General features: G+C 40.5%; 38 protein-coding genes and 1 pseudogene (1 of these 39 only partly in view). 21 read left to right on the top strand and 18 right to left on the bottom strand.

Going from position 1 to position 42,620, the window contains the following annotated elements:
* Window positions 1-156: 156 nt before the first annotated feature.
* The 10 genes from Q0E19_RS07430 to Q0E19_RS07385 all read left to right on the top strand — a co-directional run bounded on the left by Q0E19_RS07430 (window position 157) and on the right by Q0E19_RS07385 (window position 7,894).
* The gene (locus Q0E19_RS07430; protein ID WP_294408538.1) at window positions 157-1,089 is read left to right on the top strand and encodes a site-specific integrase; all 933 of its coding nucleotides are present in this window, start codon (window positions 157-159) and stop codon (window positions 1,087-1,089) included.
* A 650-nt stretch (window positions 1,090-1,739) separates the two neighbouring features.
* Window positions 1,740-2,465 carry a DUF6076 domain-containing protein gene (locus tag Q0E19_RS07425; protein WP_158455044.1) on the top strand — a complete coding sequence of 242 codons (726 nt, stop codon included), beginning with the start codon at window positions 1,740-1,742 and terminating at the stop codon, window positions 2,463-2,465.
* A 25-nt stretch (window positions 2,466-2,490) separates the two neighbouring features.
* Window positions 2,491-3,024: a sigma-70 family RNA polymerase sigma factor gene (locus Q0E19_RS07420; RefSeq protein ID WP_022127444.1), complete on the top strand. Its 534-nt coding sequence runs from the start codon at window positions 2,491-2,493 to the stop codon at window positions 3,022-3,024.
* The gene (locus tag Q0E19_RS07415; RefSeq protein WP_294408537.1) at window positions 3,017-3,694 is read left to right on the top strand and encodes a DUF4367 domain-containing protein; all 678 of its coding nucleotides are present in this window, start codon (window positions 3,017-3,019) and stop codon (window positions 3,692-3,694) included. The genes Q0E19_RS07420 and Q0E19_RS07415 overlap by 8 nt, the downstream gene beginning before the upstream one ends.
* A 95-nt stretch (window positions 3,695-3,789) precedes the next feature.
* On the top strand, window positions 3,790-4,215 hold the full coding sequence (locus tag Q0E19_RS07410; protein ID WP_022127446.1) for a hypothetical protein: 426 nt from the start codon (window positions 3,790-3,792) through the stop codon (window positions 4,213-4,215).
* A gap of 168 nt (window positions 4,216-4,383) precedes the next feature.
* Window positions 4,384-4,788, top strand: a complete 405-nt coding sequence (locus tag Q0E19_RS07405; RefSeq protein ID WP_022127447.1) for a hypothetical protein — start codon at window positions 4,384-4,386, stop codon at window positions 4,786-4,788.
* A gap of 69 nt (window positions 4,789-4,857) precedes the next feature.
* Complete coding sequence (locus tag Q0E19_RS07400) at window positions 4,858-5,748, top strand: hypothetical protein (RefSeq protein WP_022127448.1); 891 nt, start codon at window positions 4,858-4,860, stop codon at window positions 5,746-5,748.
* 11 nt (window positions 5,749-5,759) lie between these two features.
* Window positions 5,760-6,515 (top strand): DUF2705 family protein, encoded by a 756-nt coding sequence (locus Q0E19_RS07395; RefSeq protein ID WP_294408536.1) that lies wholly within the window; start codon window positions 5,760-5,762, stop codon window positions 6,513-6,515.
* A gap of 10 nt (window positions 6,516-6,525) precedes the next feature.
* The gene (locus tag Q0E19_RS07390) at window positions 6,526-7,161 is read left to right on the top strand and encodes an ABC transporter ATP-binding protein (protein ID WP_022127450.1); all 636 of its coding nucleotides are present in this window, start codon (window positions 6,526-6,528) and stop codon (window positions 7,159-7,161) included.
* A 1-nt stretch (window position 7,162) separates the two neighbouring features.
* Entirely contained in the window at window positions 7,163-7,894 is a 732-nt protein-coding gene (locus Q0E19_RS07385; RefSeq protein WP_117924203.1) for a hypothetical protein, read from the top strand.
* 525 nt (window positions 7,895-8,419) lie between these two features.
* Here the strand turns inward: Q0E19_RS07385 and Q0E19_RS07380 are convergent.
* The 4 genes from Q0E19_RS07380 to Q0E19_RS07365 form a co-directional block, all read right to left on the bottom strand.
* Complete coding sequence (locus Q0E19_RS07380; RefSeq protein WP_294408533.1) at window positions 8,420-9,619, bottom strand: tyrosine-type recombinase/integrase; 1,200 nt, start codon at window positions 9,617-9,619, stop codon at window positions 8,420-8,422.
* A gap of 201 nt (window positions 9,620-9,820) precedes the next feature.
* Complete coding sequence (locus tag Q0E19_RS07375; RefSeq protein WP_294408532.1) at window positions 9,821-10,114, bottom strand: helix-turn-helix domain-containing protein; 294 nt, start codon at window positions 10,112-10,114, stop codon at window positions 9,821-9,823.
* Between the two features lie 56 nt (window positions 10,115-10,170).
* Complete coding sequence (locus tag Q0E19_RS07370) at window positions 10,171-11,370, bottom strand: plasmid recombination protein (protein WP_294408530.1); 1,200 nt, start codon at window positions 11,368-11,370, stop codon at window positions 10,171-10,173.
* Window positions 11,371-11,900: 530 nt separating this feature from the next.
* The gene (locus tag Q0E19_RS07365; protein WP_294408529.1) at window positions 11,901-13,346 is read right to left on the bottom strand and encodes a YfjI family protein; all 1,446 of its coding nucleotides are present in this window, start codon (window positions 13,344-13,346) and stop codon (window positions 11,901-11,903) included.
* A 197-nt stretch (window positions 13,347-13,543) separates the two neighbouring features.
* Between Q0E19_RS07365 and Q0E19_RS07360 the strand changes: the two genes are divergently transcribed.
* The 6 genes from Q0E19_RS07360 (at window position 13,544) to Q0E19_RS07335 (ending at window position 22,678) form a co-directional block, all read left to right on the top strand.
* Window positions 13,544-14,251, top strand: coding sequence for a helix-turn-helix transcriptional regulator (locus Q0E19_RS07360; RefSeq protein WP_294408528.1), 708 nt, complete (start codon window positions 13,544-13,546; stop codon window positions 14,249-14,251).
* Between the two features lie 213 nt (window positions 14,252-14,464).
* A complete protein-coding gene (gene hsdR / locus Q0E19_RS07355; RefSeq protein WP_294408527.1) occupies window positions 14,465-17,701 on the top strand; it encodes a type I restriction-modification system endonuclease in 3,237 nt (1,078 codons plus the stop codon).
* On the top strand, window positions 17,701-19,221 hold the full coding sequence (locus Q0E19_RS07350) for an N-6 DNA methylase (protein ID WP_294408526.1): 1,521 nt from the start codon (window positions 17,701-17,703) through the stop codon (window positions 19,219-19,221). The genes hsdR and Q0E19_RS07350 overlap by 1 nt, the downstream gene beginning before the upstream one ends.
* A 2-nt stretch (window positions 19,222-19,223) precedes the next feature.
* Window positions 19,224-20,582 carry a restriction endonuclease subunit S gene (locus tag Q0E19_RS07345; RefSeq protein ID WP_294408525.1) on the top strand — a complete coding sequence of 453 codons (1,359 nt, stop codon included), beginning with the start codon at window positions 19,224-19,226 and terminating at the stop codon, window positions 20,580-20,582.
* A gap of 1 nt (window position 20,583) precedes the next feature.
* A complete protein-coding gene (locus Q0E19_RS07340) occupies window positions 20,584-22,002 on the top strand; it encodes an AAA family ATPase (RefSeq protein ID WP_294408524.1) in 1,419 nt (472 codons plus the stop codon).
* A 1-nt stretch (window position 22,003) separates the two neighbouring features.
* Window positions 22,004-22,678 carry a retron system putative HNH endonuclease gene (locus Q0E19_RS07335; protein ID WP_294408523.1) on the top strand — a complete coding sequence of 225 codons (675 nt, stop codon included), beginning with the start codon at window positions 22,004-22,006 and terminating at the stop codon, window positions 22,676-22,678.
* A gap of 129 nt (window positions 22,679-22,807) precedes the next feature.
* Here the strand turns inward: Q0E19_RS07335 and Q0E19_RS07330 are convergent, their stop codons facing one another.
* The 3 genes from Q0E19_RS07330 to Q0E19_RS07320 all read right to left on the bottom strand — a co-directional run bounded on the left by Q0E19_RS07330 (window position 22,808) and on the right by Q0E19_RS07320 (window position 24,797).
* A complete protein-coding gene (locus Q0E19_RS07330) occupies window positions 22,808-23,224 on the bottom strand; it encodes a hypothetical protein (protein ID WP_294408522.1) in 417 nt (138 codons plus the stop codon).
* A 10-nt stretch (window positions 23,225-23,234) separates the two neighbouring features.
* Entirely contained in the window at window positions 23,235-23,504 is a 270-nt protein-coding gene (locus tag Q0E19_RS07325; RefSeq protein ID WP_024856132.1) for a DUF6809 family protein, read from the bottom strand.
* Window positions 23,505-23,867: 363 nt separating this feature from the next.
* Entirely contained in the window at window positions 23,868-24,797 is a 930-nt protein-coding gene (locus tag Q0E19_RS07320) for an acyl-CoA thioester hydrolase/BAAT C-terminal domain-containing protein (protein WP_294408520.1), read from the bottom strand.
* 358 nt (window positions 24,798-25,155) lie between these two features.
* On the opposite strand from Q0E19_RS07320, the pseudogene Q0E19_RS11930 reads away from it, so the two are divergent.
* Both Q0E19_RS11930 and Q0E19_RS11925 read left to right on the top strand, forming a co-directional pair.
* Window positions 25,156-25,257: pseudogene (locus tag Q0E19_RS11930) on the top strand (AbrB/MazE/SpoVT family DNA-binding domain-containing protein); the annotation flags it as partial.
* A 540-nt stretch (window positions 25,258-25,797) separates the two neighbouring features.
* Window positions 25,798-25,890, top strand: coding sequence for an SEC-C metal-binding domain-containing protein (locus Q0E19_RS11925; RefSeq protein WP_365904800.1), 93 nt, complete (start codon window positions 25,798-25,800; stop codon window positions 25,888-25,890).
* A 110-nt stretch (window positions 25,891-26,000) separates the two neighbouring features.
* Here the strand turns inward: Q0E19_RS11925 and Q0E19_RS07310 are convergent, their stop codons facing one another.
* The 6 genes from Q0E19_RS07310 to Q0E19_RS07285 form a co-directional block, all read right to left on the bottom strand.
* Entirely contained in the window at window positions 26,001-26,798 is a 798-nt protein-coding gene (locus Q0E19_RS07310) for an alpha/beta fold hydrolase (RefSeq protein WP_294408518.1), read from the bottom strand.
* Window positions 26,771-27,538 (bottom strand): glycoside hydrolase family 16 protein, encoded by a 768-nt coding sequence (locus Q0E19_RS07305; RefSeq protein WP_294408517.1) that lies wholly within the window; start codon window positions 27,536-27,538, stop codon window positions 26,771-26,773. The genes Q0E19_RS07310 and Q0E19_RS07305 overlap by 28 nt, the downstream gene beginning before the upstream one ends.
* 113 nt (window positions 27,539-27,651) lie before the next feature.
* Window positions 27,652-28,413: a helix-turn-helix domain-containing protein gene (locus tag Q0E19_RS07300; RefSeq protein ID WP_294408516.1), complete on the bottom strand. Its 762-nt coding sequence runs from the start codon at window positions 28,411-28,413 to the stop codon at window positions 27,652-27,654.
* Window positions 28,414-28,530: 117 nt separating this feature from the next.
* A complete protein-coding gene (locus tag Q0E19_RS07295; protein WP_294408515.1) occupies window positions 28,531-29,955 on the bottom strand; it encodes an extracellular solute-binding protein in 1,425 nt (474 codons plus the stop codon).
* Window positions 29,956-29,976: 21 nt separating this feature from the next.
* On the bottom strand, window positions 29,977-30,840 hold the full coding sequence (locus tag Q0E19_RS07290) for an NPXTG-anchored protein (protein WP_294408514.1): 864 nt from the start codon (window positions 30,838-30,840) through the stop codon (window positions 29,977-29,979).
* A gap of 421 nt (window positions 30,841-31,261) precedes the next feature.
* Window positions 31,262-32,284 carry a cellulase family glycosylhydrolase gene (locus Q0E19_RS07285; protein WP_294408513.1) on the bottom strand — a complete coding sequence of 341 codons (1,023 nt, stop codon included), beginning with the start codon at window positions 32,282-32,284 and terminating at the stop codon, window positions 31,262-31,264.
* Window positions 32,285-32,597: 313 nt separating this feature from the next.
* Between Q0E19_RS07285 and Q0E19_RS07280 the strand changes: the two genes are divergently transcribed.
* Window positions 32,598-32,807 carry a hypothetical protein gene (locus Q0E19_RS07280; protein ID WP_294408512.1) on the top strand — a complete coding sequence of 70 codons (210 nt, stop codon included), beginning with the start codon at window positions 32,598-32,600 and terminating at the stop codon, window positions 32,805-32,807.
* Window positions 32,808-33,083: 276 nt separating this feature from the next.
* On the opposite strand, the gene Q0E19_RS07275 is transcribed toward Q0E19_RS07280, so the two are convergent.
* Window positions 33,084-33,932, bottom strand: a complete 849-nt coding sequence (locus Q0E19_RS07275) for an AraC family transcriptional regulator (RefSeq protein WP_294408511.1) — start codon at window positions 33,930-33,932, stop codon at window positions 33,084-33,086.
* A gap of 218 nt (window positions 33,933-34,150) precedes the next feature.
* Here Q0E19_RS07275 and Q0E19_RS07270 point away from each other — a divergent pair, with 218 nt between their 5' ends.
* Both Q0E19_RS07270 and Q0E19_RS07265 read left to right on the top strand, forming a co-directional pair.
* A complete protein-coding gene (locus Q0E19_RS07270; RefSeq protein WP_294408510.1) occupies window positions 34,151-34,387 on the top strand; it encodes a FeoA family protein in 237 nt (78 codons plus the stop codon).
* Window positions 34,384-36,285, top strand: a complete 1,902-nt coding sequence (locus Q0E19_RS07265) for a ferrous iron transporter B (RefSeq protein WP_294408509.1) — start codon at window positions 34,384-34,386, stop codon at window positions 36,283-36,285. Before Q0E19_RS07270 ends, Q0E19_RS07265 begins: the two co-directional genes overlap by 4 nt.
* Window positions 36,286-36,557: 272 nt before the next feature.
* On the opposite strand, the gene Q0E19_RS07260 is transcribed toward Q0E19_RS07265, so the two are convergent.
* The 4 genes in view from Q0E19_RS07260 to Q0E19_RS07245 are tightly spaced (at most 38 nt apart) and all read right to left on the bottom strand, a layout consistent with a single transcriptional unit that may run on beyond the window.
* A complete protein-coding gene (locus tag Q0E19_RS07260) occupies window positions 36,558-39,605 on the bottom strand; it encodes a type I restriction endonuclease subunit R (RefSeq protein WP_294408508.1) in 3,048 nt (1,015 codons plus the stop codon).
* Window positions 39,606-39,618: 13 nt separating this feature from the next.
* Entirely contained in the window at window positions 39,619-40,143 is a 525-nt protein-coding gene (locus Q0E19_RS07255) for a hypothetical protein (protein ID WP_294408507.1), read from the bottom strand.
* 38 nt (window positions 40,144-40,181) lie between these two features.
* Window positions 40,182-41,369 carry a restriction endonuclease subunit S gene (locus Q0E19_RS07250; RefSeq protein ID WP_294408506.1) on the bottom strand — a complete coding sequence of 396 codons (1,188 nt, stop codon included), beginning with the start codon at window positions 41,367-41,369 and terminating at the stop codon, window positions 40,182-40,184.
* Window positions 41,359-42,620, bottom strand: the 3' portion of a protein-coding gene (locus tag Q0E19_RS07245; RefSeq protein ID WP_294408505.1) for a class I SAM-dependent DNA methyltransferase. Its footprint extends 244 nt past the window's final position; only the last 1,262 of its 1,506 coding nucleotides appear in the window; its start codon lies off the right edge, out of view; it ends in the stop codon at window positions 41,359-41,361. The genes Q0E19_RS07250 and Q0E19_RS07245 overlap by 11 nt, the downstream gene beginning before the upstream one ends.

Below are 42,620 nucleotides of genomic sequence, written 5' to 3'. Positions count from 1 at the left end.
TAAATCTGCCCTTGATAGTGTATTATTTTGTAATATATCAAATATGTAATTGAACTCACGCTGTTCCCAAGCGTCAGTAAATTTGTTTGCAATTATTCATTCAATTAATAAAACCAGTTAAAAACGGCTATAAGCCGAAATAATAGGAGGTATAAAATGTTAAAGTCAATCACCAAGGACGCCTTATTCCATGAATATTATGCACAGTGGATAAGAGTTTACAAGGAGGGAGCAATACGCAAGGTCACGATGGACAAGTATCTTATGACGCAGTCCTGGCTTAAGCGTTTAGCACCCGATTTAAAGGTGCATGAACTCTCGAGAATCACATATCAGCAGTTGATAAATGATTATGCGGTTTACCACGAGAAACAGACTACGATGGATTTTCATCATCAGCTGAAATGTGCAATACTTGACGCGGTGGATGAGGGTTTAATCGAGCGTGATCCGACGCGCAAAGTAATTATTAAAGGCAGACCGCCCAAAGCAAAGAAGGTAAAGTACCTTAATCAGTTTGAATTGCATACACTGCTTAACACTCTTAATCTTGAGCCTGAAATTAATTGGGACTGGTTTATTCTTCTTGTTGCCAAGACAGGAATGCGTTTTTCGGAAGCGCTTGCACTTACTCCCAAAGATTTTGATTTTCCGCGTCAGACACTATCTGTCAGCAAGACATGGAATTATAAAGGTGACGGCGGTTTTCTGCCTACCAAAAATCAGTCATCCGTACGTAAGATACAGATGGACTGGATGACGGTAATTCAGTTCTCTAGATTGGTTAAGAAGTTGCCCGGAGACGAACCGATATTTGTCAAACGCGGCTCGAAAATATACAATTCAACAGTCAATGACATTTTGGAAAGACACTGTAAAAAAGCTAATGTACCTGTTATTTCGGTACACGGACTTCGTCATACCCACGCCTCGCTTTTACTTTTTGCGGGCGTTTCAATCGCAAGTGTAGCAAGACGACTTGGTCACGCAAGCATGACAACAACACAGAAAACGTATTTACATATCATACAAGAGCTCGAAAGCAAGGATATTGACCTTGTGATGAGATTACTTTCTGAACTGTCATAACAAACAAAAAGGCGGATGTTTAGTCCGCCTTTTGCTATGGATATGCCTATGAAGTACTACATCCTTCTCGCCACATAACAATGCCGAGACGGCTCGCTCTTGTCAATCTCGCACACAAGCTTGCCCTCGTCGCATAGCTTTTAATTAAAAATTAACCGCCTGCTGTCATTACGCATACGGTACTCTTCCTGGTAGAAATGCACCACTTTCAACCACTTGTTTGCCACTTATTTGTGCTAAAAATCACCGAAATCGGCTTAAAATCACTACAATTGCATTGCTCAAAAACGCCGCAAAATCGAAGTATTTTCTGCAAAATAAGTATGTAAATCCGAAGCTCCGACTTCAGATTTTTTGCTGTTATGAGCCGCTATTGAACTTCAAAGCGTTTGCAACAGCATCGCAAGCTTTGACCTGATACTCCTGAAACATATGACTGTAGACAGAAAGCGTTGTCGTCTTGCCAAATAGTAACACACTTTCATATGCTGGGTAAATAACGTAAATACGCCTTTAAATAGGCTTCTTTTATCTTTCAGAGGTTCGTCGAGCAGCTTGTAGTAGATGTAGATTTCACGAGGCTGCCCCTCCACATAGGCATCAAGGGTGATATACTCGATCAGCTCCAGGCACATCTCACGGGTAAGCTCATGCAAACGAAATCTGCCCTCTGTGAACTTCTTGGTGTCAACGGAATACTACTCCTCGTGGTGCTTCGCCTTTCGTACAAGAAAATAGCCAATCCAATCAATGACCCATGGATGAGCTATGATCTTACCGACAATCTCGATATGAACCTTGTTCCGAGAGAGAAGGCAGAGGGCAGCGGAGAGTATCTTATTGCCGAATATTACCACGCCAAGCGACTGCAATCGCTTCTGAAAGTTGATTTTTTCAAAGGTCTTATGGTCGGGCATCAGATACGCAGGTGTCTGAACTGCAACAGATTTTTTATTGTGAACGGCGGCTATAAGACAAAATACTGCGATATGCCTTCGCCTGAAAATCCAAACAGAACGTGCAATCAGATGGATTTTGCCAAGAAAAAGCCCAAAGAGAAAAATGCCGAGAAGCGAACACTTTTGGCTAAATCAGAGAAACTTTACCATTCCGCTATGACCTCACCGGAATTTACAAACGATGAATTTGAACAACAGTTAAGCTCTGCGAGTTTGTACAGGTTATGTGGCATGGAACCTCCAAGGAAAGGACGATCGGGTCAGGCTGACGATAGGCGCACCTGCAAGCAGGGCAAGGATATTACCCGTTATGAGTATTCCGATTGGCTGAAGAATTTACATGTGGCTAAGTCTGAGTTTTCTGTATCTTTACGCTTGAAATATTTAACTTTTAGTGATATACTTGTTATATACTAACAAATGAAGTTAAAGGGGTGATATTATGTTAGCCATTTGTCTGGCATTGATAAACGATGATGAAGATAAAAAAAGTTTTGAACAACTAGTAAAAAAGTTTGAAAAAAAGCTATATACCGAGTCGTTTAAGATTTTAAGATCACATGAATTAGCGGAAGAAGCTGTATGGGAAACATTTTATAGAATAGCCGATAATTTTCATAAAATTCACAATTTACCCGTGTACAAAATGGAAGCTTACTTGATTATAACTATTAGAAACGCTTCTTATAGACTTTATAACAAAGAAAAAAAGCATTTCTACAATGACATTCATGAAGAAATGAGAGATATTCCTTCCGCCGATGAATTTAACGATTATAATGTTGCCGATTTATCTAAGGCAATCAGCGAACTGGAAGAAAAATACAAAGTCGCAATTACATATTTTTATTATTACGGACACAATGCCGATGAAACCGCCAAACTTATGGGAGTTTCACGGAACGCTGTATATAAATATCTGAGAAAGGCTGAACAGATTTTGTTTGAAAAATTACGAGGTGATATTAGTGAATGAAAATACAGCATTGTATAGAGCTATCGAACAAGCGGTAATACTGCCGTGTGCAGGAGAAATGGAATCTATCGCAGATGTCGAATGTGATTTTTCAGAGACTTACAAAAAGAAAGTAAACAGGCTGATAAAGGACAGAAGCAGACCATATTATCCTTTGATAAAAACAACTCTGAGGAAGACTATTTTTATTATAGCGGCAGTTTTAATGATGAGTACAATTACAGTTGCCGCTGTTCCACAGTTAAGAGAATGGTTCGTAGGTTTGTTTGTCTCGCAAAATGAAAATAACGCTGATGTGCATGCTGTTCAAGGAGCTATTCCCGCAGATGATATGAACGATGAATTTATCTATTATGAGCCGACGTTTATTCCAAAAGGATTTGTAGAAGAAAGCAGAATTGAGGATATCGCACATTTAGGCATTGATTATCGTTTCAAAAATAAAATCATTTTTTATTCTCAAGGTTCATTAACGGCAACCCATAATATTGATACTGAAAATAGGAAAACAGAATATGTCACCGTATCAGGCTGTGAAGCGTTTTTATCCTATGATGACAACTCATCTATCATTGTTTGGAATGATGGAAATTATGTATATTCCATAAACGGAGATTTGTGCAAAAATGACATAATTGAAATGGCAAATTCGGTTAATCCTACAAAATAAAATATTTTTTACGAAAAGTGTGTACAAATTTACTCAAACTTGTATCTCAGTATATAAAGGGAACAAAATTTTGAGGAAAGGAGTGCACATTTTTTATGAAGAAAATGATTTCTGCGATAATGGCTATATGCATTATGATGTGTTCGCTTAGTATGAGTGTTTCGGCGAATAGCGTAATCGATTATGTAGAACCGGGTATAGAATTAATGTATCTGTACACAGACAATGTTAGTACAAGTGTATATCGTTCAGGCTCAAATATAGCTTATAAATGTGATGCTAAGGGCAAATCCACAGCAACAAAGATAAGCATTTATCTGTATCTACAGGAATATTCAAACGGTGCTTGGAGTAATGTTGATGTTGTTACAAAAGCAGTGAACGGACGCAGCGCATACGTCAGCGATACATATTCATCGGCGGTATCAGGAAGAAAATATCGTACTGAAGCTCATGTATATGTTTACAGCGGAAGTAAATACGAGTATCTGGAAGTCAACAGCGGAACATTGATTTTCTGATACATAACTGGTGTAATAAAAATAGAAAGGTTTGGTGAATCCAATGAAGATGTGAATATTTATTTTGCACAATTATTCATTGCAATAATTGTGTGATATGATGAAATTAAAATACTCTGCAACAAAACTTAAAGAAAATTACACTTATATTGAGAAAGGACGTTTAATATGAAAAAGATCGTTAAGAGAATTGCAGCTATGGGTGCTGCTGTTATGATGATGGCATCGATGTCGGCTATAGGTGTAAACGCTTATGGTACAGCTTCGTTCAGCAATGAACTTGCACATTCTGACGACTATAACCCTATTACAACTACATCAGGCTATTCAATTGACTATGCGTATGGTGTATGGGCAACATCAATTTCAAGCGTAAGCGGCTATAGCAAAGGAACACCCCGATTTAAGGTTAAGACGGGGGGCTATTCCGATTATGTTGATGTATATAACACTAACCAGTTATATTCGTTTGATTCATCCATGTGCAGAGGTAATAAAACCTATTATGGATATGTTAAGAACAAGACTTCAGGCTGCAAATGCAAGGTGTCTGGTGAATTCAGGTTTATGTAAGGATAATACATCGGAGGAGAAGTGAATCTTCTCCTCTATGTATTAATATAAACCTACGGAGGCAAATATATGATCAAAAGTATACTTACCCAAACAAAAATAATGCTTAACAAAAAGGGCTTTATGTTCGGCTTTTCAGCAATGATGATGATATGTCTCTTAGAGGTTGTTTTCAGTTCATACGGTGTTACCGCCCTACGAATGGAAGGAGACGGCTTCCCTGGGAACGACCCATCGTCGGTCATAACCTCCTTTGAAGCATTTATCCTCTGTGTACCCTCAGGACTGCTCAGCTATCTTGAGCTGCTGTTCCCATTCCTGTGTGCTTTGCCCTTTTCTTTTTCGATACTTACCGACAAGGCAGCCAACACGGATACTCTGTTGTGTGCCTACTGCGGTAAACGAAGGTACATCATATCAAAGATCACAGCTGCATTTATCGGCTCATTTCTGATATTTTTCGTTCCGCTGATGATAAACGGCTGTCTTAATTATCTCATCTTCGATAATTCCATGGGAGCAAATCTATTCAACCCGAACTGGCGTTTTAACGGCTTCGGCGTTATGCGTGCCACAGACTACCCCAATGCTCCCTTTGGAGAACTGCTGGCGGCTGCACCCTTTCTGTACAGTATGCTTCATGCTTTTATGTTTTCTCTGATGTCGGGAGTGTTCGGGGTGCTTGCTCTTGCCTGTTCGGTGTTTTGCAGAAGGAACAAAGTGCTGACCTTCGGGGTCGGATTTCTTATCATAAACATAATGCAGTTCCTTGAAAACTACAGCATGAATGATGATATAGATAAAAAATATACCGCACTCGATCCATTCAAATATGTTACTTACTATTACTGTGACGGCAGGAGTGGAGTGAACTATTTAGCGTTTTTCATTGCTATGGGTGCGGTGATAGTCGTGAGTTCGGCTCTGCTGCTTTTCTGTGGCAGAAAAGACTATATCTAGGGAGTGAGAGAATGAAGAAAATGCTTCTAATGATCGCATCTATTGTCCCATTGTCACTGATATTCAACGGTCGTAATTTTTTCAACATTCTCGCAGAGCGCAGTCTGGGAGAATACGATGAGAGTTTTGATCTTTTGTTTATCGGAAACGCTTTCGGTTTTACATCACTTCGTGATGCAAGCCTGCCCTTTATGCTGTACACATTGACTGTGGCTGTTGTCTATCTTTTTATGTTCGGACATACCATGTCTGATAACCTGAACGTCAGCGATATTTATGTTTTTATCCGAGAGAACAAGAGAACAAAATGGTTCGTCAAAAACTCGGCTCGTATATATTTGCAGAGCGCTGTTATAGTCCTTGTCAACGTGGTTGTGATATGGTTAATGACTGCCAAAATGGGCGTTGCAAATCAGCCCGGGGATATAGGAAAAATAGTTGGGATAACCATGATGATGATACTGTACATTTGGATACTTATTACCACCACAAATCTTTTCTCGGCATTGTTCGGCAGTACTATCGGATTATCTGTCGGAGCGGCAGCACATTATGCCTTTGTTATATCTGCAAGGTACGGCTTTGAGAATACCCTCATAAAAAACATAAACCCTTTGGCTGTCATTTTTAATATGTCAGAAAACAGGCGGAGCATTGTAACGTCAGTAATAGTAATGGGAGTGATCTTATTTGCGGTGTGTGTCATATTCTGCACCTATGTGAACAGATCTGATGTTAGCCTTAACAACAAAGAGATATTAGTGTGAGGGGATAGAAATGTCAACGATAACAGTTAAAAATGCAGTTAAAAAATTCAAAAACAGCACAGTGATCGACAATGTGTCTCTTACACTGGAGGGCGGAAATATCTACGGATTTGTAGGGCGAAACGGCAGCGGTAAGACCATGCTTTTCCGTGCGATATCGGGGCTTATACATCTTACAAGCGGCAGCATTGAGATAGACGGCAAGGTGCTGCACAAGGACATTGACGCTCTGCCCAGTGTGGGTATTGCTATTGAAAATGCAGGACTATTTCCGGACTTGTCGGGATATAAAAATCTGAAGCTGCTGGCAGGGATAAAAAAGAAGATAAGCAAAGACAAAATTCGTGAGACTATCTCGGAGGTAGGGCTTGATCCCGACGATAAGCGCCCGATCAGAAAATATTCCCTCGGTATGCGGCAGAGGATACTTATTGCACAGGCTATTATGGAGGAACCCGATGTGCTGCTCCTCGATGAACCTACAAATGGTCTTGATGACAGCGGTGTTGACGAAATCAGAAAGCTGATCTCTGCACAGGCAAAGCGAGGGGCAATAGTCTGTGTTGCAAGTCACAACAAGGAGGATATCGCCCTTCTGAGCGATAAGATATTCAGAGTTGACAATGGCGCTGTCCGGGAGGAATGATATGAAAGTATTTTTGACCTTACAGGCGGCTTTGATTGCAGTCACCCTTCTGCTTTGCTTACATGCAAGGGGCTTGTCAGAGGATGTAGGAATAACCCGCATGGACACTATCGAGAAGATACATAACAGCAATTGTGACTATATTGCTGTGATCCATGATACAGAGGAACTGTATGATCGCTTTTCTCAGTTTGACAGTGAGAATGCAGACTACGGCATTGGGCTTTACGGAACAGCCATATTTGTAGGAACTCCACAGGACAGCTTTTCCTTTTCAAAGGGCAGTACCTTCTGCACCCTTGATGTGGATAAGGTCATAAAGGGTAATATCAAAACAGACAGCATTGATGTTGAAATCAAAGGCGGCTTTCACTACGAAACAGAGGCTGAGTTCAAAGAGCGGTTAATGAATGCTGAGGACATGGAGATAGAGACACCTTCTGAAAAACTATTCTCGCTGGATTTTGGCGGCATGAATTTTATGGTACCAGGGAAGAAATATCTCATAATTGCGCAGACTCTTGATTTTAAAGAAAAAACTGTTTACAGGATAAACGGTTATCAGATAAGCTGGCTGTGTCTTGATGAAACGGAGAGCAAGATTATGAAAGAAGAATATGTTTATTCAGAATGTTGCAATAATGAGATATTTTCGCCGGATCATAGTATTATCGAAGCATTTTATGCTAAAAAGGACGATATACTTAAAACTTATAATATAGTGCTTCCTTAGTACAATCTGCCGAATAAATCTGCACCGCATCCAAACGACATATGAAGTTTATGCATTCACATGGGATGATGTGATTAAAAGTTTTGAATTATGACATAGTTTTATACTTGATAAATTAAAGTGTGATCGTGAAGCTATTGCTATGGAATTATTTGAAGAAGAGAAAGAAGATGGAAAACAATTGGTTTCTGATCTCACAAAAAAGCAGTATTAATTAAAAAATGACCGCCTGCTGTCATTACGCATACGGTACTCTTCCTGGTAGAAATGCGCCACTTTCAACCACTTGTTTGCCACTTATTTGTGCTAAAAATCACCGAAATCGGCTTAAAATCACTACAATTGCATTGCTCAAAAACGCCGCAAAATCGGGCTTTTTCGCATTTTACTAAAGACCACATCAGGTGTGCGGTTTAATTCAATTCCCGTACGGGTCACCAATGCATAAGGCTCAGAAATGACGTTAAATCGCCATTTCTGAGTTCTTTTTTTACCCTGATGCGGCTTCTGTCCTTTACTTGTCCTTTATACAGCTTTCGGCTGTCCTTTAGTGTCATCGGGCTTGCTGAAATCGAGTACCGAAGCGATTGCTTCACTTGCCCTCGCCTGAGCCTGATTGAAGACGTGGCAATAGATAGAAGTCGTGGTAGTTATCGTCGAGTGACCTAACGCTCCCGACACAGCAGCTGCGTCCACGCCCTTATTGATAAGAGCCGAAGCATAGAAGTGTCGCAGGGAGTGTATGTCACAGAAACGGAAATTGTTTGCTTCACAGAATTCTTTGAGCCAGAAATACGGTGTATTGTTGTTCATCGGTCTGCCGTCCCACTTCACGAACAGGCGATCATAGTCCTGCCATTTCGTACCGAGCTTCTCACGTTCCTCGTCCTGCTCTGCCTTGTATTCACGGAGCATATCCATGACGCACTGAGGGAATTTAAGGGAGCGCTGAGACTTCTTCGTCTTTGTGGTATCGGTATATATGCCCTTTGAAACGGTATAGTTGGACGTTCTGCGGACACTGATAACGCAGTTGTCCCAGTCAATGTCCTTCCATTCCAAGCCGAGCATTTCTCCTCTGCGGAATCCGCTGTATATCGCCAAAGTAAAAAATGTGCGGTATTTAAGCGGTGCAGTTTCAAGGAGCTGAAAGAGCTGTGCGACTTCTTCAAGCGTGTAGATGTCCTTCTCCTTCTTCTCGCCCTTCGGAACGGTAACACGCCTGCAAGGGTTGTCGGTGAGCATTTCCATCTTCACAGCGTAGCTGAACACATCGCTGATGAAGCTGAGGTGATGAACGGCTGTCTTTCTCGACAGCGGTCTGCCGTTTTTGAGGCTTTTGCCGTTAAGTGCCAGATCGTTGATAAACTGCTGGATATGACGGCTGGTGATCTTGTCGAGCCTGAGATGCCCGATAGCAGGATACACCCTCACGGTGAGCTGTTTCATACGCTCATAGGACGTGTTTCTGAGATTGAGCTTTGCGTATTCCTCAAACCATTGCTCAGCGAAGTCCTGAAATTTCACATTTGCTGTGACCTGACCCTTCATGCACTTGTCCTCAAAGAGGATTGCCTGTTTTTGCAGTTCCTTCTCGATCTGCTTCTTGTTCATTCCGTCCGCAGGCTTCCATGACATGGTCTGAACCACCTGATTACCCGATGTATCATATCCGCAGGAAACTCTGATCTGATAGGAGTTTCCTCTTTTTCTTATAGTAGCCATAAATGATTCCTTTCTATCACATAGATTTTATGGCATACTCCTGTTACTCTAATAATAGCGCGCATTTGCCCGTATGTCAAGAGGATTCTATATCTTTTTTCGGAGTATACCGAAATCTATGCTCTTTGTTCTATGGTGTTTGTGGTTTTTGTGTCTATTGACGCTCTAACGCCGAAATATAGGCGTTCTCAGCGTACAGAATTATCTGTCTGTTCCCTGTCCGTTGAAGTAGGCAAGCAAGTCTGCCTTGTTGATAAGCATTTTTCCGTTCACTCCATCGCCCGTTCTCAAATACTGGAGCTTACCCTGCTTTATCAGCTTGCGGACGGTGTGTTCAGACAGCCCTCTAACCGCTTCGGTACATTCCTTGACGGTCAGCATCTCCACGGCATCAGACTTGATCTCAGACACCTGTTCGGAATCATTGGCTTCGATAAGTTCGCTCAGAATGCTTACGAGCTGAGCGATAAGCTCGTTCTTTCTGTTTGTTGTCATAGTTGTAAAAACCTCCATAGCAGGTACTTCCCCTGCTTTCTATCTTGTTTGTATGTTTATTCCAGCACATTCTTTCTTGTGGTGCTGTTGTACTTGTACTGCTGATAATCGGCATTCAGTCCGCAGGCAGAAATAAACGCCTTAGCCTTTCTCAGCTCACGGGACAGCTCGTCCTCGCGGCTGATACGCTTTGTTTCCTTTTTCAGCTTCTCACGGGTGAAAAGTCCCTTTTGCTCCTCGGCTTTCTTGTAGGTAGCAAGCTCCGAAGAAACAGCAGACAGCTTTGCTTTCAGTTCATCACGCTCCCTAACAGCTTCATCACGTTCCTTACGGAGCTTTTTTGTCTGCTTCTGCGATGCAACTTCTTTCCTTGCAAGGTCGGTGATGTTCTGCCAGTCCTCCTGCGACACTGTAACCTTGCCGCTGAACACGGTCTTTCCCGTTTCAATGCTGTCGATCTCCGCAAGTTTAGCGGTTTTCTCCTTGACAGCTTTAAGTATTTCACGCTTTTCGCCAAGCTCCGCTTTGACCTGAGCATTCTGCTCTGCCAGTTCATCAGCCTGACGGCGCTGTTCCTTGTACTCCTCAACTTCCAGCGTCCCTCTCGCCTTTTCGGGAGCAAGTGGCTTGATACCATGTTCAAGGCAGATAACGTTCAGCACCTCGATTTCAGCAGCTCGCCAACGGGCAATAGCCTGCTTGCCCTCACCGTACCCCATTTCTTTCAGAGCCTGAGCGATACCGTTCTGAACGTCCTGCCCTCGCTTATAGTGACCGACAGGAATGTAGTCGATGTGCAGGTGAGGAGTTGCTTCGTCCATGTGCAGGACAGCGTTAAAAACATAGAAGTTCGGATTGCGATTCTGGAAACTTTCCATGTACTCTTTCAGGCAGTCAGCCACAAGCTGAAAGTCCTCTGTGCCATAGCCGGAATCCTCACGCTTTCCAATCTGCACAACGTCCTCATAAAAGCTCTTACGTTTGTCGGCGGCAGTGCGGACAGTGTTGCAGGGTTTTACTCCAAAGAGATGCTCGTAATAGCTGTCGTGAACCTTGCGGTCGTTACGCTTTTGTTTTGCATTGTAACGCTGGGTGGATTCAGCAAAAAGCTGCTCGTATGCTTCACCGATCGGCTGACGCACAAAGGTGATGTTCTGCGGAGTGCGGAGCGGATCAACATTGTCCGCCATGAACTCCCTGTTATTGTGAGTCAGAGAACCCTTTCCCTGACCGAATGAAATTCTTTTCTGTTTCATAGTTTTGCCTTTCTTGTTCATTGGATTTACTTCTCTCTTTCTACGAAATCCAATCAAAAAATCATAGGCATCAACTCCTTTCATGACCGCTGAGGCGGAAGGGCGCGGAGCGCCGATTACAAGGGGACGTGAGCGCCGCTTGTAACTCCGTAGTACTTGTGGCAGCATCAGACCGCCACAAGTACTACTCCGCCCTGCGGGGCTATCCCTTACGGGAGAAGAACGGCTGACGGAGCAGCCGAATTATGTGGACACAGTAAAGCAAAAATCCGCATTACATTTTTTCAAAATCAGCATTTCAAAAATGATGATTCTGCTCATGAACTTTCGCTCAAAAGTGAGCTAAAGTCTATGCGATTATCTTCAACTTTAATTCGGACAAAAATGTCTATGTTCAACATTTTGTTAAGCTAAAAATACTCAACCAACATCGACCTCCGGCAACCAACATTCAGGTCTGTCTCTTGCAAAAGTAGCTATTCCGCTATTTCAAAGTCAGCAACCACAAAAACCACAAAATCCAACGTGATTCAGATATGGGGATTCACATGAACCATCTGAGCCTTTTTGTTGTTGGCGGCGGTCACATCTTCGTAGGCTACATAGCCGTACTCAGCGAGCGTATCAAGAGCCGAGTAGAAGTCCTTTGCAGTAGGAAAAAGATTGCAGCGGCAGGCGTGGTAGAGGTCGGATTTCAAGCCCTGTTTGATATTCTTCGTCTTGATGATCTGAATGATCTTTTCAGCCTTGACGATGTTCCCATCGGGAGCATTTACGCTGAAACCGTATATTGCCTGATAGCGGTAGTAGTGAGCAATATTGAAAGCCCTCAACAGTGTATCATGATTCACACTTTCATCGGAAGGCTCAACACCACGGGAACAGCAGTCGGCACAGTGAAGAATACAAGCTATCCGAAGTATCAGCCCGTGAAACTTACCGCCCCAGTCCTGACAACAGCACATGGATTCCTTGATCTCTTTTTCGATATACTTATTGCAGTATTCGATATACTCCTCGGAAGCATGACGGGACAGATGCAGTATCGTTTCTTCTCCGCTCCAATCCTTCTTTCCTTTCAGGAGCTGATGAATGAAATCGTGATACTGCTCCCTGACCTCTTTTGATATAGGTGCGGTATCATATCGCCGTTTTCCCACATCACTCTTGGCGAAGCAGGGAACGAAACGTGCGATCAGACCGCTTGACCTGAAAGCGGTATCGTTCATCATGTTATCCCAGATATATGGCTGACCTGCGAGTGCAACTGAAAGATAAGGACGGGGAATTTCCGTTCGTCCTCGGATAACTCTGTTGCAGATGTACTTCTCACCATTCCACGCTTTCAAAAGCAGGTCAAGGTTCGGGATACCGCCGCTGTACTTGCCGTTGAAGTTGGAAAGCATTCCTGCTTCGTCAGAGATCATCAGCAGAGAATCATTCTCGCTCAGCTCTATCACAAGGGATTCGGGCGTAATATCGTCAACGGCTATTCTTATTGGTGTAGTGTTTCTGATATTGTCAGCTTGCACTCGTAGCTTGGCGATAGCGGCGGTGTCTGGCTCGTCCTCTTTCTCCATAGCCTTGACACGAGCTTCCAGAGCCTTAACGTCCTGCTGTGCCTTGTACATTTCCTCACGGTGATCCTTGTTGTACTTGCTCTCAAAGCTGTCGAACGGAGCTTTGATGAAGTGCATCACAGGGCTTTTTCTTTCAGACGGCTGTGCTATGATGATAGAATACAGCACAGGCGGTTCGGTGTGGTCTGCCTTGCCTGCAAGTCGATACAGACCAGTAAAACAGTAGCCCACGGCTGAAAGCATCGCTGTTCCTGCCATTCCCACGTCGGTGGAAGTCGTGACCGAGATCGCCTGCGCCATATTTCGCAGGACAGTCGGCAACGCATCGAGCGGAAAAGGGATAGCGTCCGCACTCTGCCGAAGCGGTCGGGGTTCTCCCCATTTGATTTCATTCATAAGTTTTGTTTTCCTCTACTTTTGTAATTTTTCTTGTATTTCTATTGACAGATTGCATTTGATGTGCTATAATATGAAACGAAATAACACGTTTCAATCTCTAAATCATATTTTATACTACCTAAGTAGCATTTGTCAAGCAAAAATAATCAGAACGAGTTAAGTTCTGCCTTTTGCACAAATTGGAGGGACACAAAATGACCATCTTTTGGAGAAAATACAATGAATTATGTGATGAACGAGGAATCAAGCCGAGAACATTAGCCACCGAGCTGGGCATATCGGCTGCGACCGTCACCAAATGGGTGAATGACGGTATGCCTAATCTCGACATGATAACGAGAATAGCGGAATACTTCGATGTTCCGATAGATTACCTGATAAACGAGGACGATACACCGATCATTCCGCAGGCAAACAAGAAAAGAAGCGTGTTCAAGTCGGTCAGCTCTCTGTCTCAGCGTTGGGTTAGCCTGCGCCGTGGAAGCGAGATCAGCCTGGAAATGCAGTTAAAGATCATTCCTTATGTGAATTGCTCGGTGCAGTTCCTGAATAATGACCGCTATATCGAGTACGTTCCCGAAGCCGAGTATGATACTGAGCATTTGAAGGACACCGAAACAATATTCGATATACTGGGGATTCTCGACCACTGTGCCGACACGGACAGCTACCGTATCGTACAAACGCAGCTCTCACGCATCGTTCTTTATCACCTGAAAGAAAAAGGTTTTGACCGTGAAGCACTCCGCATCGAGCATCTCGATCAGGAGAAAATGGAGTATCTTTACACGGGCAAGGACAGCGGTAAAACGCATAATTATGGTCTGAATTTCTCGGATATGGACTTTCTCAGGGAGTTTACGGGGCTGAGTTATCAGGTTATGTTTACGGGAGTTGAATAATACTACGGAGCTGAGGAGCGTTGTTTCTCAGCTCTTTTCTTTTTGAGTGGAACTTTGATTCCGGTCTGGAGTCGAAGTTCCAAACAGCGAAAAATAGGTGAAATGCTCATTATTTTCATTGCTTTTTTAGTCAAATTGTGCTATAATTATATATGAATACAATTATTCTTATCAAGTGAATGATTTGATTATAATTTAACAGGAGGGTATCATATGAAATCCAACTTTGAATTCTTAAATAAATACTGGCCTGCTCTTGCTCAGATAGCAGATACGGCAGAAAAATATTTGTATTCAGATCCTAATGCTTGTATGTACAAGTTAGGTATGTTTTCAGAGCGTCTTGTACAAGAAATCATGGTTTTTGAAGGAATCCCCGATCCTGTTACCGATAATACACAATCAAAGCGTATACGACTTCTGAAGCGTGCCGGTTTATTGCCATATGACATTGATAATACCCTTTATGCACTCAGAAAGAATCGCAATGATGCTGTTCATGCTGGTGCTGATTCTCTGGATGATGCCAAAATGCTCCTTTCTATGGCATATAATCTCGCTGTATGGTTTATGCAGACCTATGGAGATTGGTCTTTTAATCCTGAATCGTTTGTTCTTCCAAAAGAAACTGATCCTTCAGCTATGGAAAAAATATTAGAGGAACAAGAAAAGCGCATAGCGGAGCTGACTCAAAAGCTGGAAGAGGTAAAGACAGCCGCTTCCGGAACCACACAAAAAGAGCGAGCAAAACGTGGCTTAACTGTATCGGCTATGATGGAGTGGAGTGAAGCCCAGACAAGATGCCTTATTGATGAACAGTTAAGAAAAGCGGGCTGGGAAGCAGATACCAATAATTTGCGGTACAGCAAAGGTACTCGTCCTGCTAAAGGGAGAAATATCGCAATAAGCGAGTGGCCTACTGATTCTCAGTTGTGCAGTAAGGGTTCTGCTGATTATGCATTCTTTATTGGTGAAAAACTCGTTGCAGTAATGGATGCAAAGAAATGGGGAGAAGATGTTGCTTCAACTATTGATGTACAGGTAAAGGATTATGCACAGAGCATCAGAACAGAACATGACAAATATGTTATAAATAGATGGGGCAAGTATAAAGTACCGTTTCTGTTTGCATCAAATGGCAGAGCTTTTTTAGAACAGCTTCGTACCAAATCAGGAATATGGTTCTTAGATGCACGAAAGCCTGAAAACCAATCCTACCCTATCAGGAATTGGTTCAGTCCTGCTGATATTGAAGAAAAGCTCAAGCAAGATATTGACAAAGCAAATAAAGCACTGAATGATGCTGATGATTCCTTTATGGAAGATACCACAGGGCTTAATTTAAGAGATTATCAGATAAAAGCCATTAGTAAGGCGACAGATGCAATAATTGAAGGTAAACAGACAGCACTTCTTGCTATGGCTACGGGTACAGGAAAAACCCGTACTGTACTTGGTTTAATATATAAGATGCTGGAATCCAAGCGCTTCAGAAGAATTCTTTTCCTTGTTGACAGAGTTTCTCTCGGAGAACAGGCTATGGATACGTTCAAAGATGTTAAGCTGAAAGAGCTTATGACATTGAACCAGATATATGAGATCAAAGATATTGACGACAATGAGATCAATCTTGAAACAAAGGTTAGCATTTCGACAGTACAGGGATTGCTGAAACGTACAATTTTGTCCGATAAGCCAGACATTATGCCCGGTGCATTCGACCTTATAATTGTGGACGAGGCACATAGAGGCTATATTCTTGATAGAGAAATGACCGATGAAGAGATCCTCTATTCAGATCAGATTGATTACATGAGTAAATATAAGCAGGTTATTGAGTATTTTGACGCTGTAAAAATTGCATTAACTGCTACACCTGCACTGCATACAACGCAGATTTTCGGAGAACCTATTTTTACATACAGTTACCGTGAAGCGGTCATTGACGGCTGGCTTGTTGACCATGATCCGCCCTATATTATCAATACAGATTTCATTGAAAATAATGTGAAGTTCAAAAAGGGTGAATCGTTAGCTGAGTATGACCCAAACACAAATGAGCTGCTCAACGGCTCGGTTCTTGAAGATGAACTGGATTTTGATGTGTCTGATTTCAACCGCCAAATCGTTCTGCCCAATCATACCAGGAAGGTATTAGAGGAGATCGCATCTTTTATCAATCCCGAAAGCGATGAAAAAACTCTTATCTTTGCGGTTAATGATAGTCACGCAGATTGCATAGTGGATACTCTTCGTGATATTTATAAGGAATATGGTATTTCAAACGATGCTATAATGAAGATAACAGGCAAGACTGCCGGAGGAAACAAGAAAAAGATACTGCAAGTTATAAAACAGTTCAAAAATAATCAGTATCCCAATATTGCAGTCACAGTAGATCTGCTGACAACGGGTATTGATGTTCCAAAAATATGCAACCTTGTTTTTATGCGTAAGATCAACAGCCGTATTCTTTTTGAGCAGATGCTGGGACGTGCTACTCGTCTTTGTCCTGAGATAGGGAAAACACACTTTAACATCTTCGACGCTGTCAGAGTTTATGAAGATCTTGACTCAACTTCCGGAATGAAGTCTGTAACTGTCAGCAAGGATATGGTGGAATTATTGGAAGAGCTATTCCGTCCAAGTGACGAAAGCAAGCAGCAGACCAAAGATTGCATTATCGCACGATTACAGCGTAAATACAATAATCTCTCAAGAGAAAAGAAATACGAGGTGTCTGAGCGCTTAGGAGGTCAGGATCTGAAAGCATATGCTAAGGCATTGAAAAACAGTACCGAAGCTGCGTTTATTGAAACCTGCCGCAAGGATAAGGATTTCTTACTATGGGTAGACTCATTAAAGGGTAAAAAGCGTGGTCAGTATTATTCCGAAAAGGAAGATACATTAAAACCGACTACCCGTGGATATGGTAATACCGATAAGCCGGAAGACTATCTCGAAGCATTTACGACCTATATAAACGAAAACAAGGATAATATCGAGGCTATCCGACTTGCCTGCACAAAACCGAGCAGCATGACAAGGGCGCAGTTGAAAGAGCTTAAACTACTGCTTGACAAGGAGAATTTCACAATCAGCAGCCTTAATGAAGCCACAAGCAACGTGAAGAATGAGCAGATCGTGGCTGAAATAATCGCCTATGTGCGTCAGGCTGTATTGAAAATGCCTGTTTATAACCATGAAGAACGTGTTAAAGCTGCTTTCAAGAAACTCATATCTGAGGAAAAATTCAACAAAATGCAGCTTGATCTTCTGGAGAAGATAAAAACATATATGCTGCACGAAAGCATTCTGAATGCGGAGACATTTGATGCTCCTGTATTCAAAATGGAAGGCGGATTCTCTCGATTTGATAAGAAATTTGCAGGAAAGCTCAATGATATAATAGAGCGGATCAATACTTATATTTTTGAAGGAGTTGCGTAATGAGCACACAAGATATCGTACAGAAGCTCTGGAATCTTTGCAATGTACTGCGTGATGACGGTATCACCTATCATCAGTATGTTACAGAGCTGACTTATATATTATTTTTAAAAATGCTTGAAGAAACAGGCGAAGAAAGCGCTTTACAGAAAGAAATTGAACAGGCATACAAAAAACGTCTTGAAAAATATGCTGCAAGCAAGAAAAAAACTGTCGATGATCTTGATGATGATGAGAAAAACGACAGAAAGAATGTTCTCGATTCATATTCATGGGCTTATTTAACTACGCTTAATGGTATTGAACTAAAAAAATACTATAACGCAGTTTTAACTGAGCTTGGAAAACTTCCTCTTTCAAAAATCAGCAGTATCTATGCTAAGGCTGTATCAAGCATAGAGGAGCCCAAAAACCTTGAAAAGATCATTTCTGAGATCAATAAGCTTGACTGGTTTGAAGCCAAAAAAGAAGGTCTTGGCGATCTCTACGAGGGATTACTTGCCAAAAACGCTGATGAGAAGAAATCCGGCGCTGGTCAGTATTTTACTCCCCGTGTGCTTATTGATGTAATGACCGAACTTACAAACCCGCAGTTTGGTGAAAGATGTTTTGACCCTGCCTGCGGAACTTTCGGTTTTATGATATCCGCTTTTCAGCATACAACTGAGAATAAAGACCTCTACGCTCTGTCAGATAGTGAAGTTAACGCATTTCAGGATGCTTTCAGCGGTGTAGAGCTTGTCCCTGATGCACATCGCCTTGCACTTATGAACGCATATCTGCATAGCGTTCCTGCAAAGATCTATTGTGAAGACTCTCTGGCTCCAAGTGCAAAGCGTTTCAAGGAGTTTGACGTTATACTCACCAATCCGCCGTTCGGAACTAAAAAAGGCGGTGAGCGAACCTCCCGTGACGATATTTCTTTCCAGACATCTAATAAGCAGCTGAACTTTTTACAGGTAATATACCGCAGCCTGAAAGCAGACGGTAAGGCTCGTTGTGCGGTTGTACTGCCCGATAATGTTTTATTTGCAGGTGGTGACGGTGTAAGTGTTCGCCGTGAGCTTATGAACTTCTGCAGCCTGCATATGATACTGCGTCTGCCTACGGGCATATTCTATGCTCAGGGAGTTAAGACCAATGTACTCTTCTTTACCCGTGGCAATACCGAAAAGGGCAACACCACAGAAGTCGCTTTCTATGATATGCGAACCAATATGGAGAGCTTCGGCAAGACAAGACAGCTTAAAAAGAGCGATTTTGAGGAATTTATAGAGGGGTATAAAGATGCTTCAAAGCGTACAGGTGAGCGTTGGAGCAAGTTTACCCGTGAGCAGATTGAAAACGAACATGATGACAGCCTTGATCTCGGACTTATCAAAGATGATTCGATCATAGATGCCGAGGAACTTCCTGACCCTATCGAAAGCGGAGAAGAAGCTATCGCTCAGCTTGAAGAAGCTGTTGACCTGCTGAAAAGTGTTGTCCGTGAATTGAAGTCACTGACCTCGGAGGATTGATTATGGCGAAGAAAACAAAAGCCGCTGATCTTTCAATAGAAGAAAAACTGGAACAGGCGTTGATTGTCCCCGGATATGAACCATATAAGATTCCAGATAATTGGTGTTGGACGAGTTTTAAGAATGTTGCCGAAGTAGTTACAGGTGGAACACCAAGTAAAAAACACAAGGAATACTACGGTAATGTATTTCCTTTTTTTAAACCTGCTGATTTAAATACAGGTAGAAATGTTTCTATTGCATCAGAGTATTTATCTGAAGAAGGAAAAAAGGTATCAAGAGTTATTCCGGCAAAATCAACGTTGGTTTGTTGTATCGGTTCAATCGGTAAAAGTGGATTTTTAGAAATAGAAGGCTCAACTAATCAGCAGATTAACTCGGCTATTCCTAAAATTGAGCCACTTTACTTATATTATTATGTTAATACTGATTGTTTCATAAATCAATTATGGTCTAAATCTTCTGCAACAACCATATCAATTGTCAATAAAACCAAAATGGAGGAATGTTATTTTCCACTTGCCCCATTACCCGAACAGCAACGCATAGTCGAACGCATAGAATCCCTATTTTCAAAACTGGACGAAGCAAAAGAAAAAGCACAGGAGGCTATCGACAGCTTTGAAACAAGAAAGGCGGCTATCCTGCATAAGGCTTTCTCAGGCGAGCTGACGGCTAAGTGGAGAGAAGAAAATGGGGTTGGGATTGAGAGTTGGGAAAGAAAACGTATTTCTGAATGCTGTAAGTTAGGGTCTGGCGGTACACCTTCACGAAAAAAACCAAATTATTATATAGGAGATATTCCTTGGATAAAAACAGGAGAGATTAATTGGAATACTGTTAATTATAGTGAGGAAAGTATAACCAAAGAAGCCATAGATAATAGTTCAGCTAAAGTATATGCGCCTGGTGCAGTACTTGTAGCGATGTATGGTATGGGTATAACAAGAGGGAAAGCTGCAATACTTGGGATTGAAGCTGCCACCAATCAAGCTGTTTGTGTGCTACAACCTAAGGAATATCTGTTTAATAGATATTTATATTTTTTCTTCATGTGTAATTATTGGGATATTAGAGAGCAAGCAGTTGGCGGAAATCAGCTAAACCTTAGTGCTACTATCATTGGAAAACTTAATATTGACATTCCAAATCTCGAAGAACAATATGTTATCACAGAATTGCTTGACAGTATAATTGAAAAAGAATATCAGACTAAACAGATTGCCGAATCAGTAATAGATCAGATAGATGCGATGAAAAAGGCTATACTTGCCCGTGCTTTCCGTGGCGAGCTGGGGACGAATGATCACGAGGAGGAAAGTGCGGTGGAGTTGCTTAAACAAATATTAACTGGAGAATGATATGAGAATTAAAAGAATAACAGTTAAGAAATTTAAAAACCTTGTAGATTTTGATTGCGAGTTCTCGGATTCAAATATTTCCGCTTTTATTGGAAATAATGGTGCGGGAAAGTCCAATATTCTGGAATTGATAACAAAAGCATTTAGCAATGCAATGAATTTTAGTTGCGGTAAATTATTACCAACAATATTACCTAATGATAAACCTTCTGTAATTGACTGCATAATTGAATACGAACTGGACAGTACCATTTATCAGCTTTATTATAATGTTGGAATATTGAAAGCTACAGAAGACAATCAAATAGAAGAAGGTAAACCGCCTATATTTGTTACTGAATCTATAGCTATACTATATGATGGAAAAATATTAAAAAGAAGCGAGTACATCAATGCATTACCAACAAGTATTCTGCTGTATTATGCTGGTGAAACTAATCGTCAAAAAGTAAATGCCGATGACACTTACGATAAAACATACGACAGAAAACTAATAGACGCCAAAACCGACGATCTGCCTGGTTTAAGATTTATGGATTATTATAATATTGAGGATCTACCTCTTTTGTTGCTTGTTTCAGCAGCATATAAAAGTACTGAATACAACAAAATCATGAATCTGTTCAATTGTAACTCCATATCGTCGAAGTTCAGCATAGTGTTACAAAAGCCTGAAAAAGCAAAGGGTGAGATTGACACATGGTGGAATTCAAGAGGGTTCGTTAAAAATTTTCTCGATTCATTAAGGAAATACGTTTCTGCTACACAGGATATGTCAAAAAAGTATTTTATGTTTTTTGATTCTGCCGATGAATTACAAAAGCTTGCAGATAATGAATATGAGTTATTCTCAAAACTTAAAGCGTTAAAGAACTATGGCATACTGAACCATATTGGTATTGGTCTGGAAAAAGATATGGTTGATACTCCTTTCTCTCAATCAGCATTAAGTGAAGGCGAAAAGCAGATGGCGTTGATTTATTTACTTACAAGTTTCAGCGCAAAAAGTAATTCTCTTTATTTGTTTGATGAATTTGATGCTTATTTACATCTAAATTGGCAGCGTTCTATTTCAAAAATGCTTAACGATATTGATGTTAATGGTCATATTATATTTACTACGCATTCGCCGGGAACTATATCACAAATCAAGAGCGACAATTTGTATATAATGAAGAGTGGAACTATAATATATCCTGAAAGTGAAACGTACAATAGAGCGTTGGACGAAATTATGCTTGAACAAATGGATATTTCTATGATGTCTCCGGAAATTGAAGAATTATATGATAGATTCAAACAGAGCGTAGCACAGCATAATAAAGAACAGGCTGATTACTATGTTCAGGAATTAAAGGAGATTTTAGATGAAAATCATCCTTTATTTACAAAGATAAGAATCAATCTTAGGAGAATTTAAAATGAAACATATAATCAAAACATCCCCTCCAGATGAATTTGTAAAAGAATGTGAAACTCCTGGTGTAAGTTTCTCTAATTTACGAAGTAAAAAAACGTTAAAAGAACGATTGCTACAAGATCAAGGATTCATTTGCTGCTATTGTGGGTGTGAAATAAAGAATGATGGTCATACAAAGATAGAACACATAAAATGTCAAGAAAGACATGAAGATTTAGCACTTTGCTTTGAAAATATGCTTGCTTCCTGCGATGGCGGTGAAAATGATAGAAAAAACAAAGTAGTACCTCCTCATGTAATACATTGTGATGCAAAAAAAGGAAGTGATGATATTCCTATATCTCCTTTGGAAAAAGATGTCGAGAATTGTTTAATGTATTTTGATGACGGTACTGTTAAAGGATCTGATCCTGAAGGCAATGGCAGTAAGCTTATTCAAGTTTTAGGTCTTAATGTTGCATACTTAGTAGCTCAGAGAAAAAATGCTATCGAAGCATATGAGGATTTTGATATTACAGAATTAGAAAAAGAACTTAATTGGATTAAAGATAAACACAATGGAAAGTATGAACCATTTTGTTTTGTCTTAGAACAGTACATAAAAAGCATTATTGATAGCTTCGGCAATGGCAATTCTGAAGAATTAGAAGGGAAAGAGTTATTAGCTATTCAATAGTATAGAGGTAAAATATAATTGATTATTTATCTTAGAAAATAACTATGCATTTAAGTTGTACCAAGATTTTTTGCGATGAATATTGATGATAAAATCAATGGCTGCACCCGAAGGCACAGCCGTAAACGATCAAATATAAACCATACACTCAAACACCACTTCTCTCGCCATGTAGACAAAGCAGTTCTCCAAACCGAGCATTTTCTCGGCATCACCGCTGAGAACAGCTTTCTGATAGCAACTATCGGTCTGCTTCCAAAGCTCCACCTGACGGGAGATAGCATCACCGACTTTCCGTTCCATATCATCGAGGTACTGCATGATCCTAACCTCATTGACGAGCCTGCGAAGCCTGTCAGGGCATTTGCTGTCAGAAAAATGAAGATGATACCTGATGAAGTCAGTATGGTAGGTTTTGCTCTCCTCGGTCTGCGTATCAGCATTGAAGTGAGTAACGGTCATGGTGTTGGTATCCAGTCTCCACAGCGGAACGTATTTCTTTTTCAAGAAGCTGTATGCGGTCTGTTTGCTCTTATATCTGCTCATACTGTCCACCTCACTTAATAGGCTTTATCATTTCAAGGACAAGCTGTGCGCCGACCTTGAAGCCCTTGCGGAACTCATTGCGGTTTGAGAGATTATGCAGTTCAATGTCCGCTGACTGGTATTCATCGAGGATTTCGTCATTATCGGGATAGGCTTTTTTCAACTCAGCTTCTGCTTTAACAAGCCTGTCGAGGGCTGCCTTGTATGAACCGTCCATATCCTCAATTTCGGTCAGGTGGAACAGGTCATAGTCGTAAAGTTCATCGAGAATATTTTTCATTTTCGTGTCCTCCATATTATTTGGTTGATGTTCTTCTCAAAAGAAAATAACAGGAGTATGACCATAACGTTGTCCTTTGTCTGTCCTTTACAAGTTTCAAAAAGATAGAATAAAGGACAGCATAATAAAACGAGTTAAGGTTGAAAAATGCCGTAAATACGGGGTATTCCCCATATCACGGCAGGTTAGAAAATCTGAAAAATTTAATTCAATTCCCGTACGGGTCACCAAACTTGTGCAGAACATAAGATGTAATTCTTATGTTCTGCTTTTTTTATTTCTGCTATTCTGCTTTAGCAAAAACCGACTTTCAGATTTTTTACTGAAAGTCGGTTTTATATTTCTGGATATGTAAAGCAAACTCTATTCAGCTATCCATTCTTTAATGGCCGCCGAAAGCCGCCTGTCAATATCTTTTCTTGTTTCCTCGCACGCATTAGGATATTCCTTTGCCGCCTTGAAAATAAATTTAAGCACAAATTTAAGTCCTATCGGAAGAGCTAACCTCAGCATTGATTCCGGCAGTACAAAATGAGTTCCATGCTCGTAAACAAGAGCATCATATTTGCATTCGTGAGGACGCTCTTTCAGCCTCTTGTCCATGCGGCGGATATATTTTCCTGTCTCCCAGAAGCTGTCGTCATCTGCCCCTATAATAATAAGCCTGCCCTTTATGTTCTCGACCTTTATCATCTCTTCTTCCGTGTGTTCCCTTGCCTTTTCAGAGTCGATAAAAAGATGCGTGCTGCGTGTTATATCCCCCGAACCCTTTGTTTCCTCTTCTATTTTATGATAGTATTCAGGATGTTCATAAACGAAAGGCATATATGCAAGCGGCTTGCCTTCCCACGAAAGAGTAGAAGCATTCGGAATAGGCCATTCCTTGCAGCCGTCCTTCTCACCCTGTTCAAATCCCTGCCATATAAAATCACTTGGAGTAAGTCCGAAAGTCAGCGTAATATCAGGAAAATATGAAGCCGCAGCCAAAGAATCCATTCCCGCTGTACTCATTCCCATTATGCCAATCTTTTTGTTTCCATTGTTTTTGAGCCATTTTATAGCTGTACCTATTCTCTCCAAAGGATAGTTCACATGGCTGTAATTTTTAACATCTGGCGACATACACATAACATTTACGCCGTTTTTATGCAGCCATTTTGCACCGCATTTCGCCATAAAATCATTAGGATCATCTCCGAATAATCCTATCACAGCATTATTCGCACCATTGGGATTTATATAATATGTACCATAAAACCCGTCTTTGTTGTTTTCAAAAAATAATTTCTTCATAATACACTCCGATCTGAAAATCACTTGTGGCTTTCAATGTGTATATTATAGCACAACCTTACGCAAAAATCAACAAAGAGTTAACTATATCAAACTTTGTTAATATTTTGGGGCGATACCATTATATATAATGAAGTCTGCCGCTTTTAATTACTCAAAAACGATAAAACTATCAAAGTTTTTAACACTTAAAAATCCAATACGTTAAAAACTCAGCCGGTGCAGAAAAATTACTCTGTCCTGCTTTTACTTTAATAATGTAAAAGCTTTTGGTATTTACGTTTTTATTCCCTGCATAAAACCCAGCCTCCTGCAAATAATATTACTGCAATTTTGAATTTAATTTGGAGGTATAAATATGAAAGCAACAGGAATTGTCCGCAGGATCGACGATCTCGGCAGGGTAGTTATCCCAAAGGAGATCCGCCGCACTATGCGTATCCGTGAGGGCGACCCGTTACTGACAACGTTGAAAAGCGAACTTGATTACCTGCTTGCACTCCTCAGATTGGCGGATAGGCTGTACATAAAATAATGCGAAATCAGCCGCAGACCACACTTGTGCGTGGTTTGCGGCTGATTTTTCTGTCAATATTTCCAGGCTAATTCTATGAAGTATCTCACACTACACTATCGTCCAACAAAAAATCGATCAATCCTATATTCAGAACACCATTGTCATCATACCAACGTTTTCTTATATCTTTGCGAACTATGATTTTAGGAAACGAATCACCTGTTAGAGAAAAAGGTCTTAATTCCTGCATTTCTTTTTCAGCGTCAGGCAAAGCAAAGGCGGACTGAATGTAAGTCCTTTACCTGTCCGTCCCACATAAAATCGATCAGCTGCTGCAAATATTTATCACGTTTTATTTCCATACAAGCACCTCATTAAAAACTTCCGCCCATACAGGCTCAACCTTTTAATATTATACCATACAATGTTACTTAAATCAAGGCTTATGTTAAATAGTTTTGCCGTTTGGGGCAAAACTATTCAATGTACATATGGTTCATCACCGACAAGAGCAAAAAAATGATTTGCCGTCCTTGCGGCAGCGGAAAGAAATATAAAAAATGCTGTGGAAAATAAACCGCCCCCATTCGCTAGAATTTTTGACCCAGCGAATGGGGGCGGTTCAAATATCAATATCATTAAGCAAAAAATCAAGACATAAAAGTAAGCGTAATATGTGAATCGTTTTACAACGTTGTAAAAAAATCAACTGCCGCACGCTTTACATATTCCCTGTCATCACCATAAAAGCCGTGACCAGCACCCTTTATAACTTTCAGCTTTGCATTAGGAAAAGTCGTTTTCAATCGCTCGGAATATGATAAAGCAACTAATTCATCACTGTCACCATGGAATATCATCACAGGACTATTATACCGACTAACTCTATCATAAACATCATATCTTGGAACATCATCATAAAATTTCTTTGAAAGCAGCATATCTCCCATAAAGGCAAAGGGTTTCGCCATACTTTCAGGATCTTTTGAAAGCCATTGGTCAGGTATGCAGAATGCAGGATATAGCAGTATCATCGCTGCAATACGCTCAGGCATTTCTGCCGCTGTAAGTGCAGCAACAAATCCTCCCTGACTTTCGCCGTAAAGATATAGCTGCCTGCTGTCTGATATATCAAGTTCACTCATCATATCTATAACAGCTTTAAGGTCATTCTGTTCGCTGATAATACTCATCTCCGTGGTCTTTCCGTCACTATGCGATCGTGTAGAACCACCACAGTAATCAAAAGTATATGCTAGAAAGCCATTTTCCGCAAAAGTCAAAGCAATATCCGCCATATCATCACCGATACTGTTAAAGCCGTGACTAAGTATCACAGTAGGATATTTCTTCGCCTTAGTATCAGGAATATACAGTTTTCCGAAAATGTTTTTGCCGTCTGATACACAATATTTCTCTCGAATATCCACGCTCATAACGCCCCTTTTTATAAATTCTACTCTGCCGCCGTAAACCTTGCCCACTCGTACTCCGCTGTAAGCGGAACTGTGCCGTCAAAGGCTTTCAGCCAGCCGTCAACGCCAATGCCGTTCCACGCATTCATCATTATTTTTCCGGGCGTAATGGGCAGATTTTCCGTTGCCTTGTATGCCTCTTTTCCGTCAACATACCAAGTTATGCTGTCCTCTTTCCACTCAAAAGCATAGGTATGAAAATCCTCTGAGGCGTCAAAACCAAGATCATACATATATTCGTGATTGCCAACGCCATTTGTATAATAATTGAACTGCACCTTTGTTGTGTCCTTGCCAAGAACTTCAACGTCAATTTCGTCCCAAGGATTATCTTCTGACGGACCTGTGTATGTAAAGAACGATGATACAACGCCGTCATTCTTTATGGCTTTCATCGATACCTCATAAAGTCCATAGCCATAGTTTTCTTTTGAACGGTACTCGCCCCCTCTGTACACTTCGGAATCACCCATACTGTCAATGATAAGCTGCATTTTCCCGTCATTGAAAGTTACGTTATCTTCGCTCCACGAACAGTTGAATGGAGCACCATTTGACCACCCCGCTGAAATGGAAAAATCATCTGACGCACCCTTGCTGAAATCTGCCTCAACCGTGTATGGAGAATTGCTTTCCGTTTCAGCCTTGCTGCTGACATCTTGCGAGGAGCTGTTGTCAGATGAAACACCGCAGCTGCCCATAGACATAACTATCATTGCAATTATTGACATAGCCAGAACTTTTTTCATTTTAATTACCTCCGAATAAATATCAGATTTTTATCTTCTATAAGTATTATAAATCAACAAGTGTGATATTTATATCAGAAAAGTAATGCAAATATCAGAATATTAATATCAACTTATATTTCCGACCTGCTTGTGCTATGCTTGTTCCAGTTTGCACGGAAAAATTGATCCCTGTATTGCTTTGGAGTTAGCCCCGTCTGTTTCTTAAAGCAGGCAATAAAATGGCTGTGAGAGCTGAAAGCAAGATAATTGGCTATATCAAGCGGACTATATTCAGAATATCTCAGCATATTTTCAGCCGCTTGTATCCTTTTTGACATAATGAAATCAGATATCTTTACGCCAACTTCCTCTCTGAAAAGCTTTGAAAGATACTGCGGCGTTATGTTCAGTTCATCAGCTATCTGATTCACAGTCACACCCTTGTAAATATTATCGAAAATGCAGTCAAAGCACATAAGAATATGTTTTGAATAAACGTTCTGTGACGCAGCCTTTTTCATTTGCTTTGTATAATAAACGATGACTTCCTTGTGAACAGCCATAACGCTTTCTTCATTTCGGCACTCATCACATTTATTGATGTATATATCGCTTATGGTATATGCAGTTTCGGAATCAAGTCCACCCTCTATACAAAACCTGCACAACATAGCTATGGTAATGACAAGATGATATTTGACATTTCTGAGGTCATCTTTACTTAGTCTGCCCTTTCCGTTTGTATCCAGTGGTGTATACAAACGTTTGACTGTTTCAAGGTCGCCTGCCCGCACAGCAGAGTAAAATTCCAGTTCCGTTTCATATGGTGAATGATGATAGTCATTTTCCTTTTGCATAAACTGCCGCTTAGACAATTCTCTGTTTATTTCCATAGCTTTCCCCCCTGCTTTTTAGCTTATTATATCATATTTACAGACGCAAGTAAAGCCGCCTATTTATCGAAAAAGGACGGCAAATCGACCTGCCGCCCTTTTTCTGATAAATAGATTTTACTTAGCCTCATTCATTGAAGTCATAGCCTCGTCGATAAGATAATCTATAGCCTTTTCATTTTCCTGAACGACCTGTGACCAGCTCTTTGACTCCTGTGGGTTCATCGTTCCTCTTATTGCAGTATCGCAGATAGAGTTAAGGTCGGCAGACACGCCCTGTTCAAAGTCAAAAACAGGATTCTGTGCAGACAGATCATAGATCGTTTCCCTCATTTCAAGCATTTCATCTGTCCAGCCGTAATCGTCCTTGTACTGGTCAAGGGTTATCTGATGTGCGGCCTCGTCAAGCTCTGCATAACGGCAGCATTCAAGAAAAGCCGCCACACCCTCTGGGTTTTTGGCGTTTTTTACAATGCTAAAGCCGTGTACCCTTGAAGGGATATACTGTTTATCACTATCAGCCGAGCAAGGAACCGGAACGAACATTACCTCGCCCTTTGATACATCGCCATAGTTTACAGTTGTTGACGGAGCATTCTCAAGCGCCCAGAGTCCGATAGGATAGAAAAGTGTCAATCCTGTTGCCATTCCGCTGCCCTCTGCGTCGCCTCTGAGTTTCCAGTTATTCTCGTGTTTTGGATAAACAACATTGTTCTTTTGCAGTTCATACATCATATTCTGAGCCTTTGCTATCATAGGGTCAGAAATATTATTTACAAGCTTGCCGTCCGTGATACCGATGAGCGGCACACCGGAAGACTGCTGCAAAGCCTTTTCATAATACCAGCCGTCAAGAGCGTATTTATCGCTTTCGGCGTCAGTAAAATCAAGGCACATTTCTGTGAAAGTATCCCAGTTCCACTTGCCCTCTTTGAAAAGCTCAGCAGGATCGTCATAGCCGTTATCTTCCATTATCTGCTTGTTGTATACAAAAACATATGCAGGGTCAGTTCTGATAACGCTCACATAATGCTTGTCGCCAAGCATAAACTGATCTGTCGCACCCTTTATATCTGTCCAAAGAGGCTTTGAAAGATCGATATAATCGTCAATAGGCTCTATCATTGATTTTATTGCACCCTTAGGAAAAACGTCCATATCGTCAGCACCAATGAAATCTGGCGAATCACTTGCCATAACAAGTGCCGCAAGGTCATCAAACTTAGTATCCCAAGTGGTCTGTATCCAGTTTATCTTGCCATTATATTTTGTCTTGAACAAAGCAAGGTCAGCACCTATCTCTTTGTCCTCCGCCTCAGTAGGGTTGATATCCCAATGTGAGAACCATTTTATTTCGTTGCTTTTGAGATCTCTTACATCTGTCATATCATCTGATAGTCTTTGTACTATCTGCTGCTGATCTTCCTTGAGCTTTTTGTCAACGACCTTGCTTGAAGAATCACTTGAACTTCCGCAAGATGCAAATGCTGAAAGCGAGCAAACTGCAAGGGCAAATGTTAAAACTCTTTTTGAATTATTCATCGTGAAAAACCTCCAAAATGATTATTTCCTTTTCTTAGAGATGATAACAACAGTACCTGCGAGTGCTATAACTGCAAGTGTACCACCGACAGTTGCACCAGTTTCAGGTGATTTTGATGTATCATCACTAGCCTTTGAAGATGCGTTGTTTACAGCTGTTGTCTTGCCTGCGTCAGCCTTAGAAGAGTCAGCATCTTTCTTTGATGTGACAGTTTCGGCCTTTGAACTTGAAGTATCAGACTTTGATTCTGCCTTTGAAGTATCTGTTTTTGACTCTCCGCCCTCAGCAGCCGCAACACCGAAATCAAGCGTCATTGAAAGCGTGCCGCCATTGAAAGCACCTTCCTTTTCCCAGCCTGCGACCTCAGAGCAAGCTTTCTTTGTTACTTCGCCTGTTTCCTCATCGACTTCATCAGTCGGTCTGATATGTATTCTTATTCCGCCCTCTGAATCCTCGTCCATTGAAGTGATAGAATTAAGCGAATCAAAAACTGTTGTTGTGCCGTCCTCGGCAACGAACTTTGCGTCAGATATCTTAACGTCCACAGGATAAATACCCTCAGGCAGATTTGCCACCATAACGCCCATATCTCCAAGAGTTCCCTTGCCTGACATTGTTTTGTCGGCGATAACTGCACTTATCTTATATTCAACAGCTATCTTGCCAGTATCATCAATGCCTACCCAGTCGCCCTGATTCCAGCTCCAGTCCTGACCCATATAAAAGCCCATTGCTCCGATAGAGTAATATGAGTCATTCATTTTTGTGTCCTCCTCTGATGGGTGAACAACATCGCCAAGCTTTGCTGCCGAAACAGAAACTGACATCATTGTTGCCGCAAGAACTGCTGCTGAAAGACCTGCTGCTAATTTTTTGATCATCATAACTTTTTCCTCCGATTTTTCAATAAAAATTTTTGCTTAAAGCAATTTATTTTGTTGTTTCTGTATACATTATAACCGTGTAAACGTTTTATTTATATCAAATTTGTAACATAAATATCATAAAAGTGTTTAATATTGAATTTATGAAAGAGTATAAAAATATGAAAACAGACCCACTTGATATTCAAGCAGGTCTGTTTATTCGGAAGTTATTATAAGAAAGTGACTATGAATGATTACATCTATATTATATACTTTACTGTAAAATAGTTATATCAGTATTCAATTATTTATATCAAATAATTATCGTAAATAGGATTTTATGAGCAAACATCAATTTATGAAACTCGACACAAAAAAACAAGCTCGGCAAACGTGACCGAGCTTGTACAAAAATGGAGTTATATGAAGAAATTATCTATCAAAGATACTTTACCAGTTCATCGAGAACGCTGTCAAGATGTCCGTCAACAAAGCCATAGTCTACGCCCTTGTATGACCAAGCCGCTCTGCCAATAGAACATTTCTCAAAGGCACTGCTTATATCCTTATACCAATTAAGCGTATTTTCAGCAGACGCAAGGTTTATGACGCCGTATTCACCGCAATACATAGGAACATTTCTTTCCTCTGCGACCCTTACAGCCTCAGCAAATCTTCCCATAAAATAATCAGGCGTAAATTTCTCTGTTTCGACTTCCTCGTATGTCTGCATATATTCAAGACCAAGACGCTTTATCTCACTTCTGTATTTTGGTACGCTGCCCGGATAATCCATTCTGAAATCTCTTGGCATCTCATCTACCCAATAGGCAGCCTGATGAGTGAAAAGAAATGGGTCATAGCAATGGAAAGTATAAACTATATGCTCGTCATACGGCTTATCAAGGTCTTTCATTGAATCGATAGAGTTGTTCCAATAGCTGCCCACAATAATATTTATATCAGCACTGTATTTTCTAATAAGCTTTATGGCATTTTCAGCGATAGCATTCCACTTTGTGCTGAATTTAGGGTCAGTTACCTCATTGAGAAGTTCAAAAGAAATTCTGTCAGAATATTTGCTGAAACGCTTTGCAAACTCCTCCCAAAGATCATAGAATTTCTGCTGAAGTTCAGCGTTATCAAAGAATCCGCTTTCAGCCTGAGCCTTGTCAAAGAAAAAGCCCATTGTCTTATGCAGGTCAAGTATCATATTGATACCGTTATTTCCGCACCAATCGATACACTTCTGAACATACTCAAAGCCGCTCTCTATAAAGCCGTTTTCGTCCTGAAAGATATTATAATCAACAGGCACTCTAACGTGGTCGCAGCCCCAGCCTTTTATGCGCTTGATGTCCTCTTCCGTAATAAAGTTATCAAAATGTTCCTTGCTGTAATCGCATTGTGACAGCCAGCCTCCGATATCAACGCCATGCATATAACCATTAAATTTTCTCATATTTTTACCGTCCTTTCTGATATAAGTTTTGTTTACAGTTATATTTTAGCACTATGTGATCGAAAATTATATCATAATTTTAATATTCGTGTAAAAATCGTAATGTCATTATGGTGTGCTAAATATATTTCGCAGTAAATAAAGCAAAGAAAATGGCGTAAAATTTTTCATCATAACAAGACCTAATAAAGAAAAGATCGAATTAAACCAGATGCTTTAATATGATACTATTTCCGCCGTCAATAGTCGCCAAAAACTGGGCGTATCAAAAACATCAGCAAGCAGATGTTTTGATGAAATAGAATACTTGAATATGAATATTCTTGACACCAAAGGCAAGTCACGAGCTATCACGATTCCGCCTGATGTAAAGCAGCTTTGGGAACAGATACAGCGTATTTTGAGAGACCCTGTTATCAGAAGATATGCGTTTCCTGATGATATTCATTTAGGAAAAAAAGGCCGCAGAGGAGAAGAAATTGGTTGTGTAGTTCTTGAACTTGGCTATTTCATTGACCGATGAAGAAAAGCAGGACGAAAGAGTAATGATATCTATAAATGAAATGTTGGAGGAATATGTGTGGTAAAAAATTATGACGTGATAGAGGTGTTACATAGGGTTTTTGGATGATAGAGTGTTGCTGAATCATTATGTGGCAGAAGAAAGAAATATAAAAAATGCTGTGGAAAATAAAATATTTTAATGCAAAACCGCCGCAGGTCACGAATCAATGTGACCTGCGGCGGTTTATTTTCATATACAAACCCAAACCCCACGCTAACTCTCTCACTTTTTCCCCTACTTCGATAACCTCCGAAACTCCAAAGGAGAAACACCATAAGTGTCCGCAAAAACCTTGGCGAATTTTCCTTGGTTTTCATACCCCACCGCACTTGCTATCTCGATGACCTTGAGATTGGTGGTTTCAAGCAGTTCGGCGGCTTTTTCCATTCTCTTCTTTCGGAAGTAGTTCAGATAACTGTCGCCAAGGATACCTTTCACATAAAACTTGAAACTGCTCTCGCTCACGCCGAACCGCTCAGCCAATTCTTTTGCAGTTATGCGAGTTGTCAGGTCGCTGAGTATCAGCGCTTCAGCCTCCTTGACCATAGCTATCTGTGAGCGTGTGAAATAGGTGTCCGTTTCGCTTTCGGCAGGCATTGACATTATTTCATACAAAAGGCGGACAGTCAAATATCGCAGCGTTCCTATCTCTATATCGTCCTTTCCGTCCCAAGCGTCTTTCACAAGGGCACGGAGCGTGTCATTCATCTGATGAAGATACAGCCCGTCCTTTTCGCAGAATATTTCTACTATCTGTTCCAATGAAATGCCCAACGCCGAGAGAAAGTCCTGTCCGTTTTCATCACGCAAAATGTCAAGGTCCAAATAGAGCTGTATTCCCTCGTACAGACTTCTGGGGTAGTAAAAGTCCTTTGTGGGCATTACTGTACTTATGCAGACCTGATTTTCCTTAACAATGGCATAACGTTTCTTGGCTAGAGAAACATCACATCGGCCGTGAATACAAAAATTGACGATCAGCATTCGTTCTCCAAAGATTGAGCCGTCTCCTTTTTCCCAGCTGCTTGTGTAGATCTCGTTGAACGAAAGCCGAATACCAGGTGCCAATGTGTAAAGAGCCAACTGTCCCTCGGCTCCCTTATGAAATATTGATTTTTGACTTAGAATTTCCATAATACTATTATAACATTAACAAACGAGATTCGCAAGAAGCTGAAAACAATTCATTGCTAAACGGGCTTAAATTATGTAAATGGATTTTACAGTATTCATATTTTGTGGTACATTATTATGCAGTTATAGTTTACTAACCACATAATAATGAAATTGGAGGAAGTAATATGAATGCGATCGCACTTTCCGATGCAACGCCTGGCAGCAGGTATTGCATTTGTGAGATAAAAGAAGAAAACCGCTTAGTCAACCGACTGTCCTCGATGGGTCTGCTTTGCGGCAGTACCATTGAGGTGTGTCAGAATCATAAGAAACAGCCTGTTCTGATCTTTGCAAGAGATACACTTGTTGCGATCGGTCGGGAAGAAAGTAAAAAAATCATGGTGGGAGGTGCTGACAAATGAGTAACTGTGAAAACTGTCCGTCAAACAAGAACTGCAAATACCACGGCAGCAGTCAGCTTTACAAAAAGGACGGCGACACCCCTGTTATCGCCCTGCTTGGACAGCCAAACTCAGGCAAATCCACTATTTTTAATATGATGACCGGCTCTCATCAACACGTTGGCAACTGGCCCGGCAAGACGGTTGACCAAAAAGAGGGAGAATGTAAATGGAACGGCAAGCGTTTGATAATTGCCGACCTCCCGGGCAGCTACTCTCTTTCCGCAGGCTCAGATGAAGAAGTCATCACACGGGATTATATTGCCGCAGGAAATGCTGACCTTGTGGTAGTTATGGCAGACGCCTCGCAGTTAAAACGCAGCCTGTATATGCTGGCGGATTTTGTTGGAATGAAAGTTCCTGCCATTCTTGCCCTCAATATGATAGATGTTGCCAAGGGTCAGGGCATTGCCATTGATACAGCCGCACTTTCGGAAAAGCTTGGCGTTCCTGCTATTCCAATGTCTGCCATACGCAAAAAGGATTATCGTGTACTTTACGAGAGCATTGAAACCGCCCTAGCACAGAAACCGATGATTGAGGGAGAAACAATGACTACCGCCAAGGAGAAAATGGCTTACATTGATGCTCTGCTAAATGGAGTTATCACAGCGGATAAGGACGCTCATAGTGCTTTCAGCAAATTCGATAGGCTGGCACTTTCACCCGTTCGTGGAAAGCTAATGGCTTTCGGCATTATTTTGGTGATATTCCTTTTGGCAATGATTTTTTCAGGCATTGTTTCGAGCATTGCGGCGTCAGCGTTGACGCCTATAAGCGGAGTATTACGCAGCGGAATGAAAGCAATTTCAGTACACCCATTGCTCATTTCTCTCATCTGCGATGTTCTTATCAATGTGCTGTATTTTGCACTAATGATGGCGTCGTTCGTACTTGGCATTACACTAGGGTTCAACCTTATGGAGGAGACTGGCTACCTTGCCCGTATCTCATTTCTGTTCGACCATACAATGTCCAAAGTCGGACTTCAGGGCAAAACGATAATGCCATTTTTTATGGGTCTTGGCTGTACCATTGCAGGCACTACAGGTACTCGTGTGGTGGATAACTGGGGACAGCGAGTGCTGGCTATTGCTATGAGCTGGGCAGTTCCTTGTGCGGCGACCCTTTCCGTTGTGCCAACTATCGCCATTGCATTGTTTGGCAGCACAGGCGGATTTCTCGTAATGGTATCTATCTTCCTATTTATGTTCCTTATGATGTGGGTGGTCTACAAAGTGTTCGGCAATTCTCTTGCGCCAAAGGAGGAACGAGTAGGACTTATTATGGAGCTGCCGCCATATCATAAGCCTGCGATAAAAAACACGCTGTATGTGACGTTCCAACGCACTTTGGATATTTTTCTCCGTGCACTCAGGATAATATCCCTTGTATCTATCGTGTTCTTCGTGCTGACCTACGGTTTCGGCGGCAATGCAGAAAACAGCATACTTTACAAGCTTGGCGTTTTGATAGAACCTTTGACAAAGTTCTTCGGAATGAAATGGGAGGCGTTCCTTGCATTCTGTGCCTCGACGATCTCAAAAGAATCTCTTCTTGGCGTACTGAACACACTTTACGGAGCTGGCGGCAGTTTGGTAAGCTCCACTTTCGGTGCAAAGGTATCAGGAGCTGCTGCGGCAAGTATCTCGGATATCCTCTCCGCCAACTTCACCAAAGCTGAGGGTCTGGCATTCATCTTTGCAATAAGTTTCAATATGCCTTGCATTAGTGCTTTGGCAGCAACTGCAAGAGAAACGCATTCTGCAAAATGGACCGCCAAGATAGGTGTATTCTACACCCTTGCGGCATTGCTTATCGCTTGTGTTGTTTATCATATTGGAGTGTTGATCTTTTGAGTAGTGGAAGTGTGAGTTAGCAGATCACACTATACTTTTTAACATATAGACGGAAAAAGTCGGCATTACCGCTTTATGTGAGTATACATTGCTGTCAGATAATAATTATACTACCTATGTGGTGACAAAAAAAGCTGGCTGATGGCATAGTTCTATATTATAGTAAAATACAACAACCGCAGTAGGTCACGAATTGATGTGACTTACTGCGGTTATGTTTATATTACAGAAAAAACTACCCTGTGTTTAAAGGTTCTAACTATGTTTTAAAGTTACAATACATCCATAATATTGTCTGTCCATAATTCACACTGTGTCATAACCGTTTGCACTGCATCTTCCATACCCTCTGGTGGATATTTGTGCTTTTTTAATAGTTTCTTTATGAGCATACGCATTTTAGCCCTTGCGGAATCCCTCTTTTGCCAATCAATTGTTCTGTTCTTACGCAAGGTATCTGCTAGTTCTTTAGTAATTGCAATCAGTTCTTCATTTTCATAGAAGTCCTTTATTGCCTGTGGCTTTGTCAATGCATCATAAAAAGCCAATTCATCAGCAGTTAATCCGAGCTGATCACCTTCTCTATTAGCTGCGGCAATCTGTTTTGCGAGATTAAGCAGTTCTTCTATCACCTGTTCATTAGTAAGCATACCATTCAGGTAAGAATTCATTGCACGCTGAATAATTTCGCTGAATTTCTGAGATTTTACAACATTGGTGTGACGATAAACCTGAACCTGCTCTGAAATAAGCTTTTTCAGAAGTTCAACCGCAAGATTTTTTTCTTTCATTCTCGAAATTTCTTCGAGAAATTTTGAATCAAACAATGAAAATTCTTTATCAACATCAGAGAATAAATTAAGCACACCTTCGCTTTTTATACTAGCTTTTAAGAGTTCATTGATACGTTCATTAATCTCAGGCAAAGATATTTTATTGCCTTCACCTTGATTCATTAACCTTGTTACAAGAACTCGCACCGATTCAAAAAAAGCCGCCTCAACTCGCATATCTTTTTCTGCTAAAGAAGAACAGAGTGATAACGCCTGCTTTAAAAGTAGTCCTTCCTTTAGAAAATCTTCTCGCTCTCGTTTCTTATCAACACTAACGATAAAATTTACAGCGCCGCTAATTGCTTTTGAACGTTCCAAATCAGTACCACTAATAAACCTTGAATAATCATATCCATTAAATATATCCTGACAAATAGAAAGTTTTTCAAGAAATTTAGGGTAAGCTACCTTAGCAACATCAGTATCACCATAGTTTTTCTTGTCACGAGCTGTATAATCATTCATAGCCTGTTTCAATGCAGATGCGATACCTACATAGTCAACAACAAGACCGCCTTCTTTATCACCAAAAACACGATTTACTCTTGCAATGGCCTGCATAAGATTATACCCCTGCATTGGTTTATATACATACATCGTTGCAAGTGACGGCACATCAAAACCTGTAAGCCACATATCTACAACAATGACGATTTTGAGCGGACTGCTGTTATCTTTAAACTGTTTTGCCAATTCATCTCTATGATGTTTATTTCCGATAATCTTATTCCACTCTTCAGGATCTTTGTTACTGTTTGTCATAACGACAGCAATTTTATCCTTCCACGAGGATCGAAGATCTAATATCTTCTTATATATCTTCATAGCTATTGGACGAGAATATGCCACAATCATAGCCTTACCGGTCAATAAATTTGCACGATTGTTTTCATAATGGTAGAGAATATCATTCACAAGTGAATTGATCGTCTGGTCATTACCGAGAATTGCTTCCATTTGACCAAGCTCTTTTTTACTTTTCTCAATAACTTCAGGATCGGCATTATTGGCCATTATATCATATTCTTGATCAATAAGCTCTAATGTTTTTTCATCAAGTTTAAGCTTTACTACACGGCTTTCGTAATAAACAGGGCGTGTCGCACCATCCTCCACGGCTTGTGTCATATCATAGATATCGATATAATCACCAAATACTTCACGAGTGTTACGGTCTTTTATAGAAATAGGAGTGCCAGTAAAACCAATGAAGGTCGCATTTGGTAAAGCATTTCTAATGACACGAGCAGCTCCAATTTTGATTTCACCTGTTTCGGCATCAATTCGCTCTTTTAAGCCATATTGACCACGATGTGCCTCATCTGCCATAACAACAATATTTCTACGCTCCGAAAGGCAATCAAAAGACTCTTCAAATTTTTGCATTGTCGTAAAAATAATGCCATTGGCCTTTCTGCCATTTAGTAATTCTTTAAGATGTGCTCGACTTTCAGCCTGTACAGGATCTTGACGAAGAAATTCTTTACATTTAGCAAATTGTCCATAGAGCTGATCATCCAAATCGTTTCTGTCAGTTATTACTACAATGGTTGGACTTTCAAGTGTCTCTTGTAAACGATGAGCATAGAAAACCATTGACAGTGATTTTCCGCTGCCCTGTGTATGCCAGAACACACCGCCCTTGCCGTCTGTTTCAGTAGCGTGTTTGGTCGAAACTACAGCTTTATTAACCGCAAAATACTGATGATATCCAGCCAATATTTTAAATTGCAAAGTACCTTCATTTGAAAAGCAGATAAAGTTCTTTATGATATCCAAAAGACGTTTTTTTTCAAAGATGCCTTCAAAAAAAGTATCAAATTGAGCGTGCTGGGTGTTTTCGTAAATTCCGTCCTTGGTTTTCCATTTCATAAAACGATCCTCGCCAGAGGTGATTGTGCCAGCTTTTGAGGTCAGTTGATCACTCATCACACATATTGCATTATAGATAAACATAGAAGGAATTTCCTGCATATAGTTTCGTAATTGCTTATATGCTTCAGATGCATTGGTTTCTTCACGTGAAGGCGATTTAAGTTCAACTACCACTATCGGCAACCCGTTCAAAAACAGAATTATATCTGGGCGTTTATTGCTGTTCTCAATAAAAGTCCATTGATTTGCAATAACAAAAGAATTGTTGCCAGAATTCTTATAGTCTACGAGATAGACGATAGAAGAACGTTCTTCACCGTCGACAGAATATCTTACAGAAATACCATTTTGCAGGTAATCCATAAAAACAGAATTTTTTTGTACGAGCTCTCCATTTTCAAAGTTTTTAAGTTTAAACAATGCATCCCGTATAGCGTCATCAGGCAGACCTCTATTTAAACGATAGAGCGAATCAAGTAAAATTTCTTCATATAATGGACTATAAAAGTCTCTTTCCACATCAGGACCATATACATACTCGTATCCTAAATCATTTCTAAATAGCTCGATTATTGAATTTTCATAATTGGCTTCGGTATATAATCCCAGCATAAATCTCTCTCCTTCATTTTTCTAAATTCATTAGCATATTTTTCGCATTGCCTGCACTCTTGAAGTATTCTGTTTCTTCCGTGTCCATTGCATATAAATAAATTTTGGCGTCTCCGCTCAATAACGAGAGTGAATATAGTAAATCGTCTTTTTTATACAATTCAGTTTTAATCTCGGCAGGTGCTATCATTCCAGTACCAGTTATTTCGTCTCTAATTTTAGTCATTTTTTGTTTGTTCCAATTGGAATTTTTATCTTTTACACATATTCCTAAATATGTGATAGATACATTTCTTGAGCCAATGTTTGCAGCATTAACCGAAATTCCCACTAAGTTACTAGTAACTTCTCCGGTGATAGTATTTTTAGAAAAAGCTACATCGAAAGATGAAGTCAATTTTAGCTTTTTCTTGTATGGCAATCTTGCTGTTCTTATTGATACAACAATAGCTATTACACTTAACAAAAGTCCTATTATAGACAAAATTGCAGTAATAAAGCCATTATTTTCATTACACCATTTTATAATTAGTCCCATACAAACTTCCTTTCTATTCTAAACAATAATTTAGCGGCTTAGAGGTCAATGTTAGAAACATCAAGTTCGCCAGACATTAGTTTTGGAAGCAGTGTGTCTCTTAGTTTGGCAAGATTTTTGTTTTCTATTCGATTTGCGATAATTAAATCATAAATTGGCTGAAGCAAAGTTCCGATTCGATTGTAGTCTGTCTCATTAGGTATGAGAACATTTGCTTTTGAAAGTTCATCACGTTTGATGTGTCCCATTGTTGTAGCTTTATCAGTAGCAACAGCAATAAAGCGATTAAGATGGTGCTTTGTCCAAGCATAATAGAACCACTTATCATATTTGTTTGATGTTACTTTGAACAAATGCTGATTTAAGCCGCAAATACCGTCACACCAAAAATCGACTAACAAACTACCTGACCAAGAGAAGATAACATCGCCATCACGAATGATGTACTCACTTTTAATATTTGGAGAACACAGTTCGCTGTTATCATCACAACAGCCTTGACGAAGTTCCTTAATTTTAAGAACCGGAATGCCTGTTTCGTCAGCAGTTGGTCGATATTTTTGCATAGCAAGACCGTTTCGATAGTCTGCAATATCTATCAAACTAGCTTGTTTCCAACTATCAGGCAACGTCTCAAGCGTTAAAAACTCATTTGAAAAGATAGCCTGAGCTTGCTGCTCTAAATTATTGTTTATCTTGTTGTTTAGTTCAATTTTGTCATCAAGTGCAGATAGCACAGAGGCAATTTTGCGTTGGTTCTCTATTGGCGGATATGTAACGGGCACTTCACCCATAAACTTAGTGTTAATTGATGGCATTGTAGCTCCAGTAGCTATTCCACGTACAAATTGCTTTGTTGATTCAAGTGTGAAATAGTAATAAAGATACTGTGAATCAATTTCAATAAGCGGGCGTACCCTTAGACAACGCCCTGAGAACATCCAGCCATCATATTCATCACTAACATAGGAACAGCGGTCTACCGAACCGACACGACTAAACACAACATCACCCTCTCGCAAAGTATATTTGCTGAGGCGCTCTTTGTCCGCGTCAGAAACACACGGCAAATTCTGCTCCGTAAATTTTTTCTTGCCCAAATGTTCAACTGTCACAATTGGAGTGCCAGTCTGAACATAATCATCTTTATGTAGCTGACTGCCAAAAGGCCCAGTTTGTATGTCCGCGAGGGCAGAAAGAGGCTTCATTATAAACTCAGATTTCATATCCAATCGCCCCCAACTTCTTTCTAATCTCGTCCTCTAGTTTATGGGATTTCGCAAACATCTCCGACAGTTCCGATGTCAGACGTGCCATTTTCTCCTCAAACGGCTCTCCATCATCTTCTTGCTCCTCAATTCCAACATAGCGACCCGGTGTGAGGATATAATCCTGCTTATCTATGTCATCATTAGTTGCCACTTTGCAGAATCCTTTTACGTCTTTAAGTGTACCTTCTTGAAATGCAGTAAATGTATCTGCTAATTTTTGAATATCATCATCTGTAAAATCTCTGTGTTTGCGGTCAACCATATGGCCCATATTTCGTGCATCAATAAACAATGTTTTACCATTCTGCTTTTTGTTCTTTGTGATGAACCACAGGGTAACAGGTATTGTGACACTATAAAAAAGTTGTGTAGGGAGAGCAACTATTCCTTCAACAAGACCATCTTTAATAATATTCTTTCTGATCTCACCTTCACCGCTTGACTGCGATGATAATGCACCATTTGCAAGAACAAGTCCGATCTTTCCATTTGGTGCAAGATGATGTATCATATGCTGAATCCACGCATAGTTGGCATTGCCGGCAGGTGGTATTCCGTACTTCCAACGGACATCATCTTTGAGTTTTTCACGACCCCAGTTCGAGAGATTGAAAGGTGGATTTGCCATAATAAAATCTGCCTTCAAAGTTCTATGTAAGTCATTGAAAAAAGTATCTGCATGATATGGTCCAAAATCAGCGTCAATACCTCGAATAGCCATATTCATTTTTGCCATTTTCCAGGTATCAGCATTAGACTCTTGTCCATATACAGCAATCTCACCACGTTTGCCACTATGTGCCTGAATAAACTTTGCACTCTGTACAAACATACCTCCAGAACCACAACAAGGATCATATACACGACAATTTTTAAAAGGCTTGAGAATTGCAACAATAGTTTTTACAATACTTGCAGGCGTATAAAACTCACCACCTTTAACACCCTCATAAGCAGCAAACTGCTGAATACAATACTCATATGTTCTACCAAGAAGATCTTTACTCTCCTCAGTATCATCCATATTCATATTTGTAAATAAATCAACAACTTCGCCTAATACACGTTTATCCAGATCCGGACTTGCATAGTTTTTAGGCAGCACATTCTTTAGTGTTTTATTCTCCTTTTCGATTGCTCTCATAGCATCATCTATAACTGTACCAATCTCAGGAGTATGAGCAGCAGCGGCTATTTTCTCCCAAC

The sequence above is a fragment of the uncultured Ruminococcus sp. genome, assembly GCF_934476685.1.
Lineage (GTDB): Bacteria > Bacillota > Clostridia > Oscillospirales > Ruminococcaceae > Hominimerdicola.
Note: the sequence above shows the minus strand (reverse complement) of the source record. Positions and strands in the feature narration are given on the sequence as shown.

Excerpts from the sequence above, each read along its gene's own strand:
- Q0E19_RS07430 (WP_294408538.1), top strand. The coding sequence starts at position 157 with ATGTTAAAGTCAATCACCAAGGACGCCTTATTCCATGAATATTATGCA.
- Q0E19_RS07425 (WP_158455044.1), top strand. The coding sequence starts at position 1,740 with ATGCAAACGAAATCTGCCCTCTGTGAACTTCTTGGTGTCAACGGAATA.
- Q0E19_RS07420 (WP_022127444.1), top strand. The coding sequence starts at position 2,491 with ATGTTAGCCATTTGTCTGGCATTGATAAACGATGATGAAGATAAAAAA.
- Q0E19_RS07410 (WP_022127446.1), top strand. The coding sequence starts at position 3,790 with ATGAAGAAAATGATTTCTGCGATAATGGCTATATGCATTATGATGTGT.
- Q0E19_RS07405 (WP_022127447.1), top strand. The coding sequence starts at position 4,384 with ATGAAAAAGATCGTTAAGAGAATTGCAGCTATGGGTGCTGCTGTTATG.
- Q0E19_RS07400 (WP_022127448.1), top strand. The coding sequence starts at position 4,858 with ATGATCAAAAGTATACTTACCCAAACAAAAATAATGCTTAACAAAAAG.
- Q0E19_RS07395 (WP_294408536.1), top strand. The coding sequence starts at position 5,760 with ATGAAGAAAATGCTTCTAATGATCGCATCTATTGTCCCATTGTCACTG.
- Q0E19_RS07390 (WP_022127450.1), top strand. The coding sequence starts at position 6,526 with ATGTCAACGATAACAGTTAAAAATGCAGTTAAAAAATTCAAAAACAGC.
- Q0E19_RS07385 (WP_117924203.1), top strand. The coding sequence starts at position 7,163 with ATGAAAGTATTTTTGACCTTACAGGCGGCTTTGATTGCAGTCACCCTT.
- Q0E19_RS07380 (WP_294408533.1), bottom strand. The coding sequence starts at position 9,619 with ATGGCTACTATAAGAAAAAGAGGAAACTCCTATCAGATCAGAGTTTCC.
- Q0E19_RS07375 (WP_294408532.1), bottom strand. The coding sequence starts at position 10,114 with ATGACAACAAACAGAAAGAACGAGCTTATCGCTCAGCTCGTAAGCATT.
- Q0E19_RS07370 (WP_294408530.1), bottom strand. The coding sequence starts at position 11,370 with ATGAAACAGAAAAGAATTTCATTCGGTCAGGGAAAGGGTTCTCTGACT.
- Q0E19_RS07365 (WP_294408529.1), bottom strand. The coding sequence starts at position 13,346 with ATGAATGAAATCAAATGGGGAGAACCCCGACCGCTTCGGCAGAGTGCG.
- Q0E19_RS07360 (WP_294408528.1), top strand. The coding sequence starts at position 13,544 with ATGACCATCTTTTGGAGAAAATACAATGAATTATGTGATGAACGAGGA.
- hsdR (WP_294408527.1), top strand. The coding sequence starts at position 14,465 with ATGAAATCCAACTTTGAATTCTTAAATAAATACTGGCCTGCTCTTGCT.
- Q0E19_RS07350 (WP_294408526.1), top strand. The coding sequence starts at position 17,701 with ATGAGCACACAAGATATCGTACAGAAGCTCTGGAATCTTTGCAATGTA.
- Q0E19_RS07345 (WP_294408525.1), top strand. The coding sequence starts at position 19,224 with ATGGCGAAGAAAACAAAAGCCGCTGATCTTTCAATAGAAGAAAAACTG.
- Q0E19_RS07340 (WP_294408524.1), top strand. The coding sequence starts at position 20,584 with ATGAGAATTAAAAGAATAACAGTTAAGAAATTTAAAAACCTTGTAGAT.
- Q0E19_RS07335 (WP_294408523.1), top strand. The coding sequence starts at position 22,004 with ATGAAACATATAATCAAAACATCCCCTCCAGATGAATTTGTAAAAGAA.
- Q0E19_RS07330 (WP_294408522.1), bottom strand. The coding sequence starts at position 23,224 with ATGAGCAGATATAAGAGCAAACAGACCGCATACAGCTTCTTGAAAAAG.
- Q0E19_RS07325 (WP_024856132.1), bottom strand. The coding sequence starts at position 23,504 with ATGAAAAATATTCTCGATGAACTTTACGACTATGACCTGTTCCACCTG.
- Q0E19_RS07320 (WP_294408520.1), bottom strand. The coding sequence starts at position 24,797 with ATGAAGAAATTATTTTTTGAAAACAACAAAGACGGGTTTTATGGTACA.
- Q0E19_RS11925 (WP_365904800.1), top strand. The coding sequence starts at position 25,798 with ATGTACATATGGTTCATCACCGACAAGAGCAAAAAAATGATTTGCCGT.
- Q0E19_RS07305 (WP_294408517.1), bottom strand. The coding sequence starts at position 27,538 with ATGAAAAAAGTTCTGGCTATGTCAATAATTGCAATGATAGTTATGTCT.
- Q0E19_RS07300 (WP_294408516.1), bottom strand. The coding sequence starts at position 28,413 with ATGGAAATAAACAGAGAATTGTCTAAGCGGCAGTTTATGCAAAAGGAA.
- Q0E19_RS07295 (WP_294408515.1), bottom strand. The coding sequence starts at position 29,955 with ATGAATAATTCAAAAAGAGTTTTAACATTTGCCCTTGCAGTTTGCTCG.
- Q0E19_RS07290 (WP_294408514.1), bottom strand. The coding sequence starts at position 30,840 with ATGATGATCAAAAAATTAGCAGCAGGTCTTTCAGCAGCAGTTCTTGCG.
- Q0E19_RS07285 (WP_294408513.1), bottom strand. The coding sequence starts at position 32,284 with ATGAGAAAATTTAATGGTTATATGCATGGCGTTGATATCGGAGGCTGG.
- Q0E19_RS07280 (WP_294408512.1), top strand. The coding sequence starts at position 32,598 with ATGAATATTCTTGACACCAAAGGCAAGTCACGAGCTATCACGATTCCG.
- Q0E19_RS07270 (WP_294408510.1), top strand. The coding sequence starts at position 34,151 with ATGAATGCGATCGCACTTTCCGATGCAACGCCTGGCAGCAGGTATTGC.
- Q0E19_RS07265 (WP_294408509.1), top strand. The coding sequence starts at position 34,384 with ATGAGTAACTGTGAAAACTGTCCGTCAAACAAGAACTGCAAATACCAC.
- Q0E19_RS07260 (WP_294408508.1), bottom strand. The coding sequence starts at position 39,605 with ATGCTGGGATTATATACCGAAGCCAATTATGAAAATTCAATAATCGAG.
- Q0E19_RS07255 (WP_294408507.1), bottom strand. The coding sequence starts at position 40,143 with ATGGGACTAATTATAAAATGGTGTAATGAAAATAATGGCTTTATTACT.
- Q0E19_RS07250 (WP_294408506.1), bottom strand. The coding sequence starts at position 41,369 with ATGAAATCTGAGTTTATAATGAAGCCTCTTTCTGCCCTCGCGGACATA.